General features: G+C 68.5%; 53 protein-coding genes (1 of these 53 cut by a window edge). 30 read left to right on the forward strand and 23 right to left on the reverse strand.

What is annotated here, in order from left to right; genetic code table 11:
- Positions 1-57 precede the first annotated feature (57 nt).
- The 6 genes from LI92_RS01795 to LI92_RS01820 form a co-directional block, all read right to left on the reverse strand.
- On the reverse strand, positions 58-333 hold the full coding sequence (locus LI92_RS01795) for a hypothetical protein (protein WP_046315278.1): 276 nt from the start codon (positions 331-333) through the stop codon (positions 58-60).
- A complete protein-coding gene (locus LI92_RS01800; RefSeq protein WP_046315280.1) occupies positions 330-4811 on the reverse strand; it encodes a cation-translocating P-type ATPase in 4482 nt (1493 codons plus the stop codon). The genes LI92_RS01795 and LI92_RS01800 overlap by 4 nt, the downstream gene beginning before the upstream one ends.
- Positions 4812-4821: 10 nt before the next feature.
- Positions 4822-5352 (reverse strand): hypothetical protein, encoded by a 531-nt coding sequence (locus LI92_RS01805; RefSeq protein ID WP_046315281.1) that lies wholly within the window; start codon positions 5350-5352, stop codon positions 4822-4824.
- Between the two features lie 106 nt (positions 5353-5458).
- Positions 5459-6262 (reverse strand): exodeoxyribonuclease III, encoded by an 804-nt coding sequence (locus tag LI92_RS01810; protein ID WP_046315389.1) that lies wholly within the window; start codon positions 6260-6262, stop codon positions 5459-5461.
- Positions 6263-6300: 38 nt separating this feature from the next.
- A complete protein-coding gene (locus LI92_RS01815; protein ID WP_046315283.1) occupies positions 6301-7221 on the reverse strand; it encodes an N-acetylglutamate synthase, CG3035 family in 921 nt (306 codons plus the stop codon).
- 11 nt (positions 7222-7232) lie between these two features.
- Positions 7233-7826, reverse strand: coding sequence for a peptide deformylase (locus LI92_RS01820; RefSeq protein ID WP_046315285.1), 594 nt, complete (start codon positions 7824-7826; stop codon positions 7233-7235).
- Between the two features lie 173 nt (positions 7827-7999).
- Between LI92_RS01820 and napA the strand changes: the two genes are divergently transcribed.
- From napA to LI92_RS01845, 5 genes are all read left to right on the forward strand, one after another.
- On the forward strand, positions 8000-8308 hold the full coding sequence (napA, locus tag LI92_RS01825) for a nucleoid-associated protein NapA (RefSeq protein WP_019735830.1): 309 nt from the start codon (positions 8000-8002) through the stop codon (positions 8306-8308).
- Positions 8309-8374: 66 nt separating this feature from the next.
- Positions 8375-8845 (forward strand): LytR C-terminal domain-containing protein, encoded by a 471-nt coding sequence (locus tag LI92_RS01830; RefSeq protein WP_046315287.1) that lies wholly within the window; start codon positions 8375-8377, stop codon positions 8843-8845.
- 9 nt (positions 8846-8854) lie between these two features.
- Positions 8855-9565, forward strand: coding sequence for a superoxide dismutase[Cu-Zn] (gene sodC, locus LI92_RS01835; RefSeq protein ID WP_046315288.1), 711 nt, complete (start codon positions 8855-8857; stop codon positions 9563-9565).
- Positions 9546-10712, forward strand: a complete 1167-nt coding sequence (locus LI92_RS01840; RefSeq protein ID WP_502691385.1) for a glutamate--cysteine ligase — start codon at positions 9546-9548, stop codon at positions 10710-10712. The genes sodC and LI92_RS01840 overlap by 20 nt, the downstream gene beginning before the upstream one ends.
- Positions 10712-11350, forward strand: a complete 639-nt coding sequence (locus LI92_RS01845) for an LON peptidase substrate-binding domain-containing protein (protein ID WP_046315293.1) — start codon at positions 10712-10714, stop codon at positions 11348-11350. Before LI92_RS01840 ends, LI92_RS01845 begins: the two co-directional genes overlap by 1 nt.
- A 167-nt stretch (positions 11351-11517) precedes the next feature.
- Here the strand turns inward: LI92_RS01845 and LI92_RS01850 are convergent, their stop codons facing one another.
- The gene (locus LI92_RS01850; protein WP_046315296.1) at positions 11518-12117 is read right to left on the reverse strand and encodes a TetR/AcrR family transcriptional regulator; all 600 of its coding nucleotides are present in this window, start codon (positions 12115-12117) and stop codon (positions 11518-11520) included.
- 124 nt (positions 12118-12241) lie between these two features.
- Here LI92_RS01850 and LI92_RS01855 point away from each other — a divergent pair, with 124 nt between their 5' ends.
- Both LI92_RS01855 and LI92_RS01860 read left to right on the forward strand, forming a co-directional pair.
- Complete coding sequence (locus LI92_RS01855; protein WP_046315298.1) at positions 12242-13522, forward strand: cytochrome P450; 1281 nt, start codon at positions 12242-12244, stop codon at positions 13520-13522.
- Between the two features lie 52 nt (positions 13523-13574).
- Positions 13575-13931 carry a bleomycin resistance protein gene (locus tag LI92_RS01860; RefSeq protein WP_192829958.1) on the forward strand — a complete coding sequence of 119 codons (357 nt, stop codon included), beginning with the start codon at positions 13575-13577 and terminating at the stop codon, positions 13929-13931.
- Positions 13932-13939: 8 nt separating this feature from the next.
- On the opposite strand, the gene LI92_RS01865 is transcribed toward LI92_RS01860, so the two are convergent.
- Positions 13940-16096: an AAA family ATPase gene (locus tag LI92_RS01865; RefSeq protein ID WP_192829959.1), complete on the reverse strand. Its 2157-nt coding sequence runs from the start codon at positions 16094-16096 to the stop codon at positions 13940-13942.
- Between the two features lie 111 nt (positions 16097-16207).
- On the opposite strand from LI92_RS01865, the gene LI92_RS01870 reads away from it, so the two are divergent.
- Complete coding sequence (locus LI92_RS01870; RefSeq protein WP_046315306.1) at positions 16208-16768, forward strand: chorismate mutase; 561 nt, start codon at positions 16208-16210, stop codon at positions 16766-16768.
- Positions 16769-16776: 8 nt separating this feature from the next.
- Here the strand turns inward: LI92_RS01870 and pssA are convergent, their stop codons facing one another.
- The 4 genes from pssA to LI92_RS01890 form a co-directional block, all read right to left on the reverse strand.
- Positions 16777-17679, reverse strand: coding sequence for a CDP-diacylglycerol--serine O-phosphatidyltransferase (pssA, locus tag LI92_RS01875; RefSeq protein ID WP_046315307.1), 903 nt, complete (start codon positions 17677-17679; stop codon positions 16777-16779).
- Positions 17676-18383 carry a phosphatidylserine decarboxylase gene (locus LI92_RS01880; RefSeq protein WP_046315310.1) on the reverse strand — a complete coding sequence of 236 codons (708 nt, stop codon included), beginning with the start codon at positions 18381-18383 and terminating at the stop codon, positions 17676-17678. The genes pssA and LI92_RS01880 overlap by 4 nt, the downstream gene beginning before the upstream one ends.
- A gap of 184 nt (positions 18384-18567) precedes the next feature.
- Positions 18568-19797: a molybdopterin molybdotransferase MoeA gene (moeA, locus tag LI92_RS01885; protein WP_046315312.1), complete on the reverse strand. Its 1230-nt coding sequence runs from the start codon at positions 19795-19797 to the stop codon at positions 18568-18570.
- A gap of 14 nt (positions 19798-19811) precedes the next feature.
- A complete protein-coding gene (locus LI92_RS01890; protein ID WP_046315314.1) occupies positions 19812-20735 on the reverse strand; it encodes an SDR family NAD(P)-dependent oxidoreductase in 924 nt (307 codons plus the stop codon).
- 101 nt (positions 20736-20836) lie between these two features.
- Between LI92_RS01890 and LI92_RS01895 the strand changes: the two genes are divergently transcribed.
- Positions 20837-21373, forward strand: a complete 537-nt coding sequence (locus LI92_RS01895; RefSeq protein ID WP_152665301.1) for a PH domain-containing protein — start codon at positions 20837-20839, stop codon at positions 21371-21373.
- The gene (locus LI92_RS01900) at positions 21370-22866 is read left to right on the forward strand and encodes a PH domain-containing protein (RefSeq protein ID WP_046315316.1); all 1497 of its coding nucleotides are present in this window, start codon (positions 21370-21372) and stop codon (positions 22864-22866) included. The genes LI92_RS01895 and LI92_RS01900 overlap by 4 nt, the downstream gene beginning before the upstream one ends.
- 16 nt (positions 22867-22882) lie before the next feature.
- On the opposite strand, the gene LI92_RS01905 is transcribed toward LI92_RS01900, so the two are convergent.
- Complete coding sequence (locus LI92_RS01905) at positions 22883-24577, reverse strand: DEAD/DEAH box helicase (RefSeq protein WP_046315318.1); 1695 nt, start codon at positions 24575-24577, stop codon at positions 22883-22885.
- A 56-nt stretch (positions 24578-24633) separates the two neighbouring features.
- Between LI92_RS01905 and LI92_RS01910 the strand changes: the two genes are divergently transcribed.
- The 3 genes from LI92_RS01910 to LI92_RS01920 all read left to right on the forward strand — a co-directional run bounded on the left by LI92_RS01910 (position 24634) and on the right by LI92_RS01920 (position 28653).
- Positions 24634-25335 carry a M24 family metallopeptidase gene (locus LI92_RS01910; RefSeq protein WP_046315321.1) on the forward strand — a complete coding sequence of 234 codons (702 nt, stop codon included), beginning with the start codon at positions 24634-24636 and terminating at the stop codon, positions 25333-25335.
- Between the two features lie 225 nt (positions 25336-25560).
- On the forward strand, positions 25561-27186 hold the full coding sequence (gene groL / locus LI92_RS01915; protein ID WP_046315323.1) for a chaperonin GroEL: 1626 nt from the start codon (positions 25561-25563) through the stop codon (positions 27184-27186).
- A gap of 132 nt (positions 27187-27318) precedes the next feature.
- On the forward strand, positions 27319-28653 hold the full coding sequence (locus LI92_RS01920; protein ID WP_046315325.1) for a bifunctional adenosylcobinamide kinase/adenosylcobinamide-phosphate guanylyltransferase: 1335 nt from the start codon (positions 27319-27321) through the stop codon (positions 28651-28653).
- Here the strand turns inward: LI92_RS01920 and LI92_RS01925 are convergent.
- Complete coding sequence (locus tag LI92_RS01925; RefSeq protein WP_046315327.1) at positions 28634-29035, reverse strand: pyridoxamine 5'-phosphate oxidase family protein; 402 nt, start codon at positions 29033-29035, stop codon at positions 28634-28636. The two genes, LI92_RS01920 and LI92_RS01925, sit on opposite strands and share 20 nt — an antisense overlap.
- A gap of 26 nt (positions 29036-29061) precedes the next feature.
- The gene (locus LI92_RS01930) at positions 29062-29448 is read right to left on the reverse strand and encodes a hypothetical protein (protein WP_046315329.1); all 387 of its coding nucleotides are present in this window, start codon (positions 29446-29448) and stop codon (positions 29062-29064) included.
- Positions 29449-29509: 61 nt separating this feature from the next.
- On the opposite strand from LI92_RS01930, the gene LI92_RS01935 reads away from it, so the two are divergent.
- Complete coding sequence (locus LI92_RS01935; protein ID WP_046315331.1) at positions 29510-30526, forward strand: aldo/keto reductase family protein; 1017 nt, start codon at positions 29510-29512, stop codon at positions 30524-30526.
- 4 nt (positions 30527-30530) lie between these two features.
- Here LI92_RS01935 and LI92_RS01940 read toward each other — a convergent pair whose 3' ends face one another.
- Together LI92_RS01940 and LI92_RS01945 are read right to left on the reverse strand one after the other, a co-directional pair.
- The gene (locus tag LI92_RS01940) at positions 30531-31334 is read right to left on the reverse strand and encodes a class I SAM-dependent methyltransferase (protein WP_286134787.1); all 804 of its coding nucleotides are present in this window, start codon (positions 31332-31334) and stop codon (positions 30531-30533) included.
- Between the two features lie 73 nt (positions 31335-31407).
- The gene (locus tag LI92_RS01945) at positions 31408-33132 is read right to left on the reverse strand and encodes an N-acyl-D-amino-acid deacylase family protein (RefSeq protein ID WP_046315335.1); all 1725 of its coding nucleotides are present in this window, start codon (positions 33130-33132) and stop codon (positions 31408-31410) included.
- A 46-nt stretch (positions 33133-33178) separates the two neighbouring features.
- Between LI92_RS01945 and LI92_RS01950 the strand changes: the two genes are divergently transcribed.
- From LI92_RS01950 to LI92_RS01970, 5 genes are all read left to right on the forward strand, one after another.
- On the forward strand, positions 33179-33562 hold the full coding sequence (locus tag LI92_RS01950) for a VOC family protein (RefSeq protein ID WP_046315393.1): 384 nt from the start codon (positions 33179-33181) through the stop codon (positions 33560-33562).
- Positions 33563-33572: 10 nt separating this feature from the next.
- Positions 33573-34100, forward strand: coding sequence for a mycothiol transferase (locus LI92_RS01955; protein ID WP_046315337.1), 528 nt, complete (start codon positions 33573-33575; stop codon positions 34098-34100).
- A 59-nt stretch (positions 34101-34159) separates the two neighbouring features.
- Positions 34160-35683 carry an aldehyde dehydrogenase family protein gene (locus LI92_RS01960; RefSeq protein ID WP_046315340.1) on the forward strand — a complete coding sequence of 508 codons (1524 nt, stop codon included), beginning with the start codon at positions 34160-34162 and terminating at the stop codon, positions 35681-35683.
- Positions 35683-36513 (forward strand): hypothetical protein, encoded by an 831-nt coding sequence (locus tag LI92_RS01965; RefSeq protein WP_046315342.1) that lies wholly within the window; start codon positions 35683-35685, stop codon positions 36511-36513. The genes LI92_RS01960 and LI92_RS01965 overlap by 1 nt, the downstream gene beginning before the upstream one ends.
- 92 nt (positions 36514-36605) lie before the next feature.
- A complete protein-coding gene (locus LI92_RS01970; protein ID WP_046315344.1) occupies positions 36606-37760 on the forward strand; it encodes a hypothetical protein in 1155 nt (384 codons plus the stop codon).
- Here the strand turns inward: LI92_RS01970 and LI92_RS01975 are convergent.
- Entirely contained in the window at positions 37757-39793 is a 2037-nt protein-coding gene (locus tag LI92_RS01975; protein WP_046315346.1) for a prolyl oligopeptidase family serine peptidase, read from the reverse strand. The two genes, LI92_RS01970 and LI92_RS01975, sit on opposite strands and share 4 nt — an antisense overlap.
- Before the next feature lie 56 nt (positions 39794-39849).
- Between LI92_RS01975 and exaC the strand changes: the two genes are divergently transcribed.
- The 5 genes from exaC (at position 39850) to lpdA (ending at position 44093) form a co-directional block, all read left to right on the forward strand.
- Positions 39850-41373, forward strand: a complete 1524-nt coding sequence (exaC, locus tag LI92_RS01980; RefSeq protein ID WP_046315348.1) for an acetaldehyde dehydrogenase ExaC — start codon at positions 39850-39852, stop codon at positions 41371-41373.
- Complete coding sequence (locus LI92_RS01985; protein WP_046315350.1) at positions 41373-41777, forward strand: DUF779 domain-containing protein; 405 nt, start codon at positions 41373-41375, stop codon at positions 41775-41777. Before exaC ends, LI92_RS01985 begins: the two co-directional genes overlap by 1 nt.
- Before the next feature lie 29 nt (positions 41778-41806).
- Positions 41807-42085 carry a putative holin gene (locus LI92_RS01990; RefSeq protein ID WP_046315353.1) on the forward strand — a complete coding sequence of 93 codons (279 nt, stop codon included), beginning with the start codon at positions 41807-41809 and terminating at the stop codon, positions 42083-42085.
- Complete coding sequence (locus LI92_RS01995; protein ID WP_046315354.1) at positions 42078-42629, forward strand: hypothetical protein; 552 nt, start codon at positions 42078-42080, stop codon at positions 42627-42629. The genes LI92_RS01990 and LI92_RS01995 overlap by 8 nt, the downstream gene beginning before the upstream one ends.
- A gap of 69 nt (positions 42630-42698) precedes the next feature.
- Entirely contained in the window at positions 42699-44093 is a 1395-nt protein-coding gene (gene lpdA, locus LI92_RS02000; protein ID WP_046315356.1) for a dihydrolipoyl dehydrogenase, read from the forward strand.
- Positions 44094-44104: 11 nt separating this feature from the next.
- Here lpdA and LI92_RS02005 read toward each other — a convergent pair whose 3' ends face one another.
- The 3 genes from LI92_RS02005 to ramB are packed head-to-tail and all read right to left on the reverse strand — an operon-like array spanning position 44105 to position 47529.
- Positions 44105-45559 carry a DUF92 domain-containing protein gene (locus LI92_RS02005; protein WP_286134789.1) on the reverse strand — a complete coding sequence of 485 codons (1455 nt, stop codon included), beginning with the start codon at positions 45557-45559 and terminating at the stop codon, positions 44105-44107.
- Positions 45560-45565: 6 nt separating this feature from the next.
- Positions 45566-46105, reverse strand: coding sequence for a carboxymuconolactone decarboxylase family protein (locus tag LI92_RS02010; protein ID WP_046315358.1), 540 nt, complete (start codon positions 46103-46105; stop codon positions 45566-45568).
- The gene (gene ramB / locus LI92_RS02015) at positions 46102-47529 is read right to left on the reverse strand and encodes an acetate metabolism transcriptional regulator RamB (protein WP_046315360.1); all 1428 of its coding nucleotides are present in this window, start codon (positions 47527-47529) and stop codon (positions 46102-46104) included. Before ramB ends, LI92_RS02010 begins: the two co-directional genes overlap by 4 nt.
- An 85-nt stretch (positions 47530-47614) precedes the next feature.
- On the opposite strand from ramB, the gene LI92_RS02020 reads away from it, so the two are divergent.
- The 3 genes from LI92_RS02020 to LI92_RS02030 all read left to right on the forward strand — a co-directional run bounded on the left by LI92_RS02020 (position 47615) and on the right by LI92_RS02030 (position 51089).
- Entirely contained in the window at positions 47615-48430 is an 816-nt protein-coding gene (locus LI92_RS02020; protein WP_046315362.1) for an acyl-[acyl-carrier-protein] thioesterase, read from the forward strand.
- Positions 48431-48740: 310 nt separating this feature from the next.
- Positions 48741-50027 (forward strand): isocitrate lyase, encoded by a 1287-nt coding sequence (gene aceA, locus LI92_RS02025; RefSeq protein WP_046315364.1) that lies wholly within the window; start codon positions 48741-48743, stop codon positions 50025-50027.
- A 207-nt stretch (positions 50028-50234) separates the two neighbouring features.
- Complete coding sequence (locus tag LI92_RS02030) at positions 50235-51089, forward strand: 3-hydroxybutyryl-CoA dehydrogenase (RefSeq protein ID WP_082109496.1); 855 nt, start codon at positions 50235-50237, stop codon at positions 51087-51089.
- Here LI92_RS02030 and LI92_RS02035 read toward each other — a convergent pair.
- Both LI92_RS02035 and LI92_RS02040 read right to left on the reverse strand, forming a co-directional pair.
- Entirely contained in the window at positions 51083-52888 is a 1806-nt protein-coding gene (locus LI92_RS02035) for an SIR2 family protein (RefSeq protein ID WP_046315368.1), read from the reverse strand. The two genes, LI92_RS02030 and LI92_RS02035, sit on opposite strands and share 7 nt — an antisense overlap.
- Before the next feature lie 391 nt (positions 52889-53279).
- Positions 53280-53996: a TetR/AcrR family transcriptional regulator gene (locus tag LI92_RS02040; RefSeq protein ID WP_502691384.1), complete on the reverse strand. Its 717-nt coding sequence runs from the start codon at positions 53994-53996 to the stop codon at positions 53280-53282.
- 73 nt (positions 53997-54069) lie between these two features.
- Between LI92_RS02040 and LI92_RS02045 the strand changes: the two genes are divergently transcribed.
- From LI92_RS02045 to LI92_RS02055, 3 genes are all read left to right on the forward strand, one after another.
- Complete coding sequence (locus LI92_RS02045) at positions 54070-55422, forward strand: DUF445 domain-containing protein (protein ID WP_286134790.1); 1353 nt, start codon at positions 54070-54072, stop codon at positions 55420-55422.
- Positions 55423-55509: 87 nt separating this feature from the next.
- Entirely contained in the window at positions 55510-55902 is a 393-nt protein-coding gene (locus LI92_RS02050; protein WP_046315370.1) for a helix-turn-helix domain-containing protein, read from the forward strand.
- A 62-nt stretch (positions 55903-55964) separates the two neighbouring features.
- Positions 55965-56482, forward strand: the 5' portion of a protein-coding gene (locus LI92_RS02055) for a hypothetical protein (protein ID WP_046315372.1). Its footprint extends 106 nt past the window's final position; 518 of the gene's 624 nt are visible here — the first part of the coding sequence; the start codon lies at positions 55965-55967; its stop codon lies off the right edge, out of view.

The raw sequence follows: 56482 nt of genomic DNA on the forward strand, positions 1-56482 counted from the left end.
AGATGTGTATAAGAGACAGGTCAACGACTGAGCCGCGCTCACGCGTCGGCTGTGGCGTCAGGCCTCTTCCAGGGCCTCGCCGATCTGTTCGAGCACTTCGCTGCGGTGGTTGCTGGCCAGGATGTGGCCGGCAGCCACCGCCACGGCCACCGGCCAGTCGATGATCTCGAAAGCGGCCAGCAGAGCCAGCCCGCCGTAGTAGGCCAACTGCTCCGGCCGCGGCACCGCCACCTTGCCGATCACCGGCAAGTCGACGGCGAACGCCTCCGCCTCGCGAATACGGGCAAGTGCCTCACTCTGGGATGCGCTGTGCCGCGGCTTGTCCGCCATCATGAACCTCCTGGAGGCGACGTATCGCCGGATGATCGGGCCGCAACCGTTTCGCGGCGGGAGTCAGTGTCCTCATTGTGCACAAGCCGCAGCCGCGGCGCGGCCTGACCGTTGGCAGCTTGCGGCGGATGATCGGGCCGGCGCGGTCCCGGAACGATGAACTCCCGGGGCTTGGTGGCAGTGTCCCGCACGCCCGACAACATCCGGGGCACCACGGCTGCCCCGAGGGTGGCGACCGTCGCGGTGCCCAGGGCCTGCGCCCAGCCCAACGGGCCGATCGGGGTACAGCCCAGGAGCTGACTGATACCCGGGATGGTGATCAGCGTCCCCATCGCGCCGAGCGAGCCCACCGCGGTCGCCACCACCAGCGGATCGCGCGAGTCCAGCAGCGTCTGCCCCAACTGGGTGGCCACCAGCGACACCAGCGCCACCGTGGAAGCCCGCTGCTGACGCCCGGTGACCGAGGCCAGGCCCCACGCGGCCACCGCGGCCGACGCCGTCGTCACACCGCGGACCGCCACCGTCCGCCACAGTGCGCGCTCGTCGGGGCCGTGGCCGCCGTCGGCGGCCTGCTCGTTGAGCGAGCTGACCGCCAGCGCGGTGGCCGGAAGAGCGTCGGTCAGCATGTTGACCAGCAGCAGCTGGCGGGCGTTGAGCGGTGACCGACCGGTGAGCGCACTGCCGATGATCGCGAACGCCACCTCGCCGGCGTTACCGCCCAGCAGCACCGCCACCGCGGCCTGGACCCGCTGCCACAACTCGCGGCCCTCGTCCAGTGCGTCGAGCAGGGTGTCGATCCGCTCATCGAGCAGAACCACATCGGCGGCCGTGCTGGCCGATTCGCTGCCGTGCGCCACCACCGCGATCCCGACGGTGGCGGCCCGGATCGCCGCGGCGTCGTTGGCGCCGTCGCCGACCATCGCCGACACCTTGCCGGCGCGCTCCAGCGTCTGGACGATCTGCACCTTGTTCTCCGGCGACATCCGGGCGAACACGACACGCTCGTTGACCGCCTGCTCCTGGCCTTTGCGGGACAGCGCATCCCACTGGGCCCCGCTGATCACCTGATCGTCGGCTACCTCCAGGCCCATTTCCCGGGCGATCGCCGTGGCGGTCAGCGGGTGGTCGCCGGTGATGAGCCGCACCGGGATCTGGCGGCGCCGCAGGTCGGCGAGCAGTTCGGCGGACTCGTCACGCGGGGTGTCGGACAGGCCGAGCAGGCCGACGAAGGTCAGTCCGTCGTGGCAGTATTCGGCGATCTCGTCGGGCTCGGGATCCTCGCCCAGCGCCGCACGTTGGGCGGCGGTCAGCTCACGCCGGGCCACCGCGATCACCCGCAGGCCGTCGGCGGCCAGGGCAGCGACCGACTTCTTGATCGCCGGACCGGCCCCGGTGCAGGCCAGCACCACCTCGGGCGCACCCTTGAGGGTCAGTTCGGTTCCCCGCACCGACGCCGAGTACGGGCGCCCGGAACGGAACGGCAGGTGCGAGACGGGACCCTCGGATGCGCCGATGACCACGCCCGCCTTGGCGGCGCCCTCCACGATGGCGGTGTCGGTGGCGTGCACCTGGCGGACTCCGTTGGGCACCGGGGCCGCGCTGGCCGCGAACCGCAGCACGTCCTCGTCGCTGAAGCCGGACGCGGGGTGTACCTGCGACACCCGCAACCGGTTCCGGCTCAAGGTGCCGGTCTTGTCGAAGCACACCACGTCCACCCGGCCAAGCGCCTCCACCGAGCGCGGCACGCGCACCAGCACCCCGGCTTTGGTCAACCGGCGGGCCGATGCCTGCTGGGACAGGGTGGCCACCAGGGGAAGTCCCTCGGGGATGGCTGCGACGCTGACGGCGATGCCGCTGGCCACCGCCTGGCGCAGCCCGATCCGGCGGGCCGTGCCCAGGCCGGTCACCAGGGCGCCGCCGGCCAGGCTGATCCGCCACGCCTTCCTGGTGAGCAGGCTCAGCTGATGCTGCAGTCCGACCGCCGACTGTTCGCCGGCCACCAGGTCGGCCGCACGCCGTCCGTGCGTGTCGCCGCCGACGGCGGTCACCAGCGCCAACGCGGTTCCGGTCACCACGGTGGTCCCGGCGTAGATCATGCATTCGCGCTCGGCCAAATCGGCGCCCGGCGTGGCCTCGACCTGCTTGACCACCGTCAGCGACTCGCCGGTCAGCGAGGATTCGTCGACCTCCAGGTCAATCGCCTCGATCAACCGGCCGTCGGCGGGGACCACCTCGTGGGCGTGCACTTCGATCACGTCGCCCAGACGCAGTTCCTCGGCCGGAATCTCGCAATGGCTGCCGTCGGGCAGCACCTTGCGGGCCGGCGGCACCTGTTCGTTCAGCAGGACGTTGAGCCGGCGCTCGGCGATGAGGCGCTGCGCGGCCGCCAGCATCGCATTGCCGCCCAGGACCGAACCGACCAGAACGGCGTCGACGGGGGAGCCCAGCACCGCGCTGGCCGCGGCCCCCAGAGCCAGCACCGGGGTGATCGGGTCGGACAGTTCGCTGCGCACGGCCTGGGCGAACTGCCGCAGCAACCGGGGCGGCGCGGTCTTCTGCGCTCCGCGGCGTGCCAAGTCCACGGCGGCACGGGCAGCTGCCGCGGCGGGCGGCGCATGGCTTTGTGCCGGCTCCGGTGCCTCCGGCGCAGGCAGCGCCGCCCGGACCTGCTCGACCGACATCGCATGCCATTCGTGCGCCGGCGCCGGTCGCGGCACCGCGGCTTCCACGGCACGCCGCGCCAGCCAGTAACCCGACACTGCGCCCGCGGCCGCGCCGGTGATCACCGGGCCCGGCCCGCTTCCGCGCACGCCGGGCAGTAGCAGCAGCGATCCCAATGCAGTTGCGCCCGTGGAGATCTCGACTCCACGGTGGCTGGCGGAGCGGGCGGCGGGCAAGGCGTGCAGTACGCGCCAGGCTGCAGCCAGGTCGGTCAGCAACACGTCGGCGCACCATGGCGGCGCGCCCCCGCCCGGCGCCACGCCCAGCGCCACGTCAGCGGCGGCCAGAGCTTCCACGGCCACCGCGGACAGCACCGCGACGTCGTGACCGTCGGCCTGGTAGGCCTCTACCGCGGCCAGCAGTGCCAGGTCTATGGACACCCCGTCCAAAGACCGGATCTCGTCGAAGATCGGCCGCAGCTCGCCGAGCACCTCGGCCTCTACCGAGACCACCTCGACGTCGGCGCGGCGGGCCTCGGTCACCAACGCCGATGCCAGTGGCAGCAGCGCGGGCTGAAACGATGCCTCAACGCCGGGGCGTGGGCCGATCGGATGCCATCCGGCCTGGAGTTCGGGGTCACTCAGCCGTGCCTGCGCCTGTGCCCACACGGCGCGCAGTTCGTCGTCGTCGGCGCCGCGCACGTGCATCACCCGCAGGTCCTCCCCGCAGAGCACCCGGGGGTCGATGATCACAGTGTCGATGCGGTCGAGCTCACGCAGACTGCCCGGTCGCAGCACCACGGTGTCGTGCCGATCGGCCAGACCTCGGCCCAGGGTCGCGGCGAACGATTCGCGGGCGGTGCGGGTGGCCTTCGGCGCGGTCACCGCCGCGGCCGTTCCGGCCAGATCCGGATTCCTGGTTGCCGCGCCGATCACGCCGGCGCCGAGGACTTGCGCAAAGGCGCTGCGCGTCAGGTGGCGTTCCACCGGCCCCGGGGGCCGCGGCGCCGGGCGCTCTGGGACGGTGACCGCCGGCTGCTCGGCGTGGTCGGCGAGCGCCGGTTCACGGCGGCGCCAGGCCCGTGCCTCAGCGCGTTCCTCCCCGGCGCGCATCGCCTCCACCGACAGGTCGACCGCCAGCGCGGTGGGCGCCTGGTTGAGGGTGTGTACGCCGGCGCTGGCCAGCGCCAGCAGGGCATCGGTCGCCTGTTTGCCGATCCGGTCCTCCAGCAGTCGGCGCAGCCGAGGCTGGTAGTCGATGACCACCACCCCGGCCTCCAGGCCGAGGGGCAGGCCCGGCAGGCGCAGCAGCCGGCCTACCGTCGCCGCTCCCAGCCCGACGACGTTGGCGCTGACAGTCACCGCGCGCAGTGCCTGGGTCAATCCATCGCCGGGCAGGCTGACGGGGGCCTGCTCGCTGGATTTCGCCGGGCGGAATCGGCGTTCGGTCTCGGCGACCACCTCGCACAGTTCAGTCATCGAGACGACACCGGTGTCACTCGAGTCGAGCCCGACGACCAGCCGCGACAAGGGCTGGTTCAACCGGACGGAGACGACACCGGGCAGAGCACGGGCCGCATCCAGGACGGCGGTGGCCAGCTCGGCCCCGGCCGGACCGTCGAGGCCCCGGATCTCGACCCAGGCCCGCCCCTCGCCGCGGAAGCACCGCCGCGACAGCACCGGGCCGGCGTGGCCGGTCGCCACAGCGCCGATGACGCCGGCGGTCTGGGCCGAGGCGTCGATCAGCGCCGATGTGAGTTGAGCACCGAAGTTTACTGCGCGCAGCGGGAGAGAGCGCCTGTCGGCGCGGCCTGAATTCACTCGTACCCGTCTAGTGGCGAGTACGAGTGCGGCTGCCGGCGGCAGTGCTACGCGTCTGCCGGGCCGCAGTCTTCTTCGGAGCGGGGCTGCGGCGCGACCTCGTCGTCGCGCTGGCAGGCTTGGCCGCCGACTTATCCGCCCGCTTGGCCGCGGGCTTCGCGGCCGGCTTGGCCGCGGGCTTCTCCGCCGACTTCGGCGCTTGCGCCACCTTCAACGTCCGCCCCGGCGCGGCGGGAGCCTGGCCGTCGTGCGAACGGTTGGTCAGTTGCCGGAGCACCAGCGCGGTGCCGCCCACCGCCACCAGCACCGGCCACTCGACCAGTCCGGCCACACCGAGCGCGCCCAGGGTCAGTCCCGCCGCGGCGGTCGAGTGGCTGCCGGAACGCAGCCCCTGCCGCGCACCGCTGGCCACCCCCTTCACACCGCCGATCGCCCCGTTGATTGCGGCTCCGCCGATCGCTCCGGCAGCCTCAGTGGTCATGGTGACCGCGCGGTTCGCCGCCCCGGCCACCTTTTGTACCGTCCCTGCGACGGCGTTCATGGGAATTCCCTGCCCTTCGAATGAGCAAATTGGTTAATTCGCCTATCCTATGCGCGATTCGCGCATAGGGCCGAAATCCACACGGAATTCATAGAACCGCGCCCGCTCAATCCCGCCGGATGTCCACCAGCACGGGGGCGTGGTCGCTCGGCGACTTGCCTTTGCGTTCCTCGCGGACGATCTCGGCGTGCGTGACCCGCGCCGCCAGCGCCGGTGAACCCAGAATGAAATCGATGCGCATGCCCTGCTTCTTCGGGAACCGCAGCTGGGTGTAGTCCCAGTAGGTGTAGACACCGGGTCCGGGCGTGAAGGGCCGCACCACGTCCAGGAACTGCGCGTCGGTGATCGCCTGGAACGCCTTGCGCTCCGGTTCGGAGACGTGTGTCGCTCCTTCGAAGAACTCCATGCTCCAGACGTCGTCGTCCTGCGGCGCGATGTTCCAGTCACCCACCAGTGCGATCGGCGCCGACGGATCGTCGCGCAGCCAGCCCGCCGCGGTGTCCCGCAGTGCGGCAAGCCAATCCAGCTTGTAGACGTAGTGCGGGTCGGTCAGGGTGCGGCCATTGGGGACATACAGGCTCCACACCCGCACTCCGCCACAGGTGGCGCCCAACGCCCGCGCCTCCACGGCGGGATCGGCGTCGGCCTTGCCCCACGCCGGCTGGCCGGGAAACCCGATTTCGACATCGTCCAGACCGACCCGCGAGGCGATCGCCACCCCATTCCACTGGTTGGCGCCGACGTGGGCCACCTCGTAGCCCAATTGGTGGAACGGCAGGGTCGGAAACTGCGCGTCGGTGCACTTGGTCTCCTGCATGGCCAGCACGTCGACCTCAGCACGGGCCAGCCAGTCGGTCACCCGGTCCACGCGGGTGCGGATGGAATTGACGTTCCAGGTGGCCAGTCGCAGCGCAGTCACGCAGCCACCCTAGAACGCGGGCGCCGCGGTCAGGGCCGCGCGGTGCGGGCGTCGATGTAGCGGGTGCGGTGCTGGCCGCCGAACCCCACCTTCTCGAAGAACGTGAACGCGCGGGGGTCGGAGCTGGGCACCTGGACGTAACCGCGGCTGGCGCCACGTTCGGCCCCCCAGGACCGCAATGCGTCGCAGACTGCGCGGCCGTGGCCCTGCCGGCGCCGGTCCGCGGTCACCCGCAGCGCTGTCAGCCCCAGCCAGCGCGTTCCATCGGGCCCGTCGGTGACCGCGCCCCGCCCGACCGCCACCCCCGGGATCGTGGCGAAGACCACCTCGCCGCCGGCCACCGCGGTCAGCACCTCCAGCGGAGTCGCCGCGTCGCCGGTGCGGTAGACCGCGAGCCAGTCGGTGCCGGGCTCGGTGTCCAACACCACACCGTCCGGGGCCGTCGCGGTCGCGATGTCGCCCACCATGGTGCGGGTCTCATACCGGGCCGGAAGGTCGCCCGACAACCGCAGCAGCCGCTCCGGCACCGCCAGGTAGGGCGGCAGGTCCCGCTGGGCGTACCAGTCGATGATCGCTGCCGCGGTGTTCAGGTGGGCGAACATGTCGAGTGGCACCGCCGAATTGGCGGCCAGGTCGGCGCCCGGACCGGCCCGCAGCAGCCAGCCGTCGAGCCATTGGTGTTCGCTGCCCGGCCAGGCCAGCGCTGCGGCGTGCTCGACGGAGCGGATCGCCGAGTTCTTCACCGGCCGGTCGGTCAGCCGCCGCACGTACAACACGTCGGCGTGCCGGCAGTCGTGGAGCACGCCGTCGGCCGAGCGAACCCGCACCAGCGGCCCGGTCTGCTCCAGATGCCCGATCACGTCGCCCATCGGGGGCTGCGAACCGGGTGGCCGCAGATAACGTAGGCTCACCCGCGTTCCGACTTCGGGAAGTTCGGGCGGCGGGCTCATCGCCGGCTCAATCAGTGACCGAACGGATCGGGGACATCGCCCGGCGTCCACGACAGGCCGGGGACACCCCAGCCGTTGGCCTTGACCGTCCGCTTCGCGGCGCGGGCGTTGCGGCCCACCAGCATGTCCAAGTAGAGCAGCCCGTCGAGGTGGCCGGTCTCGTGCTGCAACATCCGGGCGAACAGCCCGGTGCCCTCCAGAGCGACCGGGTTGCCGTCACCGTCCAGACCCGTGACTCGCGCCCATTCGGCTCGGCCGGTCGGAAACGATTCGCCGGGAACCGACAGGCAGCCTTCGTCGTCCTCGTCGGGGTCGGGCATGGTCTCGGGCCGCTCCGAGGTCTCCAGCACCGGGTTGATGACCACGCCGCGGCGCCGCGTCGTCGACCGTCGGTCGTCGGCGCAGTCGTAGACGAAGAGCCGCAGGCCCACGCCGATCTGATTGGCCGCCAAGCCCACACCGTTCGCGGCGTCCATGGTCTCGAACATCGTGGTGATCAAGTCGCCCAAGTCGGCCGGCAGCGAGCCGTCGTCGGCGACGGGCACCGGGCTGGTGGGGGTGTGCAGGACGGGATCGCCCACAATGCGGATGGGTAGGACGGCCATGACCGCAGATCTTAGGTGCCCCCCGCCGGTCAACTGCAGCGGCCACGGCGACTCGCCAAGCGGGCTCCCCGTTCAACACGGCTTGCCGTGATTCAATATTCGCTCAGAACACGCCGCCGAAAATAAGCGAACGTTGCAGCGAGAGAACTTTCCGGAAGGGTCCAGGAAACGATATGGACGGCGCCATGGCGCAGGCGAATCGCTCAGGGGACGATTCGGAACCCACCGACGGTCTGAGCCGTCGCGAACACGACATCCTGGCCTTCGAACGAGACTGGTGGAAGTACGCGGGCGCCAAAGAGGAGGCCATCAAGGAGCGCTTCGCGTTGTCGGCCACGCGCTACTACCAAGTCCTCAACGCCCTTGTCGACCGGCCTGAGGCGCTGGCTGCCGACCCGATGCTGGTCAAACGCCTGCGCCGGCTGCGCTCCAGCCGTCAGAAGGCACGCGCCGCGCGCCGCCTCGGTTTCGACATCACCTGATCGCGCGACCACCTTGATTGCTGGGCGTTTATAGGTTATGGCCCGCCTCTGGATACAGTGGGCGCAATGAACGACCACGTTCCCGACTCCTCCCGCCTTCCGCTCCGGGCGATGGTGATGGTGCTGCTGTTCCTGGGCACCGTCTTTTTGCTGGTGGGATTCCAGGCACTCGGATCGTCGGGAACCGACGATGACACCGACCAGCCGCCGACGGCGCAACCGGTCACCACCGTCTCGGCGCCGGCCAAGCCGGAACATCCCGTCCACAAGCCCGACGTGCGGGTGTTCAACATCTCCGAGCAGCCCGGCCTGGCCGGCCAAACAGCCGAGCGGCTACGCGAAGCCGGCTGGAATATCACCGAGATCGGCAACCTCGAACTGCCCGAGGTAACCCAGACCACCGTGTACTTCGGCGACGCCGAAGGGGAGCAGGATGCGGCCCATTCGGTGGGCGAGGTGCTGGGAGCCGCTGTCGAGCCACGCATCCCGGACGTGGTGGAGCAGCCACCGGGCGTCATCGTGGTAGTCGCGGGTTAAGCTCCTCGCATGGTCACAGGTCACCGCAGAGCTCTCGCCGCCGTCGTTTTCGCCACCCCGGTTGTACTGCTGGCGGCGTGCAGTCCGCCCAACGAGGTGCCTTCCGACGTGCCCGGCACCACTCCGGCCATCTGGACCGGCTCGGCGGCGCCGTCGGCCGAACCGGCAGAGCCGGGTGCCCCGGCCGGCGCGGACAACCTCGTCGCGCACCTGAACACCCCCGATGGCGGCCAGGTCGCCACCGCGACGTTCGAGTTCAGCAAGGCCGGTGGCAAGGAGTTCGCCACCGTGACCGTGCGGACCACCAGCGCCGGGGTGCTGACCCCCGGTTTCCACGGCCTGCACATCCACGCCGTCGGCAAGTGTGAAGCCGATTCGGTGGCCCCCACCGGCGGGGCGCCGGGCAGCTTCCTGTCTGCCGGCGGGCACTTCCAGGCGCCGGGGCACAACGAGCACCCGCAGAGCGGGGACCTGACCTCGCTGCAGGTGCGCTCCGACGGCAGCGGGCTGCTGGTGACCACCACCGACGCGTTCACCAAGGCCGACCTGCTGGCCGGGGACGGAACCTCGATCGTCATCCACGCCGACGACGACAACTTCGCCAACATCCCCGCGGACCGCTACACCCAGGTCAACGGTACGCCGGGCCCGGACCAGACCACGCTGACCACCGGGGATGCCGGAAAGCGGATTGCGTGTGGTGTCATCGGCGCCGGATAGCCCGCCGATCACAGGGGCTTCTGCGAGGTCGCAAGCCCGAATTGAGTTTGCCCGCAGCCCCCGGCCCACCATCGGCGTGGAATGGGAATTGGCGCTGGTCGACGCTCAAACCCGCGACCTGAGCAACGAAGCCAGCGCGGTCTTGTCCGAACTCGGCGAGAACCCGCGGGTGCACAAGGAATTGCTGCGCAACACCGTCGAGCTCGTGACGGGCATCTGCGACACCACCGGTGAGGCCATCGAGGATCTGCGCCAGACCCTGGCGACGGCCCGGCCCATCGTGCAGGGCCGGGGGATGGAGCTCTTCGGTGCCGGCACCCATCCGTTCGCCCGATGGTCGGCGCAGAAGCTGACCGACGCGCCGCGATACGCCGAGCTGATCAAACGCACCCAGTGGTGGGGCCGGCAGATGCTGATCTGGGGGGTGCACGTCCACGTCGGTGTCTCCTCGGCATACAAGGTGATGCCGATCATCTCGTCGCTGCTGCAGCACTATCCGCATCTGCTGGCGTTGTCGGCGTCGTCGCCGTGGTGGGAGGGCCACGACACCGGCTACGCCAGCAACCGCGCGATGATGTTCCAGCAGCTGCCCACCGCCGGTCTGCCGTTTCAGTTTCAGACCTGGGCGGAGTTCGAGGGTTTCGTCTACGACCAGAAGAAGACCGGGATCATCGATCACACCAACGAGATCCGCTGGGACATCCGCCCCTCGCCGCATCTGGGCACCATTGAGGTACGCGTGTGCGACGGCGTGTCCAACCTGCGCGAGCTAGGCGCACTGGTGGCCTTGACGCACTGCCTGATCGTCGACCTGGACCGGCGGCTGGAGGCCGACGAAGCCCTGCCCACCATGCCGCCCTGGCATGTGCAGGAGAACAAGTGGCGCGCGGCCCGCTACGGGCTGGACGCGGAGATCATCCTCGATGCCGACAGCAACGAGCGGTTGGTCACCGACGACCTCGACGAGCTGCTCAACCGATTGGAGCCGGTCGCGGCGCGGCTGCACTGCGCCGATGAGTTGGCCGCTGTCGCCGACATCTACCGCACGGGCGCGTCATATCAGCGGCAGCGCCGGGTCGCCGAGGAGCACGACGGCGATCTGCGGGCCGTGGTCGACGCGCTGGTGGACGAGCTCGACAGCGCGTGATGCAGCTGCCGATGTTCCCGCTGGAATGGGTGTTGCTGCCCGGCGAGGAACTGTCGTTGCGGATCTTCGAGCTGCGCTACACCGCGCTGGTCGGCGACCTGATGCGCAGCGGCGATCCCCGCTTCGGGGTGGTGCTGATCGCCCGTGGCCGTGAGGTGGGCGGAGGCGAGCAGCGCAACGATGTCGGCACCATGGCCACCATCACGCGATGCACCGAGCTGGGGGCCGGCCGTTATGCGCTGCGCTGCCTGATCGGGGAGCGAATCCGGGTGCGCGACTGGCTTGCCGACGATCCCTACCCCCGGGCCGTGGTCGAGATGGGGCCCGACGAGCCGTCAGAACCGTTGGCCGAAGAGCAGTTCCGCGCGCTCGAAGACCGCATCGACGCGCTGCACCTGCGGATGGCCCAGACCGGCCGGTATCCGGTTGGGCCGGCTCGAGGCAGTCTCGCGGACACGCAGCGGCTGCGTTCGCTGAATCCGGAGCAACGGCTGTATTCGCTGGCCTGCCGGGTCCCGATGGGGGAGGCCGACCGCTACGCGGTGCTGGCGGCTCCGGCGCTGCCGGAGCGGGTGGCGGCGCTTTATGAGGCGATTGCGACCGTATCGGCTCGGATCGAGTTCGATCTGCCTCGTTGACTCTGCGTCCACCCGGCAAAAGTGCGAGTGCGGTGGCTGGTGGACGCAGAGTCAACCGGGGCGGGCCCGCCGGACAGAGTGACGCGCCCCCACAGAATTGGTCGCACGATCAGCGCCGGTTGCAGCCGCGGCACCGGTGGGGTGCGCTGCCCATGGGCATCGGCGCATCAGCCCTCAGCGGTGGCAGGTGGCGGTGTCAGCGTGCCCAGCAGGCGATCGACCAGCGCGCGCAGTTCGTCATGGCCCCGGGTGACGCCGACGCCGCTTTCATTGCACAAACTGCGGGCGGTCTGGGCGATCAGCATCGAGACCGCGACGGGCGGGTAGAGCTGTAGGTCGACGCCGTTGGCGCGCAACGCCACCGTCGCCGCCGCAGTCTCGATGTCGCGAACCCGCTCCGCATACGCCTTGAGCTCGGCGCCGATGGCCTTGCGGTGATTGGCCAGCGCCATGAACTCGGTGTTGAGGCTGGTCACGCGATCGTCGCTGTTGATCTCCCACAGGGCGCGCAGCGGATCGTCGGCGGTCAGGGCGGTGCGCATCCGGTCCAGGGCGGCGTCTGCTCCGGACCGCAGAACCGCTACGAAAAGGTCGTCCATGGTGGGGAAGTAGTAGTAGACGAGAGCCTGCTTCACTCCGGCCTCGGCCGCGACCCGTCGCGAAGTCGCCGCGGCGTAGCCCTCCTCGCGCATCAGTCGCGCCGTCGCCTCGATCAGGCGGCGGCGGGCGGCGTTATCAGTCGATTTGGCCTTGCGTGTGGCCGGCATTCACGTCAGCCCGGGATGCGGAATGCTTGACCGTCCGGCGCCGCGCGTGGTAGGCATGACCCATTGTAGCAATTTGATCGATCGATCAGCGCGACGAGAGCGGGACGCGGGCGAAGGGCGGGCGATGACGGATCTCGCGGTGGTGGACTACTTCTCCGATCAAGACGTCACGCAGGATCCCTACCCCTACTACGAATACCTGCGTGGATGCGGGCCCGTGTTCGCCGAGCCGCATCACGGCGTCGTCGCCGTCACCGGTTACGACGAGGTGCTCGCCGCGTTCAAAGACCACGACTCGTTCTCGGCGGTCAACGCCATCGGCGGGCCGTTCCCCCCGCTGCCGTTCGAGCCCGAGGGCGACGACATCACCGAGCAGATCGAGGCGCACCGCCACGAATTCCCGATCTTCGAGCACATGGTGGTCATGGATCCGCCCGCCCACACCCGGGCCCGTTCGCTGCTCAGTGGGCTGCTCACCCCGAAACGCCTGCGGGAGAACGAAGAGTTCATCTGGCAACTTACCGACACTCAACTGGGCGAGTTCATCGGCAACGGGCGCTGTGAATTCCTGTTCGACTACGCCAAACCGTATGCGACCCTTGCTATCACCGACCTTCTGGGGGTCCCCGAGGAGGATCGCGCCGAATTCCGCAGTGCGCTGGGTGCGGGATACCGGCCGGGACAGCGGGTCGGATCCCTCGACGGAACTCCGGTGGGCCTCAATCCCCTGCAGTACCTCGACGAAAAATTCAGCGGCTACCTCGCCGAGCGGCGGCGCCGGCCCCGTGGCGACGTGCTGAGCGGTCTGGCGGCCGCCACCTACCCGGACGGCGACACGCCGGACTTGCTGGAAGTGGTGCGTCCGGCCACGTTCCTGTTCGCGGCCGGCCAGGAGACCGTCACCAAGTTGCTCGGCGCCGCAGTGCAAACCCTGGGTGACCGGCCCGATCTCCAGCAGACCTTGCGTGACGATCCCGCCCTGATTCCCGCCTTCATCGAGGAAGCGCTGCGCATCCAGAGCCCCACCAAGATCGACTTCCGGCTGGCCCGCAAGACCACCACTTTGGGCGGGGTGGCGATCAAGGCCGGAACCGTGCTGATGCTCTGCCTGGGCGCAGCGAACCGGGACCCGCGCAAGTTCGACCACCCCGACCAGTTCCGCCTGGACCGTAAGAACGTGCGTGAGCACCTTGCCTTCGGTCGCGGAATCCACACCTGCGCCGGAGCTCCGCTGGCCCGGGTCGAAGGCCGCATCACCATTGCGCGGATGCTGGACCGGATGCGCGACATCAGAATCAGCGAGACCCAGCACGGACCGGCCGACCGGCGGCGCTACTCCTACGAGCCCACCTTTCTGCTGCGCGGACTGACCGAGTTGCACATCGAATTCGACCCGGTGTCCTAGCGTTCAGCCCTCCGGACTGCCTTGCCGGACGTACGCTCGCGCCATGACCGACATCGCATTCACCTCGGTCGCACCGGTCATCCCGGTTCGAGACCTCGATGCAGCGCTCGAACGTTACCGCCGGCTGGGCTTCACCGCGCTGTCCTACAGTGGCCCAGCTCGGTACGGATTCGTGGATCGCGGCCGGGTTTCGCTGCACCTATCCGAGTGGTCCGAGCACGACCCGCAGAGCACCGCCGCCAGCGTGTACTTCTACGTCGACGATGCCGATGCCCTCTATGCCCAATGGACATCGTCGGGAGTGCCGGGTCGCTTCACCGAACCCGCCGACACCGACTACCAGCTCCGGGAATTCGCCTACATCGACCCCGAAGGCACCCTGCACCGGGTCGGCTCACCACTGCCGTAACAGCGGAGTCAACGGTTGTCGGCGAAGGACCGCAACGCCTCCACCTGAGCGGGATCCAGTGACGGGCGCACCGTTTCGCGTGCGGCGGCGACGTCCTCGGGGGTGACATCGGCGGCGTCGATGTTGCGCCGCATCGCGGTCAGGGCCGCTTCGCGCAGCAGCGCCACGCAGTCTGCGGCGCTGTAACCGTCCAGATCCGCAGCCAGGGAGTCGAGGTCGACATCGGCGTGCAGCGGCACGGACTTGCCGGCCACCCGCAGAATCTGGCGCCGGGCGTCGGCGTCCGGCGGCTCGACGAACACCAGCTTCTCCAGCCGGCCCGGCCGGGTCAGAGCCGGGTCGATCAGATCCGGCCGGTTGGTGGCACCGACCACCACCACGTCGCGCAGTGGGTCGACGCCGTCAAGTTCGGTGAGCAGCGCGGCGACCACGCGATCGGTCACCCCGGAGTCGAAGCTCTGGCCGCGGCGCGGTGCCAGGGCGTCGATCTCGTCGAGGAACACCAGTGAGGGCGCCGAATCGCGGGCCCGCTGAAACAGCTCGCGCACCGCCCGCTCGCTGCTGCCCACCCACTTGTCCATCAGCTCCGCGCCTTTGACGGCATGCACGCTGACCCGGCCCGAGCCCGCCAGGGCCCGGATCACAAAGGTCTTGCCGCACCCCGGCGGTCCATAGAGCAGCACCCCGCGCGGCGGGTCGACGCCGAGCCGGGTGAACGTGTCCGGGTGCTGCAGCGGCCACAGGATCGCCTCGGTCAGGGCCTGCTTGGTGGCGACCATGTCGCCGACGTCGTCGAGGGTGACCGATCCCACGGAAACCTCGGCAGCCGCCGACCGTGACAGCGGGCGGATCACGCTGAGCGCGCCCAGGAGGTCCTGCTGGGTCAGCTGCGGCTCCTCGTCGTTATCGCTGGCTCGTGACGCCGCCCGCAGCGCCGCCTCCCGGACCAGCGCGGCAAGATCTGCGGCCACGAAACCCGGTGTGCGATCGGCGATCTCGCTCAACGCCAGGTCCGCGGTGGGAACCGCGATCAGCAGCGTCGCCAACAGCGCGGCGCGGGTCGCGCCGTCGGGCAGGCTCAGCCGGATCTCGCGGTCGCACAGTTCCGGCGCCCGCAACCGGGGATCGGCATGGTCAGGCAGCGCCGAGGTCGCGATGAACGCCACCCCTTCGGTGGCCACCACCGCCCGCAGTTCGGCGAGGATCAGCGTGGCCACCGGCTCCGGCGGCTCGGGCAGCAGGGCGTCGACGTCGGCGATCAGCAGCACGCCCCCGACGTCGCAGACCTGCGCCGCCGCGGAGCGCACCGCGGCCAGCCGCTGCTCGGCGGCGAGCGCCCCGATCTCGGGGCCGTCCAGCTCGATCAGCCGGCGGCCTTCGCACACCGCCCGGACCATGGTCGTCTTGCCCACGCCGGCCGGACCCGACACCAGCACCCCGAGATTCGTTCCGGCGCGCAGGGCCTTGAGCAGCGCAGGTTCGTCGAGCGCGAGCTTGAGCCATTCGGCGAGCTTTGCCGCCTGGGCTTCGCAGCCCTTGAGTTCGTCGATGGCGATCCGGGCCGGTGCGGCCGGTGCGGCGACCGTCGCCGCCGGGGCACTGGGCCCGGCGCCGAAGGTGACCAGCGAGTTGGGCTGCACGCTGACCGGCCCCGCCGGGTCCACCCCCGTGACCGTCAACAACTCCGACGTCCAGCTGATCCCCACCGCCGAGGCCAGGGCGGAGGTGGCCGCCGACGTCGAGGTGCCGGGCCCCAGATCGCGGGGCAGCAGCGAGACCGCGTCCCCGACGGTCATCACCTTGCCCAGCAGCGCTTGACGCAGCGTGGTCGGCGACAACGTCTGAGACGCCAGGGCAGAACCGCTCAGCGTCACCGACCGGGCGCCGTAGACGGTCACCGCGGCCACCACCACCTCGGTGCCGTCGCGCAGGCCGGCGTTGGACAGCGTCACGTCGTCGAGCAGCGCCACCCCGGCCGGTGCGTCCGGGCCGGTGAGTCCCGCCACTGCCGAGGTGGTGCGAGAACCGGTCAAAGAGACCGCATCCCACTCCCTGATACCCAGGGCGGCAACGGCTTCGGGGTGCAGTCGGACGACTCCGCGGCGGGCGTCGACAGCGGAGGTGTTGAGCCGGGCGATCAGTGTCAGATGCCGGGAGGCGCCCACTCGGCGGTCTTCTTGGCGCTCATCGATGGAACCCACCCGGCCATTATCGGCATAGCGGCCGGTGGCCTCCCCGGTAACAGGCGGATCAGCCGGGCAGGTTTGAATACCACTATGCGGACGGGCGTGCTGGTAGCGGTGATCGGTGCGGTCGGTGGGCTGATGATCCCCGCCCCGGCCGGGGCGCAGGGCCCATCACCGTTGGCCGAGCTCGTGGATGCCGCCGCGCAGCGGCTGCAGGTCGCCGATGACGTAGCGGCGGTCAAGTGGCAGACCGGCGGTGCCATCGAGGATCCCGCCCGGGTGGGGCAGCAACTCGACAAGGTCGCCGCCGACGCCGCCGGTGCCGAGCTGGAACCCGACTACGTACGCCGGATCTTCGCCGACCAGATCGCCGCGACCGAGGCCGCCGAGCACTATCGGTTCGCGCAGTGGAAGCTGGATCCCGCCGCCGCCCCGGCCGCCGCCCCCGAACTGGCGGCTTCCCGGGCGCGAATCGACGGTTTCAACCAGGCCATGCTGGCCCAGATCGGCCGCCGATGGGAACTGCTGCATTCGCCCGCGTGCCCCGGTGAACTCCGGGAGGCGACCCGGACCGTCAGCGACGCACGGCAGCTCGACGAGTTCTACCGGCAGGCGCTGTTGTCGGCGACGAAGGATTACTGCGCCGGCTGACCGCGCTGTCAGCGACCCGGCTTGCGCAGCCGCAGTCGTGCCATCGACTGACCGCCGGGCCGGCGGATTCCCCGCCGCACGCCCGGGCGGCGGCTGGGCTGCGCCCGCCGGATGGCCCGCCGCGCGGCCCGGCGCTCCTTGGGGGCGTCCTCCCATGCCTCCGGGTGGGCGGCCACCCAGCGCTGGCTGCGGACCGAGAACGGGATGGTGCACAGGTAGGCCCCGATCAGCACCAGCACCAGCACGTAGGGGAACAGGAACGCCGCCGCTGCCACCAGTGCCAGCACCGCCAGCAGGGCCGCCGCCAGGTGCGGCGGCACCGACACGGCGTGCATCTTGCGCATCGGGATCCGGCTCACCAGCAGCATCGAGGTGCCCACCACCCAGATGCAGGTGAACCACTGCGACGTCCACCATCCCTCGCCGAACTGCAGCTTGGCGGCCAGCAGTCCCATCAAGGCGATGGCACCGGCCGGTGCCGGCATCCCGACGAAGAACTCCCGGGTGTAGGCGGGCAGGGTGGCGTCGTCGAGCAGAGTGTTGAACCGGGCCAGGCGCAGCACCACACACACCGCGTACAGCAACACCACGATCCAGCCCGCCGGCTGTGTCGACAACAACGACACATAGATCACCACCGCGGGAGCCACCCCGAAGTCGACGGCGTCGGCCAGGGAATCGATCTCGGCGCCCATCCGCGACTCGGCGTCCAGGATGCGCGCCACCCGGCCGTCCAGACCGTCGAGGATGGCGGCGGCGGCGATCAGCGCCATCGCGATGTGGGGCTGCCCGTCGAGGGCGTACTTGATCGAGGTCAGGCCCGCGCAGATGGCCAGGACCGTCATCGAACTCGGCAGGATGTGCAGACCTACCGGGCCCCGGCCCCGGGCCGGGGCGGCGGTGGTGGTCATGACAGGTGGGCCAGGACGGTCTCGCCGGCCACCATGCGCTGGCCGATGCCCACCAGCGGCTGAGTCCCCACCGGAAGGTAGACGTCGAGCCGTGAGCCGAATCGGATCAATCCGTAGGTGTCACCGATCGCCAGATGGTCGCCGGGCCGGGTGTCGCAGATGATGCGCCGCGCGACCAGTCCGGCGACCTGCACGGCGATCACCTCGGCACCGTCGGCGGTGCGGATCCGCACGCTGTTGCGTTCGTTGTCCTCGCTGGCCTCGGTGCGGTCCGCCGACCCGAACCGCCCGGCCCGATGCAGCACCTCGATCACCTCGCCGCCGACCGGAGCCCGCTGGACGTGGGCGTCGAAGACCGACATGAAGATGCTGACCCGCGGCAGCGGGGTATCGGGCAGATCCAGCTCCGGAGGCGGAGCCGCCGAGTCGACCAGGCACACCGTGCCGTCGGCGGGAGCCACCACCACACCGGGGCGGGTCGGCGGCACCCGGTGCGGATGCCGGAAGAACCCGGCGCTGGCGCCGGCCGCCAGCAACCCGGCGGTGCGCGCCCAACGGCGCTTCCGGCCCAACAGCGCCACACTCAGCGCGCCGCCGACGAACGGTAAGCCGGCACTGTGCATCGGCGGCACCGTCGAGCGCACCAGCTCGATCAGATGCCGAAGGCCGCCGGGATCATCTGCTGCGCGAGGGCGTCGGGCCATTGGGTCATCTTAGAAGCTGCGGTGCTGATGCGGCGGCCCCAGCTTCGGCTCTCCTGCGTCGAGCCTCGTGAACCGCCGGTGTCGATGCGGCGGTCCCAGCATCGGCTCTCCTGCGTCGAGCCTCGTGAACCGCCGGTGTAAACGCGGCGGCCCCAGCTTCGGCTCTCCTGCGTCGACCGCCGGATCACCCGGTCAGGTCCCAGACTTCCACCTGCGCGCCCTCGGGCAGTTCGGTGACGTCGTCGGCAATGTCGAGCAGGCAGTTCGCCGAAGCCAGGTAGCGCAGGTGGTGCGAGGCCGGCGGTCCGTAGCTCGTGACGGTAGCGGTCTCGTGGTCGAGCAGTCCGCGGCGGAACTGCCGCTTACCGGCCGGAGAGATCAGATTCTCGCGCAGAACGGCGTTGCGGCGCGGCCGATCCGGGGACGGCAGGTTCATCGCGCGCCGCAGGGCGGGCCGGACGAACACCTCGAAGGACACCTGCGCGCTGACCGGGTTGCCGGGCAGCGTGATGATGGCGGCGCCGGCGCCCGGGCCGCCGATTCTGCCGATGCCCTGCGGCATCCCGGGCTGCATGGCCACCTTGACGAAGTGCACACCCTGGTCGCCGTCGCGCCCGAAGACATCCTTGACCACCTCGTAGGCGCCCGCACTGACCCCGCCGCTGGTGATCACCAGATCCACCGCCCCGTCATACACGCCGTACCGGTCGAGCACCCCGGTGAACGCGGCGGTGTCGTCGGCGACGGTCGCCGTGGCCACCACCTCGGCGCCGGCCTCCCGCACCGCGGCCGAGAGCATCACGCCATTGGACTCGTAGATCTGTCCGGGTGCCAGCGGCGTGCCGGGTTCGACCAGTTCGGACCCGGTGGAGATCACCAGAACCCGCTGCCGGGGCTGCACCGGCAGGTCGGCCAGGCCCAGCGCCGCCGCCAGGCCGGCCGTCGGCGCGTTGACCAGCTGCCCCGCCCGGAGCACGGTGGCGCCCGCGGCGACATCGCTCCCGGCCGGCCGGATGTGGCGGCCCCGGGTGGTGGCGGCGCTGATCCGCACCACATCGGCGCCACCGTCGGTGGCCTCCACGGGAATCACCCCGTCGGCGCCGTGCGGAATGGGTGCGCCGGTCATGATGCGGTGCGCGGATCCCGGTGTCAGCGTGGGGATATCGGTGCGGCCGGCCGGAATGTCCTCGGTGACGGGCAATGTCACCGGATTGTCGGGCGTGGCGCCGGCCACGTCGTCGGCGAGCACGGCGTAGCCGTCCATGGCGGAGTTGTCGAAGACCGGCAGTGAGATCGGTGCGATCACGTCCGCGGCCAGCGCCAGGCCCTCGGCATCGGACAGTGCGACCGTGACCGGTGGCCGGGGACGGATCAGGTCGGCGACGGCCCGCTGGTGCTCTTCGACGGATCGCATGCCGACAGTCTGACTCAGACCGGGAAGGTGACTCCCGTCAGCTCCTCGGAGACCGCCCACAGCCGCTGCTGCAACTCGACGTCGTGCGCCTGCTTGCTGGCCTCGACGAGCTTGGGGTATCCGCGCTGCTCACCGATGCCGCCGGGACCGTAGTACTGGCCGCCGGTCACCTCGGGGTCGGTGGCTGCCCGCAGCGTGGGCAACGCCCCCATGGCGGCGCTCTGTACCACCAGCGGTGTCAGCAGCCGGTCCGCGGGGCGCAGGAACGGCGGGAGGTGCCGGGTCAGTTCGGTGTTGGCGGTGCCGGGGTGGGCGGCGACGGCGATGGTGGAGCGGCGTTTGGCGGCCAGCCGGCGCTGCAGCTCGTAGGTGAACATCAGGTTGGCCAGCTTGGACTGCCCGTAGGCGGCGATCCGGTTGTAGCCGTGCTCCCACTGCAGGTCGTCGAAGTGGATGGCGGCCATGATCCGGTGCGCCATGCTGCTCACGGTCACCACGCGCGACTGCCGCACCCGCAGCATTCGTGGCAGCAGCAGCCCGGTCAGGGCGAAGTGCCCCAGATGGTTGGTGCCGAACTGGAGCTCGAATCCATCGGCGGTGTGCCCTTTGGGCGTGTACATGACGCCCGCGTTGTTGATCAGCAGGTCGATGCGCGGATGTGTGGCGCTCAGGGCCTCGGCGGCTTCGCGGACCGAGGCGAGCGAACTCAGATCGAGATGTTGAACCTCGACGGCGGCCTGGGGGCTGGCCTCGCGGATCCGCTGTGCCGCGGCGTCGCCCTTCTCCAGATCGCGGACCGCCAGCACCACCCGAGCGCCGTGCTCAGCGAGCTCCGCGGCGGTGTGATACCCGATTCCGGTGTTGGAGCCGGTGATCACCGCGACGCGCCCGGTTTGATCCGGTAGGTCTGCCGTCGTCCACCTATCCCGGCCACCCATGTGACAAACGATACTCAGGTGGCGCGGCGTGCGCTGGATGAGTTGTCGCAGAAGCACGGTGACAGATGCGGAGCGGACCGCACCCTGCCATTCTCTCCTACATGGCGCAGCACGAAGACCAGTCCGACGAGATCATGTTGCTCGATCCCGCCACTCCGCCCAGCCCCCGCGCACCCCTGGTGTGGGCCATGGTCGGTGCGGTGCCCTGGCTGATGCTGGCCCTGCTGCAGTTGGGCTGGGCACTCGCCGACGAACAGGTGGCCGAAGCGACCGTGCGCTACCCGCAATGGCTGCACACCGCCGCCCTCGCCGTCACAGCGCTGGGCCTGTTGGTGTCGGTGGTGATCGCGCCGTTGTGGCGCTACCGCGTGCACCGGTGGGACATCAGCGACCGCGCGGTGTACACCCGCACCGGCTGGCTGGTGCAGGAACGCCGGATCGCGCCGCTGTCGCGGGGGCAGACCGTCGACACCTATCGGGGCCCGTTGGATCGGCTGCTGGGGTTGGCCAATGTGCGGGTGACGACCGCGTCATCAGCAGGTGCGGTGCACATCGTTGCGCTGGATGCCTCGGTCGCCGACTGGGTCGTCGAGCAGCTGACCGACATCGCTTCGCTGGGGCCAGGGGATGCCACATGAGCACCGGCACCGGTGAACCGGCCTGGCAGCGGCTGAGCCCGCGGATGCTGTTGGTGCATCCGCTGCACGAGGTGCTGCGTGAGCTGCCGCTGTTGATCGCCGTGGTGGTGTTCGGCTCAGCGACTGACAATCAGCTCTGGGTGCTGCCGCTGGTCGGGGTGATCGCCGTCGTGGGTGTGACGCGCTGGTTCACCACCAGTTACCGCATCGAACCGGATCCCGAATCCGGCCGGGTCCAGCTTCGCTCAGGTCTGGTGCGCCGCAAGGTGCTGTCGGTGCCGCGGAATCGAATTCGCTCGGTGGAGACCGACGCGCGGCCGCTGCACCGCCTTCTGGGTTTGACCGTGCTGCGGGTCAGCACCGGCCAGCACGCAGCCGGCGATACCGCCTTCGAGCTGAACGCGGTCCAGAGCAGCCAGGTGCCCCAGTTGCGGGCGATGCTGCTGGCGCATGCCGGGCAACCCGATCCCGGCACCGGAGCGGAGCCCGCATCGGCGACCGTCTTGGCGAGGTGGCATTCGTCGTGGCTGCGCTACAGCCCCCTGAGCCTGTCCGGGCTGGTGATGGTCGGCGCCGCGGTGGGAGCACTGTTTCAGAGCGGAGTCTGGGCGGCGCTGCAGGATTCGCCGGTGAGCAGGGACTGGATCATCGCCGCCGAGCAGTTCGGCCTTCAGCAGAGCGCGGTGCTGATCGCCGCCGTGCTATGGGTGGTCTCCATGGTGTTGGCGGTGCTGCGCTCCCTGCTGATGTACGGAAACCTGGTGCTGTCGCGCAGATCTGGGGCAGCGGGGGATGTACTGACGCTGAGCTATGGGCTGCTTCGGGTCCGTCACTACAACTACGACATGCGCCGGTTGCGTGGCGGAACAGTGCGCCGGCCACTGCTGGTGCGGGCGTTCGGCGGCGCGCGACTGGACGCGGCGATGACGGGAATCACCGGTGAGGGCCAGTCGTCGATCCTGCTGCCGCCGTGCCCCCGGGCAACCGCTGAGAACGTGCTGACCGGGTTGGTCGGCGACCCCGCGGTGGTCACCGGGCCGCTGCGTAAGCACGGTCCGGCCGCGGTGCGCCGGCGTTGGACCCGGGCGCTGATGGGACCGGTGATCCTGGGGGTGGGGCTCGCTGGTGCGGCGGTGGCTGGCGACGTGCCGCAATGGTGCTGGCCGGCCTGGGCGGCGGTGACCGTGGCCGCGGCGTTGCTGGCCGCCGACCGGGCGCGTGCCCTCGGCCATCGTGTCGACGCGCACTGGTTGTCGGCGCGCACCGGCAGTTGGGAACAGCGCCGGTACTGCATCGACACCGCCGGCATCGTCGGCTGGACCGTGCGCCAGAGCTGGTTTCAGCGGCGCGCCGGAGTGGCCACCCTGATCGCGGCCACCGCCGCCGGTGTCAAGGCCTACCGGGTGATCGACGTGCCGCAGGAGTGGGCCTGGTCGGTAGCGGCGCAGGCCTCGCCATGGGTGGCGCAGAGCCGCTGGACGCGGCGGGGTTGATCGACGGCGCCTTCGGCTACAGCTGCCGGATGGCCTCGATGCGCGCCCGCAACTGATCCGACGTCGCCGCCGCCACCGGGGGGCCGCCGCAGATCCGGCGCAATTCGTTGTGGATCCAGCCGTGCGGCTTGCCGAGACGATGATGTGCCGCCGACACCAGCGCGTTGAGTTCGTGACGCAGCGCCCGCAACTGACCATGCGTGGTCACCGGTGCCGGAGCGGCCCCACCCGCGGCCGCCACCTTCGAGCGGCGGTCCAGCTGTTCCTCCTGGCGGCGCCGCAGCAGGTCACGCATCTGGTCGGGGTCGAGCAATCCCGGGATGCCCAGGTAGTCGGCCTCTTCCTCGCTGCCGGCTGGGGTGGCGGTGCCGAACGAGGCGCCGTCGAAGATCACCTGGTCCAGCTCGGCGTCGGCCCCCAACGATTCGAATTTGTTCTCCATCTCCGAGGGCTCGTCGCGACGGCGCTCGGCCTCGGCGAACTCGTCGCGCTCGGACTCCCGGTGCGGTTTGCCCAGCACGTGGTTGCGCTGTTGTTCGAGTTCGCTGGCCAGACCCAGCAGTGACGGCACCGACGGCAGGAAGATGCTGGCGGTCTCCCCGGGGCGCCGCGACCGCACGAACCGGCCGATCACCTGCGCGAAGAACAACGGGGTGGACGCGCTGGTGGCGTAGACCCCGACGGCCAGCCGGGGCACGTCCACGCCCTCGGAGACCATCCGCACCGCCACCAGCCAGCGGCTGGTGGCCGCGGAGAACTGCGCGATCTTGTCCGAGGCCCCGGCGTCGTCGGAGAGCACCACGGTGGGGGCCTCGCCGGTCAGGTTCGTCAGCAGCTTGGCGTAGGCCCGGGCCGCCTTCTGGTCGGTGGCGATGATCATGCCGCCGGCGTCGGCCATGCCGCCGTCGCGCAGCTGGCGCAGCCGTTTGTCTGCGGCGGTGATGACCGCGGGCATCCATTCCCCGGCCGGGTCCAGTGCGGTGCGCCATGCGCGGGCGGTGTGCTCGGCGGTCAGCGGCTCGCCGAGCCGGGCCGAGTACTCCTCGCCGGCGCTGTCGCGCCAGCGCGCTTCGCCGGAGTAGGCCATGAACACCACCGGACGCACCACGCCGTCGGCCAGCGCATCGGTGTAGCCGTAGGTGTCATCGGCCACCGACCGCAGGTGGCCGGCGCCGTCGGGCTCGTAGTTGACGAACGGGATCGGGCTGTCGTCGCTGCGGAACGGAGTTCCGGTCAGCGCCAGCCGGCGAGTCGCGTCGGAGAACGCCTCGCGGATGCCGTCGCCCCAGCTCTTGGCGTCGCCGCCGTGGTGGATCTCGTCGAAGATCACCAGCGTCTTCATGGCCTCGGTGCGCACCCGGTGCCGGGCCGGGTGGCTGGCGACCTGGGCGTAGGTCACCACGACGCCGTGGTACTCCGAACTGGTCTGCGAGTCGGAGTTGGAAAACCGCGGATCCAGGGCGATGCCGTGGGACGCGGCGGCTGAGGCCCACTGCACCTTCAGGTGCTCGGTCGGGACCACGATGGTGATTCGCTCGACGGTGCGGTCGGCCAGCAGTTCGGCCACGATGCGCAGAGCGAACGTCGTCTTACCTGCGCCGGGGGTGGCGACCATCAGGAAATCTCGTGGCTTGGCGCTCAGATAGCGCACCAAAGCCCGGCGTTGCCAGCCCCGCAAAGCCCGGGTGCTGGGCGCTGGTTCAGCCCGCACCCGGTCTCCTATCTGATCAAGATCGAAGTCTAGGGCAAGTCGATAGCATCGCTGGTGTGTCCACCCCGCCGGAACCGGAAACCGTTCGAGTCGAGCGGCTTCGCGACGCGCAGGCCAAGGCGGGCGCGCTGTTCGACGAAATCGAGCGTCGTGCCATGGTCCGTCCCGGAGTCGGCGAGCGCCGGCTTTCCCAGGAGATCGCCGCGCTGGCCGCCGACCTGTTCGGGGTGACGCGGCACTGGCACCGGCGGGTGGTGCGGGCCGGGGAGAACACCCTGCTGCCGTTCCGCGCCGACCCGCCGGACCGGGTCATCGCCGACGACGACATCGTCTACCTGGACCTGGGGCCGATCTTCGAGCAGTGGGAGGCCGACTTCGGCCGCACCTTTGTGCTCGGCGGTGACCCGGACAAGCTGGCGCTGCGTGACGCGCTGCCCCGGGTGTGGAACGCCGGCCGGGAATTCTTCGAGGCCCACCCCGACATCACCGGTGCGCAGCTGTTCGACCACGTCGTCGGCTTGGCCCGGGACGAGGGTCTGGAGTTCGGGGCGCCGATCGCCGGACACCTGCTGGGGGAGTTTCCGCACAAGAAGATCAGCGGCGACGAAGCCCGGTTCTACGTCGCGCCCGGTTCCGATGAACCCATGCGCCGGACCGACGCCACCGGCCGGGTGTGTCACTGGATCCTCGAGGTTCACCTGGTGAACCCCGCCCGCGGGTTCGGGGGTTTCTACGAGCAGCTGCTCGACGTGGTCTGAGCCCCGGTTGACCGGCTGGATCGCCCCCTGCCGGATCCGAGCTGGCAACCTTGCACTCTCAAGGGGCGAGTGCTAAAAATGACGTTGGCACTCGCGACCGGCGAGTGCTAGGTCGGGACGGTGAGGTACGGGGCCGCACCTGCGGAGCACACCCACAGCCGTCCGTCGCGGGCACTGACCCGACCAACAAGACGTGCACCCCCTAACCGGAGGAATCACTTCGCAATGGCTAAGCAAATTGCGTATGACGAAGAGGCCCGTCGCGGCCTCGAGCGGGGTCTGAACGCCCTCGCCGACGCGGTCAAGGTGACGCTGGGCCCCAAGGGCCGCAACGTCGTCCTGGAGAAGAAGTGGGGCGCCCCCACGATCACCAACGATGGTGTGTCCATCGCCAAGGAGATCGAGCTGGAGGACCCGTACGAGAAGATCGGCGCCGAGCTGGTCAAAGAGGTCGCCAAGAAGACCGACGACGTCGCGGGTGACGGCACCACCACCGCCACCGTGCTGGCCCAGGCCCTGGTCAAGGAAGGCCTGCGCAACGTGGCCGCCGGCGCTAACCCGCTCGGCCTGAAGCGCGGCATCGAGAAGGCCGTGGAGAAGGTCACCTCGACCCTGCTGGCTTCGGCCAAGGAGGTCGAGACCAAGGAGCAGATCGCGGCCACCGCCGGGATCTCCGCGGGCGACCAGAGCATCGGTGACCTGATCGCCGAGGCCATGGACAAGGTCGGCAACGAGGGTGTCATCACCGTCGAGGAGTCCAACACCTTCGGCCTGCAGCTGGAGCTCACCGAGGGCATGCGCTTCGACAAGGGCTACATCTCGGGTTACTTCGTCACCGACCCCGAGCGCCAGGAAGCCGTCCTGGAGGACCCCTACATCCTGCTGGTCAGCTCCAAGATCTCGACGGTCAAGGACCTGCTGCCGTTGCTGGAGAAGGTCATCCAGTCCGGCAAGCCGCTGCTGATCATCGCCGAGGACGTCGAGGGCGAGGCCCTGAGCACCCTGGTCGTCAACAAGATCCGCGGCACCTTCAAGTCTGTGGCCGTCAAGGCTCCGGGCTTCGGTGACCGTCGCAAGGCGATGCTGCAGGACATGGCGATCCTCACCGGTGGCCAGGTCATCAGCGAAGAGGTCGGCCTGTCGCTGGAGAGCGCCGACGTCTCCCTGCTGGGCACCGCCCGCAAGGTCGTCATCACCAAGGACGAGACCACCATCGTCGAGGGCTCGGGTGACTCCGACGCCATCGCCGGCCGGGTGGCCCAGATCCGCTCGGAGATCGAGAACAGCGACTCCGACTACGACCGCGAGAAGCTGCAGGAGCGCCTGGCCAAGCTGGCCGGCGGTGTTGCGGTGATCAAGGCCGGGGCTGCCACCGAGGTGGAGCTCAAGGAGCGCAAGCACCGCATCGAAGACGCCGTGCGCAACGCCAAGGCCGCCGTGGAGGAGGGCATCGTCGCCGGTGGTGGCGTGGCCCTGCTGCAGGCCGCTCCGTCGCTCGAGGAGCTCAAGCTCGACGGTGACGAGGCGACCGGTGCCAACATCGTGCGCGTCGCGCTGTCGGCTCCGCTGAAGCAGATCGCCTTCAACGCGGGCCTGGAGCCCGGCGTCGTCGCCGAGAAGGTCACCAACTCCCCGTCGGGCACCGGCCTCAACGCCGCCTCCGGTGAGTACGAGGACCTGCTCAAGGCCGGCGTTGCCGACCCGGTGAAGGTGACCCGCTCGGCGCTGCAGAACGCGGCGTCCATCGCGGCACTGTTCCTGACCACCGAGGCCGTTGTCGCCGACAAGCCGGAGAAGGCGGCCGCACCTGCGGGCGACCCGACCGGTGGCATGGGCGGCATGGACTTCTAAGTCAGTAGCCAACGGGAAAGCCCGGTCCCCTCGTGGGGCCGGGCTTTTCTTCTGACGCCGAGCAGACGCAGAATCGCACGAAGTCGACGCATTGAGTGCGATTCTGCGTCTGCTCGCCGACGGGGAGGTGCCATGGAGATCGTGCTGCTGGGGACCGGCAGCGCCGACGGATGGCCGAATCCGTTCTGCGGGTGTGTTTCCTGCCGGTCGGCGACCGCAATCCGCGCCCAGACCGCGGCGCTGGTCGACGGGGCTCTGCTGCTGGACTGCGGGCCGGAGGCGCCGCGCGCTGCGATGCACTGCGGCAGGTCACTGGCGCAGGTCCGGCACATTCTGTTCACCCACGGCCACCCCGACCATGTCGGACCGGCGGCCCTGCTGATGCGGCACTGGACCGGGGCCACCGAACCGCTGGATGTGGTCGGCCCGGCCGGTGCACTCGAGCAGTGCCGGGACTGGGTGGCGCCGCACGATCCGGTCCGGTTCCACCCTGTGCGGGCCGGTGACCGAATCCGGCTGGGGGACTATGACGTGCGGGTGCTGGCCGCCGCCCACGGTTCCGACATCGGTGGCGACGCGGTGCTCTACGACGTGGGCTCCGCCGACGCGCGCATCCTGTGGGCCACCGACACCGGTCCGCTCCCCGAGTCCACCTACACCGCAGTGTCCGGGGCCGGCTATGACGCGGTCTTCCTGGAGGAGACTTTCGGGGCCTACACCGACCACGGCACCGAGCACCACGACCTGCCGGGGTTCGCGACGACGGTGGCGCGTCTGCGCGACTGTGCCGCCGTCATCGACACCACCGATGTTGTCGCGGTACACCTGAGCCACCACAATCCCCCCGAGTCGGAATTGACTGCCGTACTGTCAGATTCGGGCGCCCGACCAGGACGTGACGGTGAGGTGGTGCGAGTGGGGACAGCAGACGGTCGCGCCACCCGCACCCTGGTGCTGGGCGGCGCACGTTCCGGCAAGTCGGCGTACGCCGAGGCGCTGCTGGCCGGAGAGCCGGCGGTGACCTACCTGGCCACCGGTGGGGTGCGCGAGGGCGACCCGGAATGGGCGGAGCGGGTGCGGGCGCACCGGGTGCGGCGCCCGGACTCCTGGCACACCCGCGAGACGGCCGAGGTGGCCGAGGAATTGCGGTGCGCCCGCCAGGCGGTGCTGCTCGACTGCCTCGGAACCTGGCTCACCGCCCGAATGGACCTGCACCGCGTGTGGGACGGCGGCGACGGCTTGAACGCCGTCTCGGCCGATATCGACGAGCTCGTGGCGGCCTGGCAGGCGTGCCCGGCCCCGGTGGTGGCCGTGAGCAACGAGGTGGGCAGCGGCGTGGTTCCGCCCACCGCATCCGGGCGGCTGTTCCGCGACCTGCTGGGAGTGCTCAACGCGCGCGTGGCCGCCGAGTCCGACGAGGTGGTGCTGATGGTGGCCGGGCGACCGCTCAGGCTTCCCGCGGACTGACTTTGAGGTCGACGCAATCGCTGTAACAGGGTGTTTCGCCCGATGATTCGGGCGTTGCGACCCGGATCAAAACGGCTCGGCTGGGGGAGATCGTCACGCTCGCCAGCGCACCGGCATCGGACACCTGGGCGGTGCCGTCGACGATCACGGTGTAGCCGCCCGGAACCGGTGGTGGCCACATCACGGTCACATCCCCCGTGCGCGCTAGATTCGCCCGGCTGCGGCGACCGCCCAGCGCACCGATGCGCACGGTTTCGCCGCGCAGCACAGGCATCACCGGCACCGGATGTGGACGATTCTCGGCATCGACAGTGATCAGGTAGGCGTGGTCGCGGCCCGCCAGCTTCTCTGCGAGTCGATCGAAATCCACAGTAGAACTCATGAATTCGAGCCTAAACCTGCAGGCTGTCAATCTGCCTTGAGTTGCACGCAGTCATGGGCGGTGCCGACCGCCTGCTGGGTCCCGGCTTCGAACACCGGCCGGTGCAGCAGAGCTTTGGTCGGAGTCACCAGCACCGGAGCGGCCGGATCCGCGGGAAGCTCGGCCTGGCCGTCGACCAGCAGCGAGTAGTCGCCGACGTCGCGGGCCGGCCAGATCACGGTGACAGCCGTGCGAGACGACAGGTTGGCCCGGCCGTGCGATCCCATCGGGCCGACATCGAGCCGGACGCCGTCGAAGGTCGGGGTGATCGCGGTGGTGTGGATGCGGTAGTCGTCACCGACGGTGACCAGGAAGGCTAAGCGATAGTCGGCCAGCAGTGCGGCAAGGCGTGCGAGGTCGACGGGCTTGGCCATGACGTCGAGGATAGTGATCCGCCGGCAGACACATCCAGGTCTGGTGAGCCATGATGGCGTTATGGAATTTCGCTACCTGGGCAACTCCGGCCTGCAGATTTCGGAAATCACCTATGGGAACTGGCTCACCCATGGTTCGCAGGTGGAAAACGACGTCGCCACCGCCTGCGTGCACGCCGCGCTCGATGCCGGGATCACCACCTTCGACACCGCCGACGTCTACGCCAACGGGCGGGCCGAGGAGGTGTTGGGCGCGGCGCTGAAGGGCCGGCGCCGCGAATCGCTGGAGATCTTCACCAAAGTCTATTGGCCGATCGGTCCGGCCCCGTTGGGCCGCAATGACACCGGCTTGTCCCGCAAGCACATCATGGAGGCCATCGACGGATCGCTGCGCCGGCTGGGCACCGACTACGTGGACCTGTATCAGGCGCACCGCTACGACTCCTTCACGCCGCTGGAGGAGACCATGCAGGCCTTCGCCGACATCGTTCGGGCGGGAAAGGCGCTCTACATCGGTGTCAGCGAATGGACTGCCGAACAGATCCGGCACGCCCACGGATTGGCCCGGCAGCTCGGCATCTCGTTGATCTCGAACCAGCCGCAGTACTCGATGCTGTGGCGAGTGATCGAACCCGAAGTGGTTCCGGCCTGCGCAGAGCTGGGTCTGAGCCAGATCGTCTGGTCGCCGATGGCCCAAGGCGTGCTCTCAGGCAAGTACCTGCCGGGCCAGCCGCCGCCGGCCGGCTCGCGGGCCACCGATGAGAAGGGTGGTGCGAACTTCATCAAGCGTTTCATGACAGACGATGTGCTGACCCGGGTGCAGCAGTTGAAGCCGATCGCCGCGGAGCTGAATCTCAGCACGGCTCAGCTGGCGATCGCCTGGGTGCTGCAGAACGACAACGTCGCCGCCGCGCTGGTGGGGGCGTCACGGCCGGAGCAGGTCAGCGAGAACGTCAAAGCGGCCGGCGTGCGGATTCCCGAGGAGTTGCTGGCCCGCATCGATGAGGTGCTCGGTGAGGTGGTCACCAGCGACGCCGCGCTGGTCGCCCGCTCCACCCCGCAGCAGCGGCTGATCTAAGCGGCTACACCCGACACAGGATCTCACTGTTGAGGAATGCCAGCCAGCCGTCGGGCTGATCCGCCCAGGTACGCCATGCCAGCGAAATCGCCTGCAACTTGGCCTGATCGGCGGCGCCGCTGTCGAGCAGCTGTTCGGCGATGGCGGACTGCAGAATCCGATCGGCCCACATGGCACCCCAGTGCTGCCGATCGGCGGGCGTGGCGTAACACCATGCGCTCGCCGTCGGGATGATGTCGGTGAATCCGGCGGCGTGCGCCCAGGCCAGCAGATGCCGGCCCGCATCAGGCTCGCCGCCGTTGGCCCGCGCGGCGTCGCGATACAGCCGCAGCCAGTCGTCGAGCTCCGCCGACGCCGGATACCAGGTGAACGACGCGTAGTCGCTGTCCCGGGCGGCCACCACACCGCCGGGCCTGCAGACCCGGCGCATCTCGCGCAACGCGGTCACCGGATCAGCGACGTGTTGGAGCACCTGATGGGCGTGAACCACGTCAAAGCTGTTGTCGGGGAACTGCAGTGCGTGCACATCGGCGACCACGAAGTCGATGTTGTCCTGCCCCCGCTCGCGCGCGCAGGAGCGGGCCAGATCCAGCGCGCCGGGCACGGGCTCGACAGCCGTCACCCGGCCGGGTGCGACCAGAGCCGCCAGATCGGCGGTGATCGTGCCCGGCCCGCAGCCCACATCGAGCACCCGCAAGCCCGGTGTCAGCGACGGCAGCAGGTAGGCCGCCGAGTTCTGCGCCGTTCGAACCCGGTGGGCCCGCAATACCGACTCGTGGTGGCCGTGGGTGTAGCGGGGCGACGTCACGTATGACGACGGTACTCGCCGGAATCGGCGTCCCGCCGGCATCGCTGCGCGCGGAGTTGGCCAGGACGGCGGGTCAGGCCGGCGCCGGCTGGCGCCCGCGTACCAGCTTGCCCGGACGGGCTGCGGTGGGTTTGCCGTTCTCCGCGATGATCTCGCCGGAGACGATCGTCGCGACGTAGCCCTCGGCGGTCTGGTCCAGTCGGCGGCCGCCGGCGGGCAGGTCGTAGGTGACCACCGGCTTGTGCAACCGGAGATTCCGGTGGTCGATCACGTTGAGATCCGCCTTGTAACCGACCGCGATACGTCCGCGGTCGTCGAGTCCGGCGACGCCGGCCGGAGTAGACGTCAATTCGCGCACCGCCGCTTCGACGCTGAGCCGGCCGTCCGTGCGGTCACGCGCCCAGTGTGTCAGCAGATAGGTCGGAAAGCTGGAGTCGCAGATCATTCCGTAGTGCGCACCACCGTCTCCCAGGCCCAGCACCACGTCGTCGCGCCGCATCAGAGTGCTGACGGTGTCCAATGAGTGGTTCTCGAAATTGGCCAGGGCGTCGAGCAGGATCGCATGCCCGCCGTCGTCGAGCAGCCGGTCATACGCTTCCTCAAGGGGGGAGACACCTCGCGCTTTGGCGCGCGCCGCAATGCTTTTCGACGGGTCGGGTTCGTAGTCGGGGTCATCGCCGAGGGGGAACATCCAGTCCCAGGACTGGGTCATGTAGGCGATCGGGTTGGCGGCGGTGATCGTCGGGCGATCAGCGAGAATCCGTTGCCGCACCTCCGGTTTACGCATTTCGGCGACGCGCTGCTCCAGGGGCAGGTCGGCGATCTGCTGGTAAGCCGGGTACAGCATGAACGGGTGCATGCTCAGGTCCAGGCCGACCATCAACCCGATCGGGCGCGGAAAGACCTGCGCGGTGATCGAGGCGCCGGCGGCATTGGCCTGCTCCACCATGGCGATGGCGTCGTGCCACAGCGGAGGGCCGTAGTTGCCGATCAGCAGGCTGAACGTGACGGGCAGGCCGGCGTCGGTAGCGGCGTCGAAAACCTGTTGCAGGACGGGGCGGTAGGTCCCGGAGGGCAGATCGGGGACAAACTGGATCAACCCGCCGCCGCCGTCGGCCAGGCCGCGGCTGATTGCGAGCAGTTCGGTGTAGGCGGCGTCAAAGCTCGGGATCTGGGAGCCGGTCCCGGTGCGGTGGGTGTTCAGCCGCGACGACGAGAACCCCAGTGCTCCGGCTTCGGCGGCCTCTTTGGCCAGCCGGCGCATCTTCGCCAGGTCTTCGGCTGTCGCGGATTCGCGGTCCACACCGCGTTGGCCCATCACGTAGACGCGCAGCGGCGAATGCGGCAGGAAGGCCGCGACGTCGATGTCGCGGGGACGTTGGTCGACCGCGTCCAGGAACTGCGGGAAGGTCTCCCAGGTCCACGGCAGGCCGTCGGTCATCACAACGCCGGGAATGTCTTCCACCCCGGCCATCAGATCCACCAGCACGTCGTGGTCATCGGACCGGCACGGGGCGAAGCCCACCCCGCAGTTGCCCATCACCGCCGTCGTCACGCCGTGCCCCGACGAGGGATTGAGCCGATCCGACCAGATGGACTGCCCGTCATAGTGGGTGTGCAAGTCGACGAACCCCGGAGTGAGCAGCAGTCCGGTGGCATCGATCACCCGGCGTGCGTCGCCGGAGACCGCCCCGATCTCGGTGATGACGCCGTCGCGGACCGCGACGTCGCCGACATAGGGTCCGCCGCCCAGGCCATCGATGATCGTGCCGTTGCGGACCACGAGGTCGAGGCTCATCCGGTTAATCTACGACCCCGCGGTACCGCATGCCAGGATGTCTTTCGTGATCGACCACGTGGGCATCAACTGCGCCGACTACGCCACATCCCAGAAGTTCTACGACGCCGTGCTCGAGGTCCTGGGCTACTCGCGGCAACTGGACGTCGGCCCGGCCCTCGGCTACGGCCGCGACGGCAAGCCGACGTTCTGGATCGCCGATGCGGCCGCCGGCGACGCCACGGGGCCCAACCGCGAGGTCCACATCGCGTTCAGCGCCGTCGATCGCGAGCAGGTGCGGGCGTTCTATGACACCGCCGTGCGTCTGGGGGCCGAGGTTCTGCACGCCCCGCGGTTGTGGCCGGAGTATCACCCCGCCTACTACGGCGCCTTCGTTCGCGACCCGGACGGCAACAACGTAGAGGCGGTCTGCCACTGCCCCCAGGGGTAGCGTCGCAGGTATGAGCGACACCGCGACCACCGCACTGCAGCGCCTGCTGGCAGACGCGTTCACGCGGTTGATCGAACACGCCGACGAACTCACCGACGGGCTGACCGACGAGGTGGCCGACTACCGGCCGACCGAGCAGGCCAACAGCATCGCCTGGCTGCTCTGGCACAGCGCGCGGGTGCAGGACATCCAGGTCGCCCAGATCGCGGGCGTGGAGCAGGTATGGACCCGCGACAGCTGGGTGGACCGGTTCGGCCTGGACCTGCCGCGCGGTGACAGTGGTTACGGCCATGGTCCTGCCGAGGTCGCCAAGGTGCGGGCGCCGGCGCAACTGCTGGCGGGCTATTACCGCGGCGTGCACCAGTTGACGCTTAGCTACCTCGACACCCTCACCGTCGAGGAGCTGGACCGGGTGGTCGACGAGCACTGGGATCCGCCGGTGACGGCGGCGGTACGGCTGGTCAGCATCATCGATGACTGCGCGCAGCACCTGGGCCAGGCTGCCTACCTGCGGGGGTTACAAGGCCAAGCGCCCTAGACTTGACACCTGTCGAGGCGGGGTGCGATCCGGGTCACAACGCGGGTTAGCATGGCGTTATGACCGCGATCACTCCCGCCAGCGCCCCGCTCTCCGGCACCGATACGGTGTCCAACCCCGCCACCGGGGAGGCGGCCGGCCAGGTGCGCTGGACCGATCCCGCCGAGGTCGACAAGATCGCCGCCGGGCTGCGCACCGCGCAGCGAGAGTGGGAGCACCGGGGCGCCAAGGGCCGGGCCAAGGCGCTGGCCCGCTTCGCGCTGTGGCTCGGCGACAACCGGGACGAGATCGAGCGCCTGCTGATCGCCGAGACCGGCAAGTCCGCCACCGACGCCGCCCAAGAAGTCCCCCTGCTGATCATGATCCTGTCCTACGTGATCAAGGTGATGGAGAAGGCGGTGGCCCCGGAGGCCCGGCCGGCGTCCACCCCGGTGCTCAAGGTCAAGAAGATCACCATCCACTACCGGCCGCGGCCGGTCGTCGGCGTCATCGCGCCGTGGAACTACCCGGTGGCCAACGCGATGATGGACGCGATCGGCGCGCTGGCGGCCGGGTGCGCCGTGCTGCTCAAGCCGTCCGAGCAGACCCCGCTGACCGCCGAACTGCTACGCAAAGGCTGGCTGGACTCCGGAGCTCCGGCCGTGTTCGCGGTGGTGCAGGGTGCCCGCGAAGTGGCCGAAGCGGTGATCGACAACTCCGACTACGTGCAGTTCACCGGCTCCACCGCCACCGGGCGCAAGGTCGCCGAGCGGGCCGCGCGCCGGCTGGTGCCGGTCAGCCTCGAACTGGGCGGAAAAGACCCGATGATCGTCTGCGAGGACGCCGACATCGACCTGGCTGCGCACGCGGCGGTCTGGGGCGCGATGTTCAACGCCGGCCAGACCTGCGTTTCTGTCGAGCGGGTGTACGTGCTCGAACCGGTCTACGACAAGTTCGTCGCCGCGGTGGTCCGCGACGTCGAGGCGCTGCAGGTGGGTACCGGCGAGGGTAAGCACTTCGGGGCGCTGATCAGCGAGCAGCAACTCGCCATCACCGAGCGGCATGTGAGGGAGGCACTGGCCGCCGGCGCCCGCGCTCTGACCGGCGGTGAGCGCTCTCCCGGACCCGGCAGCTTCTACCCTCCCACCGTGCTGGTCGACGTCGACCATTCGATGGCATGCATGACCGAGGAGACCTTCGGGCCGACGCTGCCGATCATGAAGGTCGCCAGCGTGCAGGAGGCGATCCGGCTGGCCAACGACAGCCCCTACGGGCTGAGCGCCTCGGTGTTCTCCAAAGATGTCGCACGAGCCAAGGACATCGCGCTGCAGTTGGACTGCGGAGCGGTCAACGTCAACGACGTGATCTCCAACCTGATGTGCACGACAGCGCCGATGGGCGGCTGGAAGACCTCGGGTATCGGGGCGCGCTTCGGCGGTGAAGACGGCATCCGCAAGTTCTGCCGGCAGGAGACCGTCGTCGTCCCGCGCACCAACGTCGGCGCGGGTGGTAACTACTACCACAACTCGCTGGCCACGCTGGCTCGGACCAACCGGTTGCTCACCCGGATCGTGTTGGCCCGCCCGCGCCGTACCGCGAAATAGTGCGGCTCTTCTCGGCGGCGCTGTTCTGGTTGCTGACCACCGCCACACTGGCGGTGGCGCTACCGACCGCGTGGGCGCAGTACAACCTCATCGATGCCGACGGTTACGCCCGGCTGGCGGCTCGGGCCGCGGCGGTGCCCGCCCTCCAGGACGCAGTCGCTGCTGAGCTCAGCGCCCAGACGGTGCAGCTGATCCAGGGCAGCGGCTTGCGCATCGACCCCGCAGAGGCCCGGGAGGCGGCTCGCGAATACACCAGGGGACCAGAGTTTGCGGCTCAGTTCGTCCAGGTGAACCGGGACGGGCACGCCTGGTTGCTCAACGTCGGCGAACCCGGGCCCTGGGAGATCGACGTGATGCCGATGCTGCGGAGCGACGCCTTCGCCCAACTGCTGGCCGTCTACCCCATCACGCTGCCGGCCTCGTTGACGGTGCCGCTGACATCGACCTCTACTGAGGTGATGCGCCCGGCCGGGCTGCACCGGCTCGCGGTGTGGGGCCCGTTGCTCACCGTGGTGCTGGGTGCCATGGCCGGGTTGTGCGGGTTCCTGACGGTGGCCGCGGCACGCCACCGCGGCAGGGCGCTGGCGAGTTTGGGCGTCTCGGCGCTGCTGGTGGGAGCCGGCGTCTGGTCGGCCGTCGAAGTGGCGCGGCGCTACCTCGATCAAGTGCTGCGCCAAGCAACCGGCGATATCCGCCGGATCGTCGGGGCAATCGCCGATGTGGCGGAAACAAGTCTACATCAGTGGCTCACTGTATCCTTGGCTGCTGGGGCGGTATTGGTGCTGGTAGGAGTGGGTGCGGCGATGCTGGGTGGGCTGCGTAAGTCCTAATGTCGCCCGAACGGTGGATACCGAACGGCCATTGACTTTTGCGATGATCTCGGTCGAAGAGTTCCCTATCCCCGAGAGGCGGGCGCGCCGCAATGAGTGACCACGACGTGCCGTCGGTCGGACCGAACGCCGACGTGCCCGGACCACTCTCGCCGCCTCCGCCGGTCCGTTTCGACTTTCAGCCCTATCACGTGCTGCGCGTTCTGGCCGTCGCCTGGGCGGTGGCCGGCCTGGTCACCTGGCCGGGTATCGGCTGCTGGGTCAGCGCCGCGATCTCGGCGTGGGCGGACTGGTACACCCGCAGACACCGCATCGGCTGGCCGAGCGATGTGGAGGACTTCCTGGTGGAGCGGGGGTGGGCGCTGCGCCGGCCCCCGCACCGTCCTGCCGACCATCGGCCCCCGATCCCGTTTCGCCCCATGACGGTTCCCGAGCTGTATGCCGCCGCCGTCAAGATCTTGCTGCGCAACTGGCCGACCCTGGTCGGCGTCCCGGCCGTCATATGCACCGGTTTCGGGGCGATCTTCGTGATGATCATGCACAGCCTGGAGGCGCCCACACCCGCACATGTGGCGCAGTTGCTCTTCAGCGCCCACGACAGCCTGCTCAGCACGTTGGCGCTGACACTGGCGGTGTTGGTGGTGCTCTACGCCCTGGTGCTGCCGGCCGATGCGTTGCTGATCCTGCTGGGGGTGCAGGCCACCGACAAAGTGATCGGCGGCAAGCATGTTCGATTCGAGGAGATGTTCTGCCGTGCCACCGAACGGGTGCGCGCGGTGCGTCGACTGACCTTCGCCTACTACATGATCGGGGTGGCAGCGTTGCTCCTGCATGTGGTGGCGCGTTACAGCGGTTTCTATGCCGCCACCATTCCCCTTCTCGTGGTCGCCACCGTCACCGCATTTGTGCTGGGACGGCTGCTGAGCATGTCGCCCATCGTGATGATCCTGGAAAACCGCGGAGTCGCCGAGTCTTTCGGGCGTTCGATCCAGCTCTGCAAGCCCGCGGTGGGACGGGTCACCGGTATCTACGTGCTGTGGATGGCCGGCATGGTGGCCGTGGCCCTGTTGTCCTCGGCGCTGACCTGGGTGACCGTGGTGATCACCTACCCGGTGTTGATCGGCCTGGTCCGGTGCCTGCAGATGCTGGTCTACACCGACCTGCGGATGCGGCAGGAGAACTACGGGCCCGAGTTGTTTGCCGAGTGGATGCGCAACATGGGCCGGGAGGGGCTGGCCAGCGGCTAGCTTGTGGCGGGGCCGCCCAGCATCCGCCACAGGAACGAAAAGCTCAACGCCGACTTGAACGCTGCCTGGGCGTTGTCGGCCGCGCCGCCGTGACCGCCCTCGATGTTCTCGTAATACCAAACCCGGTGCCCGGCCGCCTGAAGCGCCGCGGTCATCTTGCGGGCATGTCCGGGATGCACCCGGTCGTCACGGGTCGAGGTGGTGATCAGCACCGGCGGATAGCCGGTGTCGGCCGAAATGTTCTGGTACGGCGAGTACTTGCTGATGAACTCCCACTCAGCCGGGTCATCGGGGTCGCCGTACTCAGCAACCCAGGACGCACCGGCCAGCAGCAGGTGGTAGCGGCGCATGTCCAGCAGCGGTACCTGGCAGACCAACGCCCCGAACAGCTGCGGGTAGCTGGTCAGCATGATGCCCATCAGCAGGCCGCCGTTGCTGCCGCCCACCGCGCCGAGCTGGGCGACGGTGGTGATGCCACGGTCCACCAGGTCGGTTGCCACCGCGGCGAAATCCTCGGCCACCAGGTGCCGGCCCGCACGCATCGCCTGGGTGTGCCAGTGCGGGCCGTACTCGCCGCCGCCGCGGATATTGGCCAGCACGTAGGTGCCACCGCGGGCCAGCCACAGCCGGCCCAGCACGGCGTCGTAACCGGGGGTGCGTGCCACCTCGAATCCGCCGTAGCCGCCCAGCAGCGTCGCGCCGGTCGCATCGGCGGGGCGAACCACGAAGTAGGGGATTGCGGTCCCGTCTTTCGAGGTGGCGAAGTGCTGGTGCACAGTCAGCCCGTCGGTGTCGAAAAGCGCCGGAGCGGATTTGATCTCCGTCAGGTCGCCATCGGCGGGGCCGTGCAGCAGCCGGGACGGCCTGTCGAATCCGCTTGAGTCCAAGAAGATCTCATCGCCGGTGTCGTCGGCGGCCACGATCACGGTGTTGGTGTTGGGCGGCACCGCATCGATGGATCGCCGTTGCCAGTCCACCGGCGAGACCACTTCCACCCGGCTTGCCACGTCGTGCAGGGTCACCAGCACGAGATGGTCGCGGGTCCACGCGTAGTGATGCAGGGCGGTATGGGCGTCCGGTTCGAAGACGACGCGGCACTGCGCGGTGCCGGCCAGGAACTCCTCGTAGTCGGCGGCCAGCAGTGAACCGGCCCGATACGACGCGGTGCCGGTGTCCCAGTCGGTACGCAGCTCGATCAGGATCCACTGCCGGTGCACCGACACCGAGGCGTCGGTGGGGGCGTCGATGCGGATCAACTCGCCGTCACGCAGCTCGTAGACCTGATCGTTGTAGAAGTCGATCGCCCGCGACACCATGGTGCGCTCGAAGCCCGGGGTACGGTCTGCGCCCGCGGCCACCAGCACATCGGTGACCGAACCGGTGAACACCGTCTCCGCCTGGGTCAGGTCCTGACCGCGACGCCACCGCTTCACCATCCGGGGATAGCCGGACTCGGTCAGGGAGTCGGCGCCGAAATCGGTACCCACCAGGACGGTGTCGTCGTCCTCCCAGCTGATCCGGGTCTTCGCCTCTGCAAGCTCGAAGCCCTGACGATCCGGCCCGACGAATTCTCGTGTCGTCATATCGAATTCGCGCACCACCACGGCGTCGGACCCGCCCCGGGACAGCGATACCAGGGCCCGGTTGTGATCGGGTTCGATCACGTTGGCGCCGCCCCACACCCAGTTCTCGTCGTCGGCGCGGGCCAACTCGTCGAGGTCGATGACCACTTCCCAGTCAGGGTGGTCGGTGCGGTAACTGTCCAGGCTGGTGCGCCGCCACAGACCCCGGGGGTTGGCGGCGTCACGCCAGAAGTTGTAGAGGTAGGCACCGCGGCGCCGCACATACGGGATGCGGGCGTCGGTGTCGAGCACCTCGCGCGCGGCGGCGAGCATCGCCTCGAAATCGTCGCCGGCGAACTCGTCGACAGTCGGGGTGTTGTGGGCGCGCACCCACTCCAGGGACCGTTCGCCGGTGACGTCCTCCAGCCACAGGTAGGGGTCGTCGCAGTCGTGGGCGGGCATAGAACTCATTGTGACGGTGCCGGTAATGTGAGGTGAGTAACACCCACGCCTAAGGAGCAGCGCTGATGACCGTTTTCGCACGTCCGGGCACCGCAGGAGCGGTGATGAGCTATGAGTCCCGGTACGGGAACTTCATCGGCGGGCAGTGGGTGGCGCCGGTGGGCGGTGAGTACTTCGAGAACACCACGCCGGTCACCGGTCAGCCGTTCTGCGAGGTGCCGCGCTCCACGGCGGCCGATATCGACTTGGCCCTGGACGCCGCGCACGCCGCCGCGCCGGCCTGGGGCAAGGCGTCCCCGGCCGACCGGGCCGCGATCCTGACCAAGATCGCCGATCGGATCGATCAGCACCGCGAACAGCTGGCGGTCGCCGAGGTGTGGGACAACGGCAAGCCGGTCCGGGAGACCCTGGCCGCCGACATTCCACTGGCCGCGGACCACTTCCGCTACTTCGCCGCGGCCATCCGCACCCAGGAGGGTGCGCTCAGCCAGCTCGACGACGACACCGTTGCCTACCATTTCCGCGAGCCGCTGGGCGTGGTCGGCCAGATCATCCCGTGGAACTTCCCGCTGCTGATGGCCGCCTGGAAGCTGGCGCCCGCGCTGGCCGCCGGGAACGCGGTGGTGCTCAAGCCGGCCGAGCAGACTCCCGCGTCCATCCTGTTTTTGATGAGCCTGATCGGCGACCTGCTGCCGGCCGGAGTCGTCAACGTGGTCAACGGATTCGGTGTCGAGGCGGGTAAGCCCCTGGCGTCGAGCAACCGGATCGCCAAGATCGGCTTCACCGGCGAGACCACCACGGGGCGGCTGATCATGCAGTACGCCAGCCAGAACATCATCCCGGTGACTCTGGAACTGGGCGGCAAGAGCCCCAACATCTTCTTCTCCGATGTGCTCGCCGCCAACGACGACTTCCAGGACAAGGCGCTGGAAGGCTTCGCCGGTTTCGCCCTCAACCAGGGCGAGGTGTGCACCTGCCCGTCGCGGTCCCTGGTCCAGGCGCCCATCTACGACGAGTTCCTGGAACTGGCCGCGATCCGCACCAAGGCGATCCGTCAGGGCGATCCGCTCGACATCTCCACGATGATCGGGGCACAGGCCTCCAACGACCAGCTGGAGAAGATCCTGTCCTACATCGCCATCGGTAAGGAGGAGGGCGCCACCACCGTCACCGGTGGCGAACGCGCGGAGCTGGGCGGCGACCTGTCGGGTGGCTACTACGTGCAGCCGACGATCTTCGCCGGCCACAACAAGATGCGCATCTTCCAGGAGGAGATCTTCGGTCCGGTGGTCTCGGTGACCTCGTTCAGCGACTACGACGATGCGATCGCGATCGCCAACGACACCATCTACGGCCTGGCGGCCGGGGTATGGAGCCGCGACGGCAACACCGCCTACCGGGCGGGCCGCGACATCCAGGCGGGACGAGTGTGGATCAACTGCTACCACGCCTACCCGGCGCACGCGGCGTTCGGCGGTTACAAGCAGTCCGGCATCGGCCGGGAGAACCACAAGATGGTGCTCGACCACTACCAGCAGACCAAGAACCTGTTGGTGTCCTACTCCCAGACGGCGAACGGCTTGTTCTGATGGCCGCCCCGGACCGGGTGCTGGTCACCGACGCCGCCGCGGAACTTCTGGCGCGGCTGGTGGCCCGCCACGGCCCGGTGATATTCCACCAGTCCGGTGGCTGCTGTGACGGGTCGGCGCCGATGTGCTACCCCGACGGCGACTTCATCATCGGCGACCACGACGTGTTGCTCGGTGTGCTCGATGCAGCGGGCGCCGAGGTCCCGGTCTGGATCTCCGGTCCGCAGTTCGCGGCCTGGAAACACACCCAGCTGACCATCGACGTGGTGCCCGGTCGGGGGGCGGGCTTCAGCTTGGAGGCACCCGAAGGGATGCGGTTTCTGACCCGCAGCCGGGCCTTCACCGAGGCCGAGAACGCGGCGCTGGAATCGCTGCCGGTGATAACCGGGTCGCTACCGGGCTGACCGGCGTAATCGCCGTAAAATCTGGTGGTGTGATTCCGCTCCCGCGCCCCTGGTTGCTCAGCAGCGCCATGCTGGTCGGGGCGGCGCTCGGCATCCTGGCCGGTATCGGTGTGACCCTGCTGATCAGCGCGCCGCTGCGCCCGGACGTCGCGATCACCCTGGTTCTCGGTGCGCCCAGTGTCGCGGGGCTGGTGCTGGTGTTCGTCTCCTCGCGTCGGTGGGTAACCGCACTGGGTGCGTTTCTTCTCGCGCTGGGTGTCGGATGGTTCGGCGCGCTGGCCGCGATCCAGGTGGTCTCCGGTGTCTGAGGCCACCGACACCGGGTCGCTGCCGATGACCGAGCCCCATATGGCTCCGATTTTCGACACCGGGCCGCACCCGGTGCCGCTGCCGTCCGAGGAGGTGGGCGAGCCGCCTGCCGACGATGTGCCGCCGGCGCGGGTCCCCGATGCGCAATCCCGGCTGTCGCCGGCCAGAATGCCGGCCAAACCCGCCAAGCCGCCTAAGCCGGTGTTCGTCGCGGGCCAGTATCAATTCCTCAAGTGGTGGCAGCTGGCCTTGGCGCTGGCCGCGGTGTGGATTCCGGCGGCAGGCATCGGACTGGGGCTGTTCGCCTGGTGGTATTCCCTGGCCGACAAGACGCCGGCCGTCTTCGTCGTGGTGGCCTACGCGGTGGTGTGTACGGTCGCCGGGTTGATCGTGGCGATGGTGGGGGAGCGGCCGATGGTCTCGGCGGTCGCGATCGCGCTGCTGTCGGCGGTGTTCGCCTCGGCGGTGGCCGCCGCGCCGCTTTATGGGCATTACTACTGCCAGCATGTGAGCCGCTGCGTCGCCGGCGTTCTGCCGTACTGAGTGCGCACACCGCCCGGCGGGGCCGGCGGCTCGGGCGCCGACCGTCGGCCCACCGGTTAGGGTGGGCTGGTGACCCACTTTGACGTCGTCGTTCTCGGAGCCGGCCCGGGCGGATATGTCGCGGCAATCCGCGCCGCCCAATTGGGCTTGAACACTGCCATCGTCGAGCCGAAGTACTGGGGCGGGGTCTGCCTCAACGTCGGCTGCATTCCCTCGAAAGCGCTGCTGCGCAACGCGGAGCTGGCACACATCTTCACCAAGGAAGCCAAGACCTTCGGCATCTCCGGAGAGGCCACCTTCGACTACGGCGCCGCCTTCGACCGCAGCCGCAAGGTCGCCGAGGGCCGGGTCGCCGGGGTGCACTTCCTGATGAAGAAGAACAAGATCACCGAGATCCACGGCTACGGGACTTTCACCGACCCGCACACGTTGTCGGTGGCGCTCAACGACGGTGGCACCCAGACGGTTACGTTCGACAACGCGATCATCGCCACCGGGTCGAGCACCCGGTTGGTGCCGGGTACCTCGTTGTCGGACAACGTCGTCACCTACGAGCAGCTGATCTTGAGCCGGGAGCTGCCGAAGTCGATCATCATCGCCGGTGCCGGGGCCATCGGCATGGAGTTCTCCTACGTCTTGGCCAACTACGGAGTGGACGTCACCGTGGTCGAGTTTCTGCCGCGGGCGCTGCCCAACGAGGACGCCGACGTGTCCAAGGAGATCGAGAAGCAGTTCAAGAAGCTGGGTGTCAAGGTCCGCACCGGGACCAAGGTGGAAAGCATCACCGACGATGGATCGACGGTGTCGGTCGTGGTGAGCAAGGACGGTCAGACCGAAACGCTGCAGGCCGACAAGGTGTTGCAGGCCATCGGCTTTGCGCCCAATGTCGACGGCTACGGGCTGGAGGCGGCCGGGGTCGCGCTGACCGAGCGCCGCGCCATCGGGGTCGGGGAGTACATGCAGACCTCGGTGCCGCACATCTACGCCATCGGCGATGTCACCGGGTTGCTGCAGCTGGCGCATGTCGCCGAGGCGCAGGGTGTGGTGGCCGCCGAGACCATCGGCGGGGCCGAGACCATGTCGCTGGGCGACTACCGGATGATGCCGCGGGCCACCTTCTGCCAGCCGCAGGTGGCCAGCTTCGGTCTCACCGAGGAGCAGGCCAGGGCCGAGGGCTATGACGTCAAGGTGGTGAAGTTTCCGTTCACCGCCAACGGCAAGGCGCACGGCGTGGGCGACCCGAGCGGGTTCGTCAAGCTGATCGCCGACGCACGCTACGGCGAGCTGATCGGCGGCCACCTGGTCGGCCACGATGTGTCCGAACTGCTGCCCGAGCTCACCTTGGCGCAGAAGTGGGATCTGACGGCCAACGAACTGGCCCGCAACGTGCACACCCACCCGACGATGTCCGAGGCGCTGCAGGAGTGCTTCCACGGCCTGACCGGTCATATGATCAACTTCTAAACAGCCCGGCGCTAGGAAATCAGCGCGAACACCGCCAACCCGGTGGCCATGCCGGCCGCGTTCGCGCAGGCATTGACCATGTCATTGCCCACCCAGCGCCAGCCGGTGGACGCTTGTGCCGGGGCACCGCAGTGCAGTGCGTCCTCCACCGTGGCCCCGCACGTCGCGCAGACGAAGCGGGCCTGCACGGTGGCCCCGATCAGCGTGTCGACCAGCGAGCCGACGACTCCGGCCGCCAGGCCCACCGGCACCATCGCGACACCGCCGTACACCGCGCCGAACAGGCCGACGGCCAGCGCGCCCAGCACGGTGGCAGCTGTGCCCAGCGGGGACACCGCCCCCGAGGTGCCCTTGGGCACCCGGCCCCGGGTTCGCAGCGACAGCGGCTCGCGGGAGGAGAAGCGCCCGATCTCCGAGGCCCAGGAGTCGGCGATACCGGCCGCGATCCCGCCGATCGACACGGCGTACCAGTACGTGCCGCCGGTGAACGCATAACCGATCACCGGGACCAGCACCGGCAGGCCGGCGTTCACCACCACCTGGCTCAGGGTGCGCATGCCCCCGGTCCGGGACGGGCGGCGATAGGCGGTAAGCAGGCTGGTGAGGGAGAAGAACAAGGCGGCCGGGATGATCCACGCCCACCCGCCGAGGCCGACCGCCACCGCGGCGATCAGGCCGCCGCACAGCGCGCCCGGCAGGTCCAGCCAGCGCATCCGGAGCATGAACGGCACGATGGCGCAGCCGAATACGACCGCCGCCATCCAGCGCAGCGCGTCGTCGGTGGACAGCTCGCGCGCCACGTGCAGCAGCAACGCCACCCATGGCGTGATCAGCAGGTTGTCGGCGGCCGGCACGACCAGCAGCTCGACGGCGGCCGTCGTCATCGCGACGAACAGGGCAACCGAGACCGCCAGGAACATGTTCAGTTCAAGGCCGGCCCGGCAGAACGTCCACGTCACGGCGAAGGCGATGGCCACGAACGCCACCGAACCCTCGAGGGAGCGAACCCCGCCGCCGGCCGCGACGTGGTGGCGCCCATAGCGATCCCCGATCAGCGCCGCGCCGGCGTCGGCAAGTCCGAGCACCAGGACACCACCTGCGATGGCGACCCGGTCCGGCCAGAAGGCCAGCACCGCCAGCAACGCCCCGGCGGCAAATCCCACCAGTCCGTAGTCGCGGGACCGGGTCCCGTCGAAGACCCCCGGCACCGGGACCAGTCCGCGCTCCACGATGACCGCCAGGGCCACCGTGGCGACCGCCAGCACGCCGGCCACCACTGCCCCATGCGACAGCTGGAATGCGGCCAGGGCCGCGAACAGTCCGCACAGCGCATGGGGGATTTTGCGGGTGGCCAGGGGGCTTGCCCCCCGCCGCGCCAGTGCTCGCCCGACGACGATCAGCACAGCCGCGATGAACAGGACCCCGCCCCCGGCGACGGCCAGGTCGTGGCTCACGGTGGCCGTCACGCAGGGCTACTCATCGAAGTCCAGCGGCACCCGCAGCGCGCTCAGGGTGGCGGCCAGTGCGTCGTATTGGCTGGTGAGCATGACGAATTCGATCAGCCGGGGCCGGTCCAGATGCGTTGCCAGCAGCGCCCAGGTGGCATCGGAGAGGGTGCGGGTCTCGATCAGTTCGTCGACCCCGGTCAGCAATGTGCGCTGGCGGTCGGTGAGCCCGGGCGCATCCGGCCCCTGAAAGATCCGTTCCTGGGTGGCGTCGTCGAGGCCGACCGCCCGGGCCATCCGGCGGTGGTGCTGCAGTTCGTACTGGCTGTCGCGCAGGTGGCCGACCCGCAGAATCACCAACTCGGTGTCGCGGGCCGAGAACTTCCCGCCCCGCATGAGCATCCCGCCGAACGGCAGCCAGGACCACATCAGCCGCCGGTGCTGTCCGAGCGTGGTGAACAGGTGCGCTCGGGGCACGCGCTGGCGGGCCGCGATGACTTTGCAGACCAGCCAGTTCGTGACGCCGAGGTCACGCAGGCCGGGGGATTCGGGGATGCGAGCAATCACCGCTGTTGCTTTACCAGATACGGCGAGACAGTGCTGCGATGTTCGTTGAGATCCAGGTCACGCCCGAGCGCGGGGAAGGCCCGCTGAGGGCAGTTGTCGTGGTCGCAGACCCGGCAGCCCACCCCGATCGGAGTGGCCGGGACGTCGTGGCCGGCCGCCAGATCCAGCCCTTCGGAGTAGACCAGTCGGTGGGCGTGGCGCAGTTCGCAGCCCAGCCCGATCGCGAAGGTCTTGTCCGGCTGGCCCCACCGGGAGGCCCGGCGCTCGACGGTGCGGGCGACCCACATGTACTTGCGTCCGTCGGGCATCTCGGCGATCTGAACCAGGATCTTTCCCGGATTGCCGAAGGTCTCGTAGACGTTCCACAGCGGGCAGGTCCCGCCGCTGGAGGAGAAATGGAAACCGGTGGCCGACTGTCGTTTCGACATGTTTCCGGCTCGATCGACCCGGACGAAGGAGAACGGCACGCCCCGCATGGACGGCCGCTGCAGGGTGGACAGCCGGTGTGCGATGGTCTCGTAGCTGACCCGGTAGAAGGCCGACAACCGCTCGATGTCATAGCGGAACGTCTCGGCGCGATCGTGGAACTGCCCGTAGGGCAACACGATCGCCGCGGCGAAGTAGTTGGCCAGCCCCAGCCGGGCCAGCGTCCGGGAGTCCTTGGAGGTGAACTTGCCCTCATCGACCATGGCCGCGATCTGCTCGTCGAACTCCAGGTAGGCCAATTCGGCTGCCATCTTGAACACCCGCTGCCCCCAGGACAGATGGTTGGAGATGTCCAGGGTTCGGGTCGCCGCGTTGTACCGGTGCAGCACCGTCTCGCCGAGGTCGATCCGCCGGTTGATGCGCACCCCGTGCACCTCGGTCAGGCGGTTGGCCAGCTCCACGGCCAACTCGCCCTGGTGCCGGCGCATTCGGGTGGCCAATTCTTCGGCCGCGGTGTCGAGTTCGTGCAGGTAGTTCTGGCGCTGGTAGAAGTAGTCGCGGACCTCTTCGTGCGGCATGGTGATCGCCCCGGTGCCGCTGCCGTCGGAGAAACGCTCCTCGGTGGCCGCGGCGAGTTGGGCCGTGGTGATGCGGTAGCGGCGGTGCAGGTTGACCATCGCGCGGGCCACCTTCGGGTGGGCGCTGACCACCTCGGCCACCTCGGCCAGGTCGACGTCGACGTCAAGGTCGCGGTCCATGGCGACCTCGCGCAGCTCGGCCACCAGCCGGGTGTCGTCCTGGGACGCGAAGAAGCTGGCGTCCACGCCGAAGACCTCGGCGATGCGCAGCAGCACCGCGACCGTCAGCGGCCGCACGTCATGCTCGATCTGGTTGAGGTAACTCGGCGAGATCTCCAGCATCTGCGCCAGTGCGGCCTGGCTGAAACCGCGCTCGCTGCGTAGCTGGCGCACCCGGGAGCCGACGTAGGTCTTGGCCATCCCACCGACCCTACCTGCTGCGAAGCCGTCATTCGCATTGTTGGCATGGCATGATCCGCTCAGGGAAAGACGACGGGGAGTCTCGATGCAGCACACACAGCGGCCGACCGGCCTGGCCAAGGAATTGATGCCGGTGCCGGACCCACATCCCGACGTGTTCGACCGGCAGTGGCCGCTGCGGGTCGCCGACATCGACCGCACGGGGCGGCTGCGGATGGACGCCGCCGCCCGCCATATCCAGGACATCGGCCAGGACCAGTTGCGTGAGGGCGGATATCAGGAGACGCACCCGTTGTGGATCGTCCGGCGCACCATGATGGATCTGATCGCGCCCATCGAGTTCCAGGACATGCTGCGGTTGCGGCGCTGGTGCTCGGGCACGTCCAACCGGTGGTGTGAGATGCGGGTCCGCGTCGACGGCCGCAAGGGCGGGCTGATCGAGTCCGAGGCGTTCTGGATCAACATCAACCGCGAGACCCAGGGGCCCGCGCGGATCTCCGAAGACTTCCTGGCGGGACTGAAACGCACCACCAGCGTCGACCGGCTTCGCTGGAAGGCATATCTGACGGCCGGCAATCGTGAGGACGCGGCCGAGATTCATGAGTACCCCATCCGGTTCACCGACATCGACCTGTTCGACCACATGAACAACTCCGTGTACTGGAGCGTGGTCGAGGATTACCTGTCGAGTTATCCGGAACTGCTCGGCGCCCCGCTGCGGGTCACGCTCGAACACGAGGCGCCCGTCGCGCTGGGCGACAAATTGGAGATCGTCTCGCATGTTCATCCCGCCGGCTCGACCGACAAGTTCGGTCCCGAGCTGACCGACCGCACTGTTAGAACGCTCACATACGTGGTGGGCGACGAAGTCAAGGCGCTCGCAGCGATCTTTCCGCTGTAACGCGTTCTAGTCAGTACGCGCGTACTGCTAAAAGTGGCGCTGACCTGTGCGGATAAGTTACCGGCCGGTAGCTTTCCGGCTCATTTCACGACCAGCTTTCTGCCCAGTTCTTCGCAAACTTTGCAAATTGACGTGGTTGCATGGCGGAAGTTGGCAATGAAACCGCTGGACCTGGGCAGATGTGCTGTGTCATGGTCGCCTCATCACACCAGTGGAAACGTCGGGGTGTTAGCAAAGCCGGGAAGCGATTCGCGGCACTGCGCTAGGGCACGTCCGCCCCGACGATCGAGACCGCAAAGGAGCGCATCCGATGTCGACCGTTGGCACGCCCAAGAGCCCCGAGCAGATCCAGCACGACTGGGACAACAACCCGCGCTGGAAGGGCGTCACCCGCACCTACACCGCCCAGGACGTCGTCGCGTTGCAGGGCCACGTCGTCGAGGAGCACACCCTGGCCCGTCGCGGCGCCGAGGTGCTCTGGGAGCAGCTGCACGACCTGGACTACATCAACGCCCTGGGCGCGCTGACCGGCAACATGGCCGTCCAGCAGGTCCGGGCCGGCCTCAAGGCCATCTACCTGTCCGGCTGGCAGGTCGCCGGCGACGCGAACCTGTCCGGACACACCTACCCCGACCAGAGCCTCTACCCGGCCAACTCGGTCCCGCAGGTCGTGCGCCGGATCAACAACGCGCTGCTGCGCGCTGACGAGATCGCCAAGGTGGAGGGCGACACCTCGGTGGACAACTGGCTGGCCCCGATCGTGGCCGACGGCGAAGCCGGCTTCGGTGGTGCGCTCAACGTCTACGAGCTGCAGAAGGCGATGATCGCCGCCGGTGTGGCGGGTTCGCACTGGGAAGACCAGCTGGCCTCGGAGAAGAAGTGCGGCCACCTGGGCGGCAAGGTGCTGATCCCCACCCAGCAGCACATCCGCACCCTGACCTCGGCGCGCCTGGCCGCCGACGTCGCCGACGTGCCGACCGTGGTGATCGCTCGCACCGACGCCGAGGCCGCCACCCTGATCACCTCCGACGTCGACGAGCGCGACCGGCCGTTCATCACCGGTGAGCGGACCGCGGAGGGCTTCTACTACACCAAGAACGGCCTTGAGCCGTGCATCGCCCGGGCCAAGGCCTACGCCCCCTACGCCGACCTGATCTGGATGGAGACCGGCACCCCGGACCTGGAGCTGGCCCGCAAGTTCGCCGAGGGCGTCAAGGCCGAGTTCCCCGACCAGATGCTGGCCTACAACTGCTCGCCGTCGTTCAACTGGAAGCAGCACCTGGACGACGCGACCATCGCCAAGTTCCAGAACGAGCTGGGCGCCATGGGCTTCAAGTTCCAGTTCATCACCCTGGCCGGCTTCCACGCGCTGAACTACTCGATGTTCGATCTGGCCCACGGCTACGCCCGCAACCAGATGAGCGCCTACGTCGAGCTGCAGGAGCGCGAGTTCGCCGCCGAGTCGCGGGGCTACACCGCCACCAAGCACCAGCGCGAGGTCGGTGCCGGTTACTTCGACCGGATCGCCACCACGGTGGACCCGACGTCGTCGACCACCGCGCTGGCCGGCTCGACCGAAGAGGGCCAGTTCCACTAGGCGTCAATGGCGGCCTAGTGGCGCCAGCAGGCGAGATTCGCGCCGAGCGTGAACGTAGGGCGGCTTTCTTGTCGGATTTCCGCCCTACGTTCACACTCGGCGGTCAGCACCCCGGGGAGTTGACAGCGCAGGCCCCGTCCAGCCATGTTGGGCGGGGCTTGTTGCTGCCGACAAGACAAAACTTGCCGTGAGGCCGAAAGGAACACAGTGTCGATCCAACGAGTAGGTGTCATCGGAGCCGGTCAGATGGGCGCCGGAATCGCCGAGGTGTCGGCGCGCGCCGGCGTCGAGGTGAAGGTTTTCGAGACCACCGACGCACTGGTGACCGCCGGGCGTAACCGGATCGTCAAGTCGCTGGAGCGCGGCGTGAGCGCCGGCAAGATCACCGAGCGCGAGCGCGACGACGCCGTCGGCAACCTGTCCTTCACCACCGATCTCGGGGACTTCGCCGATCGGCAGCTGGTGATCGAGGCCGTCATCGAAGACGACACCGTCAAGTCGAAGATCTTCGCCGAGCTGGACAAGGTGATCACCGACCCCGACGCCGTGCTCGCCTCGAACACCTCGTCCATTCCGATCATGAAGATTGCCGCCGCCACCGCCAACCCGCAGCGCGTGCTGGGCCTGCACTTCTTCAACCCGGTTCCGGTGCTGCCGCTGGTCGAGCTGGTCAGCACGCTGGTCACCGACCCGGCCACCGCCGACCGCACCGAGGAGTTCGCCAGCGCGGTGCTGGGCAAGCAGGTGGTGCGCTGCTCGGACCGGTCCGGTTTCGTGGTGAACGCCCTGCTGGTGCCCTACCTGTTGTCGGCGGTGCGCATGCTGGAGTCCGGCTTCGCCACCGTCGAGGACATCGACAAGGCGATTGTCGCCGGACTGTCGCACCCGATGGGCCCGCTGCGGCTGTCCGACCTGGTCGGCCTGGACACCCTGAAGCTGATCGCCGACAAGATGTACGAGGAATTCAAGGAGCCGCTCTACGCCGCGCCGCCGCTGCTGCTGCGCATGGTCGAGGCCGGCCAGCTCGGCAAGAAATCCGGCCGGGGCTTCTACAGCTACTGAGCTGGCGTGGTGGATACCACTTCCAGGGCGATCCGGGCCAGCTCATCATTGACAGCCTCTTTTTCGTCGTCGTTCATCACGCTGAACAGTGAGCGGGGGTTGGTTTTTGACCACCGGCTCTCGTTGAGCGGCTTGTAATTGTGAGTTGAATTGAGGGTGATCACGCCGACGTCGATTGCTGTAATCGCCCCGGCTTGTCTTGCGTCAGCTAGGACACCGGGAGTCGCTTCCTCCTCGTAGTAGCTGAATGGTACGGCGCGAACGGAATGCCAGAGCAGCCAATCACCGGTGCTGGGTATATTATCTGTTTTCGGGCTGCCGTAGTATGCAGCTCGGCCGCTTGTGAATCGTGATTTGCCTTCGATTTCAGCGACTCGGTCGAACGACCATGGTTCGGAGTGCTGGTAGACGGACGTTCCGACGCACACGAGGTGGTAGGGCGCAGCTGGGTGTTTGCCATCCTTTCTCGCCCGCAGCCAGAGGAAGACCCCGAAATTCTCGTTTTCAAAGTATCTGGTTCCAGATTCGTAATCGGTGCGGAGATCGGTGTCGTTCGAATACCTCAGTCGATCATGCACCTTTTTGAGAATGTGGTTGAACGAGCCGTCGTGGTCCGATTTCAGCAGGTTCGACAGTCGAGCGCTGAGCTGTCGGGCGCGGCGACCGTCCGGGATGTCTTCGTTGGCGCCGCAGCCGATATTGGTGTAGCAGGAATCCAGGCAGCGCTTCAGGCGGTGACCGTACCTAGATGACGTAGTCGGGTTATTGTCGGCCATATAGCGACTGGTGTTCAATAGAGCCACCGATGCTTCGGCTATCGCCTGAATCTGTTGGCCATACGACTTGAGAAAAATAGTCCGCAGTTGGAGCTCATCCGAGAGATATTGCGCTTTCTTCACCGAGTAAGCCCGCGACCTGTTGACGTCACTAGCTTTTGGGTCGGGGGCAGCGACCGAGAGCAGAAACGACTCCTTTAGGCCTGTGCCGGGTGATGGTTCATTGCAGACTTCCCACAATGGGGATACCAGATTCGGGTCTGTAAGGCTGGCGCCAACGAACACCACATGAGATGACTTCAGTCGGCGCTTGATCAGGTCTCGCACCGCCGGCCCATACTTGAGAAAATCGGTTTCGGTGAGCACGATATTGCCCACCGGCTCATTGCCGGGCTCCAGAATGCCGTGCAGGTGAAGAACCGTCGACCCAGGAAGCCAATTCCCCGGAATTCCAGTCTCCTGGTAAGAGTCGTAGTCGACGTCACTCACTTTGGGGGCGATGAACGGCACTGAATCGATTGGTTCACTGCAGTCGAGTCTGTAAGCGTCCATCGCATCTTCGAGCAAAGTGTCGAAGTTGGTCGTCGCGATGTAGACGCGCCCGCCTAACCAAGTCGTCAGGCGGGCGATCACATCAGCCAGCCGACCGAATGCGGGCTCGCTGTTAGCCGACCCGTCCGAGCGCCGGTAGAGCGCGTTGCGGATGATCTCGTTCCGAGTGTCGTTCGAGCCTTCGCGCGCCAGTTGCAGCGAAGACTCCGCTTTGCGCAGAAGCTCGGCATGGTCTTCTTTGGATGCGTCGCGCCAACGCACGCTGGGGATCAGCTCAGTGATGTTTTCCACCAGCCGAGCCCAAGTTGGCAAGTTAGCGTCCAGCGATACCCCGGCCCCCACAATAAACGTGAAGTCCTTGTCCGGGGTGATGAGGTAGTTGAATAACGTCTTGAGATTGGGCTGTCGCTCGAATGAGATCGCAGGACCCTCGAAGAAATGGTCGGGAAAGGCCTTGTCTTTCATGCTCATCGGCTCTGATCTCCGCCCGAACCTGAGATGAAACCAGCGATCACGAGGTCACATGCCCGGCTTCCTTTGAAGCATTACCGTTGTGCTGCGACCCTGCTCCGCTCGGCCAGAACGGCATGGATTACCTGACCCATCTCCTTCGGGTTACCCGGAATGGGCGCCCTGCCTGCAAACACGTCTGAGTCGTCGGTGATGTCGACATCGGCGGAGGTGGCGCCATCTGGTGTATGAACGATCATTCGCACCTACCAGGTCGGAATGTGAGGTCCAGTCACGTTCGGGGACCAGCACAGCGTACTACCTATCGGCCCGTTGGTAAGCGTGACCCCCGCATTGCTCTCCAGGATAACGCTTGCTGCGTTGGATTGCGCGCCTGGGAGGTCCTGCTATCTCATTCGGACCGCCACGGCAGCATGGGTGACGGATGTGGACCGGCGTTGAACTTCTCCAGCGATCCGCCCACCTCGACGATTCCGCACAGGGCGTTCCAGCTCAGCATCGTCAGGTAGTCGATCAGGTCATCGGCGCTCATCCGCGGGTCCAGCAGCCACGAGTGGGTGGCCAGCTGCACGCCGCCGACGATCATGTAGGCCCAGGGCTCGACTCCCTGGGTGTCCATGCCGACCGCTTTCATCCGGCGGCGCAGCATCACGGCGAGCATCCGGGCGATGATCCGCTCGGAGTCGGCGATCACCTTGCTCTTGCTGGCCGAGCTGTTGGCCATCACGAACCGGTACGGCTCGGGGTCGTTGGCCACGGTCTGCACGTATACCCGGATGATCTCGCGCACCAGGTCGTAACCGTCGAGGTTCGCCGACAGCGCCGCGGCCATGTTCGGGATCAGCGTGGTCTGCGCGAAGCGCATCATCACCGCGGTGGTGAGGTCGTTCTTGTCGACGAAGTACCGGTACAGGACGGTCTTGGACACGCCGATCTCCGCGGCGATCTCGTCCATGCTCACATAGCGGCCACGGCGCCGGATCGCCTCGATCGTCCCGTCGACGAGATCGTTGCGGCGGTCGACCTTGTGTTGGTGCCATCGCCGCTTGCGCCCGTCGGCCTTAGCGGTGCCGGTATGGAGCTGCTGTGCCACTATCGCGGATTCCATTCACTAGACCTAATAGATAATACGGGCTGGTCCAGCAAACTTCGTGGGCCGGTAACAGTAACCGGCCGCGCAGATGGCGGATGATGGTGTGGTGGCGGATCTACAGAATCAGCCGAGTTGGCCGGGCGCTGCGCAGACCGTGCAGTCCTTGGCGGAGTCGTTCGCCGGTGCTGATCCGGCCGCCGACGCGGCCCGACTGCGGGACCTGCGCCGGATGAAGGTGGTGGCGCTGAGCTTCCTGCTCGGCGCCACCGTGGTCTTCCTGCTCTGCCGGTGGGCGCAGGCGGACGGCCTGGCCCCGGCCTGGGTGGGCTATGTCGGCGCCGCGGCCGAAGCCGGCATGGTGGGCGCGCTGGCGGATTGGTTCGCCGTCACCGCGCTGTTCAAGCACCCCCTGGGCATTCCCATCCCGCACACCGCGATCATCAAGCGCAAGAAGGACCAGCTCGGGGAGGGGCTGGGCACCTTCGTCCGGGAGAACTTTCTGTCCCCACCGGTGATCGAGACCAAGCTGCGCGACGCCCAGATCGCGGGCCGGGTGGGCAAATGGCTCTCGGAGCCGGCGCACGCCGAGCGGGTGGCCGGCGAAGCCGCGACGGTGCTGCGGGTCCTGATCGAGATGCTGCGCGACGACGACGTCCAGGACGTGATCGACCGGATGATCGTGCGTCGTATCGCCGAACCCCACTGGGGACCGCCCATCGGCCGCGTGCTGGGTTCGCTTTTGGCCGAGAACCGGCAGGAGGCGCTGATCCAGCTGCTGGCCGACCGCGCTTTCCAGTGGTCGCTCAACGCCGGCGAGGTCATTCAGCGGGTGGTGGAGCGCGACTCGCCGTCCTGGTCGCCGCGCTTCGTCGACCACCTGGTGGGCGATCGCATACACCGGGAGTTGATGGATTTCACCGACAAGGTTCGCCGCAATCCCGACCACGAGTTGCGGCGCAGCGCGACCCGATTTCTGTTCGAGTTCGCCGACGACCTGCAGCACGACCAGGCGACCATCGCGAAAGCCGACGCCGTCAAGGAGCAGCTGATGGCCCGCGATGAGGTGGCCAACGCCGCGGCCACGGCCTGGCGCACGCTCAAGCGTCTGGTGCTCGAGGGTGTCGACGATCCGTCCAGCGCGCTGCGCACCCGGGTGGCCGCGACCGCGGTCCAGGTCGGCGAGTCGCTGCGCGACAAGGCCGAACTGCGCGACAAGGTGGACAACTGGATCGTGCGGGGGGCCCAGCATCTGGTGGGCCACTACGGGGTGGAGATCACCGCGATCATCACCGAGACCATCGAGCGCTGGGACGCCGCCGAGGCCAGCCGGCGCATCGAACTGCACGTGGGGCGCGATCTGCAGTTCATCCGGATCAACGGAACCGTGGTGGGCGCCCTGGCCGGCCTGGCGATCTACACCATTGCCCAACTTATGTTCTGACCTGCGCTAGCAAGTGCTTGCAAAAGTTAGCACTAGGCATTATCGTGACACGTGTCAGCAATGATCGGCTCGCGAAAGGGGTCTCCGGTGTCGCAGGACGACAAGCTCGCGGCAGTGGTTTCCACGGCAGCGGCGGATATCGGCACTTTCATCCGGACACAGCGCGAAGCCGCGCAGGTTTCCATGCGGCAGCTGGCCGAGAAGGCCGGTGTCAGCAACCCGTATCTGAGCCAGATCGAACGAGGGTTGCGTAAGCCCTCTGCTGACGTCCTCAATCAGATCGCCAAAGCCCTGAGGGTCTCCGCCGAGGTGCTTTACGTCCGGGCGGGAATCTTGGAGCCGAGCGAGAAGAGCGAGGTTCGTGACGCCGTGGTCGCCGACACGGCGATCACGGAACGGCAGAAGCAGGTTCTGCTCGACATCTACGGCTCCTTCGTCCAGCAGAACGAAGCCGACGGTGAGGAGACGCCACCTGACTGATCCTCATGCGTTCTCCTGACCGAAGTGCCCACGCAAGATTTCAAACCCGAAAGGAACCCCAAATGGCTGAGAACCCGACCATCGAAGAACTGAAGGCCCCGCTGCTCGCCGCGCTCGGCGCCGCCGACCTCGCCCTGGCCACCGTGAACGACCTCGTCGCCAACCTGCGCGAGCGCGCCGGCGAGGCCCGCGAGGACGCCAGCAGCCGCGTCGAGGAGAGGCGCGCTCGCCTGACCAAGCTGCAGGAGGAGCTGCCCGAGCAGTTCGCCGAGCTGCGCGAGCGCTTTACCGCCGAGGAGCTGCGCAAGGCCGCCGAGGGCTACGTGGAGGCTGCCAGCGAGCGCTACAACGACCTGGTGGCGCGCGGTGAGGCCGCCCTGGCGCGGCTGCGCAGCCAGACCGGTCTCGACGAAGCCTCGGCGCAGGTGGAGGGCTACGTGGACCAGGCCGTCGAACTGACCCAGGAGGTGCTGGGCAACGTCGCGTCGCAGACCCGCGAGGTCGGTGAGCGTGCCGCCAAGCTGGTCGGCATCGAGCTGCCCAAGAAGGAAGAGGCCGCGCCGGCACCCGCCGAGAAGCC

Origin of the sequence: Mycobacterium sp. UM_Kg1 (assembly GCF_000972925.1) — a bacterium.
Taxonomy (GTDB): Bacteria; Actinomycetota; Actinomycetes; order Mycobacteriales; family Mycobacteriaceae; genus Mycobacterium; species Mycobacterium hiberniae.

Bases quoted from the DNA above. Each gene is read 5' to 3' on its own strand.
- LI92_RS01795 (WP_046315278.1), bottom strand. From the start codon at position 333: ATGATGGCGGACAAGCCGCGGCACAGCGCATCCCAGAGTGAGGCACTT.
- LI92_RS01805 (WP_046315281.1), bottom strand. From the start codon at position 5,352: ATGAACGCCGTCGCAGGGACGGTACAAAAGGTGGCCGGGGCGGCGAAC.
- LI92_RS01815 (WP_046315283.1), bottom strand. From the start codon at position 7,221: ATGAGCCCGCCGCCCGAACTTCCCGAAGTCGGAACGCGGGTGAGCCTA.
- LI92_RS01820 (WP_046315285.1), bottom strand. From the start codon at position 7,826: ATGGCCGTCCTACCCATCCGCATTGTGGGCGATCCCGTCCTGCACACC.
- napA (WP_019735830.1), top strand. From the start codon at position 8,000: ATGGACGGCGCCATGGCGCAGGCGAATCGCTCAGGGGACGATTCGGAA.
- LI92_RS01830 (WP_046315287.1), top strand. From the start codon at position 8,375: ATGAACGACCACGTTCCCGACTCCTCCCGCCTTCCGCTCCGGGCGATG.
- sodC (WP_046315288.1), top strand. From the start codon at position 8,855: ATGGTCACAGGTCACCGCAGAGCTCTCGCCGCCGTCGTTTTCGCCACC.
- LI92_RS01845 (WP_046315293.1), top strand. From the start codon at position 10,712: ATGCAGCTGCCGATGTTCCCGCTGGAATGGGTGTTGCTGCCCGGCGAG.
- LI92_RS01850 (WP_046315296.1), bottom strand. From the start codon at position 12,117: ATGCCGGCCACACGCAAGGCCAAATCGACTGATAACGCCGCCCGCCGC.
- LI92_RS01855 (WP_046315298.1), top strand. From the start codon at position 12,242: ATGACGGATCTCGCGGTGGTGGACTACTTCTCCGATCAAGACGTCACG.
- LI92_RS01870 (WP_046315306.1), top strand. From the start codon at position 16,208: ATGCGGACGGGCGTGCTGGTAGCGGTGATCGGTGCGGTCGGTGGGCTG.
- pssA (WP_046315307.1), bottom strand. From the start codon at position 17,679: ATGACCACCACCGCCGCCCCGGCCCGGGGCCGGGGCCCGGTAGGTCTG.
- LI92_RS01880 (WP_046315310.1), bottom strand. From the start codon at position 18,383: ATGGCCCGACGCCCTCGCGCAGCAGATGATCCCGGCGGCCTTCGGCAT.
- moeA (WP_046315312.1), bottom strand. From the start codon at position 19,797: ATGCGATCCGTCGAAGAGCACCAGCGGGCCGTCGCCGACCTGATCCGT.
- LI92_RS01890 (WP_046315314.1), bottom strand. From the start codon at position 20,735: ATGGGTGGCCGGGATAGGTGGACGACGGCAGACCTACCGGATCAAACC.
- LI92_RS01895 (WP_152665301.1), top strand. From the start codon at position 20,837: ATGGCGCAGCACGAAGACCAGTCCGACGAGATCATGTTGCTCGATCCC.
- LI92_RS01900 (WP_046315316.1), top strand. From the start codon at position 21,370: ATGAGCACCGGCACCGGTGAACCGGCCTGGCAGCGGCTGAGCCCGCGG.
- groL (WP_046315323.1), top strand. From the start codon at position 25,561: ATGGCTAAGCAAATTGCGTATGACGAAGAGGCCCGTCGCGGCCTCGAG.
- LI92_RS01920 (WP_046315325.1), top strand. From the start codon at position 27,319: ATGGAGATCGTGCTGCTGGGGACCGGCAGCGCCGACGGATGGCCGAAT.
- LI92_RS01925 (WP_046315327.1), bottom strand. From the start codon at position 29,035: ATGAGTTCTACTGTGGATTTCGATCGACTCGCAGAGAAGCTGGCGGGC.
- LI92_RS01930 (WP_046315329.1), bottom strand. From the start codon at position 29,448: ATGGCCAAGCCCGTCGACCTCGCACGCCTTGCCGCACTGCTGGCCGAC.
- LI92_RS01935 (WP_046315331.1), top strand. From the start codon at position 29,510: ATGGAATTTCGCTACCTGGGCAACTCCGGCCTGCAGATTTCGGAAATC.
- LI92_RS01945 (WP_046315335.1), bottom strand. From the start codon at position 33,132: ATGAGCCTCGACCTCGTGGTCCGCAACGGCACGATCATCGATGGCCTG.
- LI92_RS01955 (WP_046315337.1), top strand. From the start codon at position 33,573: ATGAGCGACACCGCGACCACCGCACTGCAGCGCCTGCTGGCAGACGCG.
- LI92_RS01960 (WP_046315340.1), top strand. From the start codon at position 34,160: ATGACCGCGATCACTCCCGCCAGCGCCCCGCTCTCCGGCACCGATACG.
- LI92_RS01970 (WP_046315344.1), top strand. From the start codon at position 36,606: ATGAGTGACCACGACGTGCCGTCGGTCGGACCGAACGCCGACGTGCCC.
- LI92_RS01975 (WP_046315346.1), bottom strand. From the start codon at position 39,793: ATGAGTTCTATGCCCGCCCACGACTGCGACGACCCCTACCTGTGGCTG.
- exaC (WP_046315348.1), top strand. From the start codon at position 39,850: ATGACCGTTTTCGCACGTCCGGGCACCGCAGGAGCGGTGATGAGCTAT.
- LI92_RS01985 (WP_046315350.1), top strand. From the start codon at position 41,373: ATGGCCGCCCCGGACCGGGTGCTGGTCACCGACGCCGCCGCGGAACTT.
- ramB (WP_046315360.1), bottom strand. From the start codon at position 47,529: ATGGCCAAGACCTACGTCGGCTCCCGGGTGCGCCAGCTACGCAGCGAG.
- LI92_RS02020 (WP_046315362.1), top strand. From the start codon at position 47,615: ATGCAGCACACACAGCGGCCGACCGGCCTGGCCAAGGAATTGATGCCG.
- aceA (WP_046315364.1), top strand. From the start codon at position 48,741: ATGTCGACCGTTGGCACGCCCAAGAGCCCCGAGCAGATCCAGCACGAC.
- LI92_RS02035 (WP_046315368.1), bottom strand. From the start codon at position 52,888: ATGAGCATGAAAGACAAGGCCTTTCCCGACCATTTCTTCGAGGGTCCT.
- LI92_RS02040 (WP_502691384.1), bottom strand. From the start codon at position 53,996: ATGGAATCCGCGATAGTGGCACAGCAGCTCCATACCGGCACCGCTAAG.
- LI92_RS02045 (WP_286134790.1), top strand. From the start codon at position 54,070: ATGGCGGATGATGGTGTGGTGGCGGATCTACAGAATCAGCCGAGTTGG.